This is a genomic window from Extibacter muris (assembly GCF_004345005.1).
Classification (GTDB): Bacteria; Bacillota; Clostridia; order Lachnospirales; family Lachnospiraceae; genus Extibacter; species Extibacter muris.
This window is the reverse complement of sequence record NZ_SMMX01000008.1, coordinates 115,343-173,013: the sequence shown is the minus strand read 5'-3', so window position 1 is coordinate 173,013 and position 57,671 is coordinate 115,343. Positions and strand designations below refer to the sequence as shown.

55 protein-coding genes and 7 pseudogenes (1 of these 62 cut by a window edge) are annotated in these 57,671 nt (G+C 47.8%); 5 read left to right on the top strand and 57 right to left on the bottom strand.

The genetic code is table 11. The annotated features are described in order from the left end of the window. From E1963_RS23100 to hcp, 22 genes and pseudogenes are all read right to left on the bottom strand, one after another. Positions 1-303: part of a DUF6908 domain-containing protein coding region (locus E1963_RS23100; RefSeq protein WP_414655371.1), annotated on the bottom strand (this coding region is incomplete at its 3' end). Its footprint begins 491 nt before the window's first position; the window shows 303 of its 794 annotated nt. Between the two features lie 1,460 nt (positions 304-1,763). Next, positions 1,764-2,117: a TnpV protein gene (locus tag E1963_RS11425; RefSeq protein ID WP_132278054.1), complete on the bottom strand. Its 354-nt coding sequence runs from the start codon at positions 2,115-2,117 to the stop codon at positions 1,764-1,766. Positions 2,118-2,985: 868 nt separating this feature from the next. Continuing rightward, complete coding sequence (locus tag E1963_RS11420) at positions 2,986-3,336, bottom strand: LPD28 domain-containing protein (protein WP_132278052.1); 351 nt, start codon at positions 3,334-3,336, stop codon at positions 2,986-2,988. A 47-nt stretch (positions 3,337-3,383) separates the two neighbouring features. Then, entirely contained in the window at positions 3,384-3,596 is a 213-nt protein-coding gene (locus E1963_RS11415; protein WP_132278050.1) for a hypothetical protein, read from the bottom strand. Between the two features lie 8 nt (positions 3,597-3,604). Next, positions 3,605-3,886 carry a hypothetical protein gene (locus E1963_RS11410; protein WP_132278048.1) on the bottom strand — a complete coding sequence of 94 codons (282 nt, stop codon included), beginning with the start codon at positions 3,884-3,886 and terminating at the stop codon, positions 3,605-3,607. Between the two features lie 2 nt (positions 3,887-3,888). Further along, a complete protein-coding gene (locus E1963_RS11405) occupies positions 3,889-4,497 on the bottom strand; it encodes a hypothetical protein (protein ID WP_132278046.1) in 609 nt (202 codons plus the stop codon). Between the two features lie 61 nt (positions 4,498-4,558). Next, on the bottom strand, positions 4,559-7,837 hold the full coding sequence (locus E1963_RS11400; RefSeq protein WP_132278044.1) for a VaFE repeat-containing surface-anchored protein: 3,279 nt from the start codon (positions 7,835-7,837) through the stop codon (positions 4,559-4,561). Positions 7,838-8,047: 210 nt separating this feature from the next. After that, the gene (locus E1963_RS11395) at positions 8,048-9,007 is read right to left on the bottom strand and encodes a ParB/RepB/Spo0J family partition protein (RefSeq protein ID WP_132278042.1); all 960 of its coding nucleotides are present in this window, start codon (positions 9,005-9,007) and stop codon (positions 8,048-8,050) included. Beyond that, on the bottom strand, positions 8,961-9,791 hold the full coding sequence (locus tag E1963_RS11390; protein WP_132278077.1) for a ParA family protein: 831 nt from the start codon (positions 9,789-9,791) through the stop codon (positions 8,961-8,963). The genes E1963_RS11395 and E1963_RS11390 overlap by 47 nt, the downstream gene beginning before the upstream one ends. A gap of 148 nt (positions 9,792-9,939) precedes the next feature. Further along, positions 9,940-11,958, bottom strand: a complete 2,019-nt coding sequence (locus E1963_RS11385) for a coiled-coil domain-containing protein (RefSeq protein ID WP_132278040.1) — start codon at positions 11,956-11,958, stop codon at positions 9,940-9,942. After that, entirely contained in the window at positions 11,945-12,424 is a 480-nt protein-coding gene (locus tag E1963_RS11380; protein WP_132278038.1) for a hypothetical protein, read from the bottom strand. The genes E1963_RS11385 and E1963_RS11380 overlap by 14 nt, the downstream gene beginning before the upstream one ends. Positions 12,425-12,434: 10 nt before the next feature. Then, positions 12,435-13,388, bottom strand: coding sequence for a hypothetical protein (locus E1963_RS11375; RefSeq protein WP_132278036.1), 954 nt, complete (start codon positions 13,386-13,388; stop codon positions 12,435-12,437). Beyond that, positions 13,385-13,603, bottom strand: coding sequence for a hypothetical protein (locus E1963_RS11370; protein WP_132278034.1), 219 nt, complete (start codon positions 13,601-13,603; stop codon positions 13,385-13,387). The genes E1963_RS11375 and E1963_RS11370 overlap by 4 nt, the downstream gene beginning before the upstream one ends. 255 nt (positions 13,604-13,858) lie before the next feature. Beyond that, a pseudogene (locus tag E1963_RS11365) lies at positions 13,859-14,128 on the bottom strand (DEAD/DEAH box helicase family protein); the annotation flags it as partial. 158 nt (positions 14,129-14,286) lie between these two features. After that, a complete protein-coding gene (locus tag E1963_RS11360) occupies positions 14,287-14,658 on the bottom strand; it encodes a transglycosylase domain-containing protein (RefSeq protein ID WP_243117694.1) in 372 nt (123 codons plus the stop codon). Positions 14,659-14,765: 107 nt separating this feature from the next. Further along, positions 14,766-15,353 (bottom strand): ABC transporter permease, encoded by a 588-nt coding sequence (locus E1963_RS22020; protein ID WP_330570806.1) that lies wholly within the window; start codon positions 15,351-15,353, stop codon positions 14,766-14,768. Further along, positions 15,350-16,489, bottom strand: coding sequence for an ABC transporter permease (locus E1963_RS22015; RefSeq protein WP_330570805.1), 1,140 nt, complete (start codon positions 16,487-16,489; stop codon positions 15,350-15,352). The genes E1963_RS22020 and E1963_RS22015 overlap by 4 nt, the downstream gene beginning before the upstream one ends. After that, positions 16,480-16,671, bottom strand: coding sequence for a hypothetical protein (locus E1963_RS22010; RefSeq protein ID WP_330570804.1), 192 nt, complete (start codon positions 16,669-16,671; stop codon positions 16,480-16,482). The genes E1963_RS22015 and E1963_RS22010 overlap by 10 nt, the downstream gene beginning before the upstream one ends. Beyond that, complete coding sequence (locus E1963_RS11350; protein WP_132278032.1) at positions 16,668-17,354, bottom strand: ABC transporter ATP-binding protein; 687 nt, start codon at positions 17,352-17,354, stop codon at positions 16,668-16,670. Before E1963_RS11350 ends, E1963_RS22010 begins: the two co-directional genes overlap by 4 nt. A 120-nt stretch (positions 17,355-17,474) precedes the next feature. Next, positions 17,475-18,359: a sensor histidine kinase gene (locus E1963_RS11345; protein WP_132278030.1), complete on the bottom strand. Its 885-nt coding sequence runs from the start codon at positions 18,357-18,359 to the stop codon at positions 17,475-17,477. 21 nt (positions 18,360-18,380) lie between these two features. Further along, positions 18,381-19,065: pseudogene (locus E1963_RS22715) on the bottom strand (response regulator transcription factor). 93 nt (positions 19,066-19,158) lie between these two features. Beyond that, positions 19,159-20,061, bottom strand: a pseudogene (gene hcp, locus E1963_RS11335) (hydroxylamine reductase); the annotation flags it as partial. A gap of 4 nt (positions 20,062-20,065) precedes the next feature. Here hcp and E1963_RS20155 point away from each other — a divergent pair. Beyond that, complete coding sequence (locus E1963_RS20155; RefSeq protein WP_243117693.1) at positions 20,066-20,392, top strand: Crp/Fnr family transcriptional regulator; 327 nt, start codon at positions 20,066-20,068, stop codon at positions 20,390-20,392. A 116-nt stretch (positions 20,393-20,508) separates the two neighbouring features. Here the strand turns inward: E1963_RS20155 and E1963_RS20670 are convergent, their stop codons facing one another. From E1963_RS20670 to E1963_RS11280, 13 genes are all read right to left on the bottom strand, one after another. After that, complete coding sequence (locus tag E1963_RS20670) at positions 20,509-21,285, bottom strand: ATP-binding protein (protein ID WP_243117697.1); 777 nt, start codon at positions 21,283-21,285, stop codon at positions 20,509-20,511. Next, positions 21,257-22,513: a sensor histidine kinase gene (locus E1963_RS20665; RefSeq protein WP_243117692.1), complete on the bottom strand. Its 1,257-nt coding sequence runs from the start codon at positions 22,511-22,513 to the stop codon at positions 21,257-21,259. The genes E1963_RS20670 and E1963_RS20665 overlap by 29 nt, the downstream gene beginning before the upstream one ends. Next, complete coding sequence (locus tag E1963_RS20660; RefSeq protein WP_243117691.1) at positions 22,510-23,802, bottom strand: PAS domain-containing protein; 1,293 nt, start codon at positions 23,800-23,802, stop codon at positions 22,510-22,512. The genes E1963_RS20665 and E1963_RS20660 overlap by 4 nt, the downstream gene beginning before the upstream one ends. A gap of 9 nt (positions 23,803-23,811) precedes the next feature. After that, the gene (locus E1963_RS20655; protein ID WP_243117690.1) at positions 23,812-24,300 is read right to left on the bottom strand and encodes a PAS domain-containing protein; all 489 of its coding nucleotides are present in this window, start codon (positions 24,298-24,300) and stop codon (positions 23,812-23,814) included. Positions 24,301-24,333: 33 nt separating this feature from the next. Further along, a complete protein-coding gene (locus E1963_RS11320) occupies positions 24,334-25,377 on the bottom strand; it encodes a galactose ABC transporter substrate-binding protein (RefSeq protein ID WP_132278028.1) in 1,044 nt (347 codons plus the stop codon). Positions 25,378-25,399: 22 nt separating this feature from the next. Beyond that, positions 25,400-26,374, bottom strand: coding sequence for a sugar ABC transporter substrate-binding protein (locus E1963_RS11315; protein WP_132278026.1), 975 nt, complete (start codon positions 26,372-26,374; stop codon positions 25,400-25,402). Then, the gene (locus tag E1963_RS11310) at positions 26,364-28,220 is read right to left on the bottom strand and encodes a cache domain-containing sensor histidine kinase (protein WP_132278024.1); all 1,857 of its coding nucleotides are present in this window, start codon (positions 28,218-28,220) and stop codon (positions 26,364-26,366) included. The genes E1963_RS11315 and E1963_RS11310 overlap by 11 nt, the downstream gene beginning before the upstream one ends. After that, positions 28,217-29,821 carry a response regulator gene (locus E1963_RS11305; RefSeq protein WP_132278022.1) on the bottom strand — a complete coding sequence of 535 codons (1,605 nt, stop codon included), beginning with the start codon at positions 29,819-29,821 and terminating at the stop codon, positions 28,217-28,219. Before E1963_RS11305 ends, E1963_RS11310 begins: the two co-directional genes overlap by 4 nt. A 141-nt stretch (positions 29,822-29,962) precedes the next feature. Beyond that, on the bottom strand, positions 29,963-31,618 hold the full coding sequence (locus E1963_RS11300) for a galactose/methyl galactoside ABC transporter permease MglC (RefSeq protein ID WP_132278020.1): 1,656 nt from the start codon (positions 31,616-31,618) through the stop codon (positions 29,963-29,965). A gap of 18 nt (positions 31,619-31,636) precedes the next feature. Beyond that, positions 31,637-33,145, bottom strand: coding sequence for a sugar ABC transporter ATP-binding protein (locus E1963_RS11295; protein WP_132278018.1), 1,509 nt, complete (start codon positions 33,143-33,145; stop codon positions 31,637-31,639). A 122-nt stretch (positions 33,146-33,267) separates the two neighbouring features. After that, on the bottom strand, positions 33,268-34,548 hold the full coding sequence (locus E1963_RS11290; RefSeq protein WP_132278016.1) for a substrate-binding domain-containing protein: 1,281 nt from the start codon (positions 34,546-34,548) through the stop codon (positions 33,268-33,270). Positions 34,549-34,724: 176 nt separating this feature from the next. Continuing rightward, complete coding sequence (locus tag E1963_RS11285; RefSeq protein ID WP_243117689.1) at positions 34,725-34,922, bottom strand: triose-phosphate isomerase; 198 nt, start codon at positions 34,920-34,922, stop codon at positions 34,725-34,727. Positions 34,923-35,061: 139 nt separating this feature from the next. Further along, entirely contained in the window at positions 35,062-35,325 is a 264-nt protein-coding gene (locus E1963_RS11280; protein WP_132278012.1) for a phosphoenolpyruvate hydrolase family protein, read from the bottom strand. Between E1963_RS11280 and E1963_RS23315 the strand changes: the two genes are divergently transcribed. Next, positions 35,297-35,770 carry a UTRA domain-containing protein gene (locus E1963_RS23315; RefSeq protein WP_315974339.1) on the top strand — a complete coding sequence of 158 codons (474 nt, stop codon included), beginning with the start codon at positions 35,297-35,299 and terminating at the stop codon, positions 35,768-35,770. The two genes, E1963_RS11280 and E1963_RS23315, sit on opposite strands and share 29 nt — an antisense overlap. Before the next feature lie 84 nt (positions 35,771-35,854). On the opposite strand, the gene E1963_RS11270 is transcribed toward E1963_RS23315, so the two are convergent. The 16 genes and pseudogenes from E1963_RS11270 to dsdA all read right to left on the bottom strand — a co-directional run bounded on the left by E1963_RS11270 (position 35,855) and on the right by dsdA (position 48,846). After that, a complete protein-coding gene (locus E1963_RS11270; RefSeq protein WP_132278008.1) occupies positions 35,855-36,358 on the bottom strand; it encodes a cysteine hydrolase family protein in 504 nt (167 codons plus the stop codon). A gap of 70 nt (positions 36,359-36,428) precedes the next feature. Further along, positions 36,429-37,352, bottom strand: a complete 924-nt coding sequence (locus tag E1963_RS11265; RefSeq protein ID WP_132278006.1) for a helix-turn-helix transcriptional regulator — start codon at positions 37,350-37,352, stop codon at positions 36,429-36,431. 113 nt (positions 37,353-37,465) lie between these two features. Further along, positions 37,466-37,645, bottom strand: coding sequence for a hypothetical protein (locus tag E1963_RS11260; RefSeq protein ID WP_066574389.1), 180 nt, complete (start codon positions 37,643-37,645; stop codon positions 37,466-37,468). 42 nt (positions 37,646-37,687) lie between these two features. After that, positions 37,688-39,508 (bottom strand): DUF6320 domain-containing protein, encoded by a 1,821-nt coding sequence (locus E1963_RS11255; protein ID WP_132278004.1) that lies wholly within the window; start codon positions 39,506-39,508, stop codon positions 37,688-37,690. Positions 39,509-39,512: 4 nt separating this feature from the next. Next, the gene (locus tag E1963_RS11250; protein WP_132278002.1) at positions 39,513-40,430 is read right to left on the bottom strand and encodes an alpha/beta hydrolase; all 918 of its coding nucleotides are present in this window, start codon (positions 40,428-40,430) and stop codon (positions 39,513-39,515) included. Positions 40,431-40,471: 41 nt separating this feature from the next. Next, complete coding sequence (gene ade / locus E1963_RS11245; RefSeq protein ID WP_132278000.1) at positions 40,472-42,169, bottom strand: adenine deaminase; 1,698 nt, start codon at positions 42,167-42,169, stop codon at positions 40,472-40,474. Between the two features lie 33 nt (positions 42,170-42,202). Further along, positions 42,203-42,955, bottom strand: a complete 753-nt coding sequence (locus E1963_RS11240; protein ID WP_132277998.1) for a DUF975 family protein — start codon at positions 42,953-42,955, stop codon at positions 42,203-42,205. Positions 42,956-43,108: 153 nt separating this feature from the next. Next, positions 43,109-43,267, bottom strand: coding sequence for a VOC family protein (locus E1963_RS19730; RefSeq protein ID WP_167482179.1), 159 nt, complete (start codon positions 43,265-43,267; stop codon positions 43,109-43,111). 3 nt (positions 43,268-43,270) lie between these two features. After that, the gene (locus E1963_RS11235; RefSeq protein WP_132277996.1) at positions 43,271-43,897 is read right to left on the bottom strand and encodes a flavodoxin family protein; all 627 of its coding nucleotides are present in this window, start codon (positions 43,895-43,897) and stop codon (positions 43,271-43,273) included. Positions 43,898-43,907: 10 nt separating this feature from the next. Beyond that, positions 43,908-44,309, bottom strand: a pseudogene (locus E1963_RS11230) ((2Fe-2S)-binding protein); the annotation flags it as partial. Beyond that, positions 44,264-44,965, bottom strand: coding sequence for a xanthine dehydrogenase subunit XdhB (xdhB, locus tag E1963_RS11225; protein ID WP_132277994.1), 702 nt, complete (start codon positions 44,963-44,965; stop codon positions 44,264-44,266). The pseudogene E1963_RS11230 and the gene xdhB, both read right to left, overlap by 46 nt. Further along, positions 44,958-45,191: pseudogene (locus E1963_RS22710) on the bottom strand (xanthine dehydrogenase molybdenum-binding subunit XdhA); the annotation flags it as partial. The gene xdhB and the pseudogene E1963_RS22710, both read right to left, overlap by 8 nt. Positions 45,192-45,193: 2 nt before the next feature. Then, a pseudogene (locus tag E1963_RS23510) lies at positions 45,194-45,894 on the bottom strand (ATP-binding cassette domain-containing protein); the annotation flags it as partial. Positions 45,895-45,897: 3 nt separating this feature from the next. Continuing rightward, positions 45,898-47,321 (bottom strand): annotated as a pseudogene (locus tag E1963_RS11210) (uracil-xanthine permease family protein). 48 nt (positions 47,322-47,369) lie between these two features. Beyond that, positions 47,370-47,495, bottom strand: a complete 126-nt coding sequence (locus E1963_RS21305) for a hypothetical protein (RefSeq protein WP_262200431.1) — start codon at positions 47,493-47,495, stop codon at positions 47,370-47,372. Positions 47,496-47,529: 34 nt separating this feature from the next. Then, positions 47,530-48,846 (bottom strand): D-serine ammonia-lyase, encoded by a 1,317-nt coding sequence (dsdA, locus tag E1963_RS11205; protein ID WP_279230716.1) that lies wholly within the window; start codon positions 48,844-48,846, stop codon positions 47,530-47,532. Positions 48,847-48,993: 147 nt separating this feature from the next. On the opposite strand from dsdA, the gene E1963_RS21300 reads away from it, so the two are divergent. Next, entirely contained in the window at positions 48,994-49,122 is a 129-nt protein-coding gene (locus E1963_RS21300; protein WP_262200429.1) for a hypothetical protein, read from the top strand. A 113-nt stretch (positions 49,123-49,235) separates the two neighbouring features. Continuing rightward, positions 49,236-49,904, top strand: a complete 669-nt coding sequence (locus E1963_RS11200; protein ID WP_243117688.1) for a Na+/H+ antiporter NhaC family protein — start codon at positions 49,236-49,238, stop codon at positions 49,902-49,904. Positions 49,905-50,009: 105 nt separating this feature from the next. On the opposite strand, the gene E1963_RS11195 is transcribed toward E1963_RS11200, so the two are convergent. The 6 genes from E1963_RS11195 to E1963_RS11170 form a co-directional block, all read right to left on the bottom strand. After that, positions 50,010-51,392: an NCS2 family permease gene (locus E1963_RS11195; protein ID WP_132277992.1), complete on the bottom strand. Its 1,383-nt coding sequence runs from the start codon at positions 51,390-51,392 to the stop codon at positions 50,010-50,012. 106 nt (positions 51,393-51,498) lie between these two features. Next, positions 51,499-53,118, bottom strand: coding sequence for a phosphoenolpyruvate--protein phosphotransferase (gene ptsP / locus E1963_RS11190; RefSeq protein WP_132277990.1), 1,620 nt, complete (start codon positions 53,116-53,118; stop codon positions 51,499-51,501). A 27-nt stretch (positions 53,119-53,145) separates the two neighbouring features. Then, entirely contained in the window at positions 53,146-53,403 is a 258-nt protein-coding gene (locus E1963_RS11185; protein ID WP_132277988.1) for an HPr family phosphocarrier protein, read from the bottom strand. A gap of 77 nt (positions 53,404-53,480) precedes the next feature. Further along, positions 53,481-55,409, bottom strand: coding sequence for a PTS fructose transporter subunit IIABC (locus E1963_RS11180; RefSeq protein WP_132277986.1), 1,929 nt, complete (start codon positions 55,407-55,409; stop codon positions 53,481-53,483). 14 nt (positions 55,410-55,423) lie between these two features. Further along, complete coding sequence (gene pfkB, locus E1963_RS11175) at positions 55,424-56,344, bottom strand: 1-phosphofructokinase (RefSeq protein ID WP_132277985.1); 921 nt, start codon at positions 56,342-56,344, stop codon at positions 55,424-55,426. Beyond that, positions 56,341-57,090 (bottom strand): DeoR/GlpR family DNA-binding transcription regulator, encoded by a 750-nt coding sequence (locus tag E1963_RS11170; protein ID WP_132277983.1) that lies wholly within the window; start codon positions 57,088-57,090, stop codon positions 56,341-56,343. Before E1963_RS11170 ends, pfkB begins: the two co-directional genes overlap by 4 nt. Positions 57,091-57,429: 339 nt before the next feature. On the opposite strand from E1963_RS11170, the gene E1963_RS19725 reads away from it, so the two are divergent. Beyond that, complete coding sequence (locus E1963_RS19725) at positions 57,430-57,576, top strand: hypothetical protein (RefSeq protein WP_167482178.1); 147 nt, start codon at positions 57,430-57,432, stop codon at positions 57,574-57,576. The last annotated feature ends 95 nt before the right edge of the window (positions 57,577-57,671 follow it).

Here is a 57,671-nt window from a genome sequence, read left to right as displayed (position 1 = left end):
GAAAGGTTTATATCCCTGCTCCCGAATCGTCGCAAGCCACTTTCCCGCAAATTCGTCCAGTTCCTCCTCTAATCTTTCATCAATACTTCCACCTTCCTGCATGACATCTTGGAAATATTTCTGATAAGCAGAATCATACGTCCTTGCGTGAAGTTCCTGCTTTTCATGGTCAACCATAAATTCCATATCCGGATCGGGCAGGGAATCTCCATTTTGTTCAAAGTAGTGAGACATCGACAGCCAATGTTCCCCCACCCACTCTACCGTAAGCGGCATGAAGTGTTCCCCTGCATGAAATTCCATGCTGTCCCTTTCCCCACGCAGCACTTCCGGTGCTAATTCCATAAGAGAGAGATAATTCCGATGGGCAATTCCGCCCTTTACTTCTATATCCTGCTCTACTTTCTGCTCCTCTTGAAGTTCTTCCACTTCCAGTATTTCCATTTTCTTCTTCAGATGGTCATTTGCCGGATTTTCCACTACTTTACGTTCAAACTCCTTACGTGGCATTTCTTCTGTAAAGAGTGGATACATCTGATTCCTCAACACAACCACATCATCAGAAAGGGTTACGATTTCATAAGCGTCCATACCGATATAGACAACCGTATCCACCCCAAAATCATAAATCTGATTCATAGATGGAAGATTTCCTACTTGTTCAACAGCCGATTCTACCAGCGCAGACGACAGTGCTTCTTCTTTTTCGGCTGGTATCGGTGTAAACAGACTGAATACTCCGTCGTGATAATCCCTCAGTTGTTGATATGCTTTCTGCATAGACGCATAGTGTCTGTCAAAATCAGCGGTATTTTCAAGTACCTCAGACATTCCGGTTAATAATTCTTCCACTCTCTCCGGATTATCCAGTTGTGGGCGGATTGCTTTGATTGCATCTGTAATATACATTCCACTTTCGTATGGACGTACTACATGCTCCGGCTGATTCGTATAAAAATGATAGATTCCATTCGCAACCACACCTTTTTCATATTCCGGTATATATGAAAGTTCTTTCTGCGTCATATAGCGGTCAGCAGCAATCAACTCATCTATTCGCTTTGCTACATTTTCCCATTTCACTAAGACCTGCTCTGCGTCCTCTCCAAAGCCACGATACAATTTCAATCCTTTTGAATCATGATTTTCCCCGATTCCTGTTCCTATTAAGACTGGACTATGACCACCTGTTCCATATTCATTCTTTAGAAATGTCACTTTCTCTTTTGTTGTATGCCCTTGCAGAAAGAATGAATAAATCCTAAATTTCCCCTCTGAAAACCCACTGCCATTTCGTAGTGTATAATCAATGATTTCCTGCGGAATAGAAAAAGCAGAGGACTTTTCCTCTGCTAAATCATCTAAAAATGCCAACTGTCCATTAACGGTAGGGAGAGGTTCTGCTTTATCCCTCAATTCTCCCATCAGACGCATTCCCTCAAAATACTCTGCAATTACACCCCAATCATAATAGCCTTGCGATGTTCGTGAAAGATAACTACCTTCCCATATATGCAGCACATTTTGATAGGTTTTATAGCCGACACGTCTTCCATCTTCCAGATAAATTTCTGTGTATTCCGGATTAAAAATGCTCTTGATATACTCCACTCGCCTGCCACTATCCTCAGCATTCTCAAAAAATCTCCGAATCTCCGATTTTTCTACTCTTAAGTGTGGTGTCGTAAGCAGAAGTTCTTTTATATCCTTATCGTTATGGAAAAATGGCAGGCTCTTATCTTCATGACTCCTATCATACCAGCCTAAACGTAAATCAGTTCCTTCATCACGATTTCCTCCGCTGACTGACGGATATTGTTCATCAGTCCCACCCACATCATCGGATCGCTCGCTTTCAGTTCCTCTGTCACGTTCTGTGCCGCTTTCATCTCTGTTGTAATCTGCTCCATCCGGCTCTGTGCTGTTTCTTGTATCTCCGTCAAATGCTGTTTCAGTTTCCCTTGTGTCATCAGGCTGATGAACAGTCCGTAATGGTTCTCTCTCAGATACATCCTGCGAAGGGAGCCATACTTCCCAATGTGTCCTTCCGGCTCGTCCGGTACGGTCAGCTTCGGAATCAAATAATCTCCTTGCTTGCTGTATGTCACTGCTTTCATGTTTAAAACCCCTTTCCGAAGTAATTTTCTCTGTTCTTTCATCTCCAGTATATAGTTCCTCCTGATGTCCGGCAAAGGTACGATTTTTCCGGTTCTGCTCCTGTTGTAATTTCCGCATGGTATCTGAGATTTCCGCCAATGCCATTTCTGATACATCACTGGTGGCTGTACCAAATAAATTGACCAGTTCCGGTGTATTAAAATCCCGGATATTACGAAAATCTTCTGTCTCCAGATAATCCTCTGTGTCTATGCCACACCGTACCATCAACATATAGGCAATACTGTTCGATAAAAGTGTCCTTACCTCTACTTCTACGTTATATTCGTCCAACTCTTCGATAAAACTACCTTGGCGGTATGCTAAAATGTCTTGCATATAATCAAGCAGATTATCCTCTGCCAGATGTTCTGCCGCACTTCGGATAATTTCTGACAATTCGGTTACATTTTCCGGTACTCCAAACGCATTAGACAATGTTTCCTTTACTGCCTCTTGATTTTCTTCCGTAACTTTCCACAGTGCTACCGGACGAATCAGACGTTTATATTTCCCTTCCTTTGTATCGGAAACATCAAAGTAATATTTCAACTTCATATTGTTTCCGCTTTTATCAAAGACTGCGATTGCACTGGAATTATGCTTCACCCACCGTCCAAACTTCAAGTTCCAATCTTCCATACTAAGGACTGCAAACGCCTCCGGTCTTTGCACATGAATCAATATCTGTTCATCAAAGGGAAGTCGAAAATTCCGGCAGGCAGAACGTAAGAACGCAAGCCAGTTTTCCGGCGTTGCGGTTACTTCCCGTATACTCTGTGCATATAAATCTGTAATTAAATCATATTTCTTTGCCACAACTTCGCCCTACCTCTCCTTCTCTTTTTCTCGTTTCGGTGGGTATTTCTCCAGAAACTCCTGAATCGTCCGACAGTCACCACCGCAATAATCCCAATCTTTCTCCGGTTCAATATCCAGATAACCGTTAGATGATAATTTTATCCGTTCACGAGTAAGAATACTCCCAAAATGATTGACTAGAATCCCCTTTGCTATCTGCACCGGATCACCCCAACCTTCATCATCATGGCGTACCTCATAAAGATATAAACCTTTGGGGACTGTATTTCGGTCAAGCCTCATATCATGAAAGAGTGCCGGCTTTCCTAACACCCTAATTTCTGTATAAGTTTCTTCCATTGCATTGTATTGTGCCATCTATACCCTGCCTCCTTTTCTGCTCTACAAGCTAAATCTCTCTATCTTCATTCATTCTCTCCTCCCGCTAAAAAGGTAAGGACTTTATTTGCTTTCACTGCTTTCTGAATTTCGTTGATCATGCCAATCTCTGCTACGCTAATTCCCGGAAGAGATAAAATATCATCCATTGTCATTGCAAGGACAGCCTTTTCCGTTTCAAATCCAGCCTCTATCAATTTTGACAGACATTTGATTGTCTTGTTATTTATCTGAGCCATCACTGTTCCTACCTTTCCCGTTCTTGACTGTTTCTCTGCTTTCCCTGATTCACCTTTTCCTGCCACTGTTGATAAAACTCTACTTTATCCATTGTTCTCTGACATAAATCTTTGATTGCCGACAGTTGATCGTTCAGATAATGTCCCCAATAGTAATTGTCTTTTCCACTACACTCCCATGTTACAAATCGGTCTGGATTTTTTATATTGACACCTAACACATACTCCACCTCTCCTACGGGAATCGCTTGTATGATTTTATATCCCTGATTCATTCTCTCCTCACTCATATTTACCGCACCTCCCTGTTTGTCTGTTTTGTAACCTCTGTTTCTTTTTGCCGGATATTTTCCAACCGTTCCTTTGCCCACTGTGGCAGGCACGCCGGTTTCACTTCGCCTTGAATATCATAGCGTTCCCACCTGCCATGTTCCCCGGAATACAAGTTGATATGGTAACAGGCATTTCCACGGGGAGACGCTTTCGCACCGTTCCCGCCTGTCACATAGATGAGTTGATGTTCACAAGAACGATACTCTGGTTTTAATACACCGGGCTTAACTGCGACCACTTTCCCCACCAGACTTTTCCCATAATCATTTGAGAAACACATTTCTGCTGTGATTTTCTCTCTCAGTATGGTAACAGATTCCCGTTCTGCCACAACCTCCCGGCACTGCTCATGGATGCGGTCAGCAAATACTTCCATCAATTCCACATAATCGTCACCAATCAGACATTCCTCGTATGAACCAAAAACCTCATTGACTGTGTAGTAAGCACAAAAATAAGGCATATCCAACTGCTCATTGACACCGAACACAATCTCTTTTCTTCCCACGGAGATTTCCTTCGTTATCTCATACTCTCCCGCCATACGCTTTTCCTGTTCGTCATTCACAATTCTCAACTCCTTCCTACTATGTAAACAGGGCGGATCGCTCCGCCCCTGATACATAATCTTATTTATTTTTCTTTTTCCTCTTTTTAAGTGCCAGAATGAAAAAGGCTGCAATTCCAACTGTCGATACCGCCAACAAACCAATCCATGCCTCTACATGGCTGTCATCCCCTGTTTTTGGCGTTGTTTTATCTGGTGTTTCCGGCTTTGGGCTTTCTTTTTCTACTACTTTAACGGTCTGTCCTTCGTCCTTTATATCTTCATGGTTTGTCACTTCGATTTCCGTATCTTCCCTCACGATATAAAGTTTCTCAAATACTACAAGTTCACGGTTCGCAAGTCCTGTACCATTAAAAATAAAAGAAACATCTACTTTTCCTGCTGACTTTTCTGCTTTGAATACCGTCTCGGCTGTAACTGGTTTATCCTGAATAAGCAACTGTTCTCCTGTTGTCTTATCCATCAATACCCCCGACACTTTATACTCCTGCCCCACTTCCAGATTCTCATATTCTACGGTATCTATCAGTGTAATCTCTTCGGATTCTACGATTTCTTTATCTCCATCTGCACCATCTTTCGCTGTTGTATGAATCAATGGGAAATAAATACTCTGGTCTTTATCCTCAATATCCGTATGCGATGCTACTTCCTTGTCTTTATATGTCACAGACTCAAAAGCAACAATCGTTTTTCCTTTCAATGCACTTCCGTCAAAAACAAAAGTGAGTTCTACACTACCCTCTGACTTCTCCGGTGTAAATACTGTTTCTGCGGTCACTTTTTCCTCATTTACAAGTAATTCTTTTCCGGTTTCTTTATCCATCAGCACACCGGATACTTTATATTCCTTGCCCGGAATCAGATTTTTGTATTCTACAGTATCTACAATCGTCACTTCTTCATCAGCTCTGGATACATGGCTGTTTGTCTCCGTATCTGTTGCTGTTGTCCCAATCTCAGGGAAATATACCGTCTGCCCTTCATCGGAAATATCTGCATGGACTGCAATCTCTGTTTCCTCAAACAATAATGATTCAAACACGACCAGCGTTTTCCCTTTCACATCTGTTCCGTCAAAGACAAACGTGACCTCTGTGGTTCCTTCCGATTCCTCCGGTGTAAATACTGCCTTCGAAGTTACTTTCTTTCCTTCGATTTCCAACGGTTCTCCGGTTTCTTTGTCCATCAGAGTTCCAACCACTGTATACTCCTGCCCTGGCACAAGATTTTTATAGCTTACCGTGTCAATCAGCGTCACTTCGGAATCTGCATTTGCAATAGGCTCTTCCGTGTCTGCGTCTTTTGCGGTTGTTCCGATTTCCGGAAAATAAATGGTCTGATCCTCATCTTCGATATCCGCATGGACTGCCAGTTTCAAATCTTCATGGTATAACTCCTCAAAGACAACCACTGTTTTTCCAGTTAAAGAAACACCATCAAACGTAAATGTTACCTCTACGGTTCCGCTGCTCTTTTTTGCTTTGAATGTCTCCTCTGCGGTGACTGGTTTTCCATCAATCAGTATCGGCTCTCCAGTTTCTTTATCCATGAGTGTTCCAACGACTTTATACTCCTGTCCCTTTTTCAAACCTTCATATTCGACAGTATCCACAATCGTTACTTTCTCATCTGGTTTTGAAAGATGAGAACCCGTCTCTTTATCTAATGCAGTGGTTCCGATTTCAATTTTATCATTGGTAAGCGTTCCCAACTGTACAGTGACAGAATCTTTATAGATTGTCACCTCAAACTTCAAAAGATTCATGCTCTCATTTGCCTCACACCTCTGCTCTTCAATTACATAGGTATCATATAGCAATGCACCCTTACGATCATCCACCTGTGATGTTCCAAACCAAATACCGTCCGCAGAAGATTTTCCCTGATTGGTATTTTGAGAATGCTTTACCCACTCTGAAGAGGTACTTGCATATCCGTTCTTATCCGTAACAATCGTATGGCTCTCTCCGGTTGTTTTTGAAGTAATGGAAAAAGGAACATTTGCAAGACGGTTTAATTCTCCGTCTGCCACTTTCACAAACTCCAAGTCTCCACGGAAAATCTGTTCCGGAACACCCGCTGCGTTATAACAGAAAACCGTTTCTTCCGTTCCTTCTCTTGTGATTTTCTGCACAAATACTTCCTTATTTGCAAAGTATCCTTCCGGTGCTTTTATTTCTTGAATCGTAACGGTTCCTAAAGGCAGACAAGGTGTTGTACCGTCCAACTGGTAATAAAATTCATCACCGGAAACAAGATATTCTTTTGTGAATTTCACTTTTCCGCCCTTATCTGTCTTAAATACCCACGTTTTAACTGGCTGTTTTCCACTTTCCTCTGGATTGCTGTCCATCTGTTCTGTAAAGAACTTAAGTGTAAATTCTGCATGTTCCAAAGACGCAGCTCCCTGTGCCTTTGCCTCTCCTGTCTCAGCGTCTATTTTCTGCAATACAATATCCATCGGTTGATTCTGTGGAACTTCCTGCACTTTTACAGTAGCGGTCACTTCCGATTCCACCGCCACATCATAAGACTTTGTATCAATGGCATATCCGGCACTCGCTTCGATCTCACGGATGGTATAACTACCTGTTTCCAAATCTCCGGACTTTGCATATCCTTCGGCATTTGTTGTAAGGACTGCCACCTGTGAATCTCCCTGATAAATGCCATACTTCGCACCTTTCAGGCTGTAATTTCCGTTTCCATCAGAAATCTGTCCGTTTGCGGTGCTTTTATATAATTCAATCCACCCATACGGTTTCTCATACCAACTTCCTGCAATGGTCTGGTGATTATCTGCCGGAAGAATAAATGCCCGGAATCTTTTTGGAGGATTTGGCAGGGAGTTGATTACATCAACCACTTCTTTTGCCTTTGCAATAAAATTTGCTGGAGCGCCATAAAATGCACCGCCTCCCTCATTGTAATTATCATAAATATAGGCTAATACCAGATGTCCAACCACATAAGCATTGGTATCCGACCAACCATGAAAGCACTGATCTCTTGTAATCGTCTCATAGCCATATCCACCATTGAGATAATACAAAGCCTTTCGAATCGGGGAATCATTTGGCAGCAAATTGTAACTATACGTTCCGGCTTCCGGTGTTTTCTTCAACGGTTCCAGACAATATGCTGTGTTCGTACCGTCAAAAGTCATTCTCGTTGTAAAATAATCTCCATAGGGAATTGTTTCTCCGGAATTAAAATTAAGCGTTCCATCTGCCGCAAATACAGTAGTTGCCGACGTACCAAATGCAGTCAGCACGGTTATAAGACTGAGCATAAATGCCAATACCCTTCTGCTTTTCTTTTTCAATCTCTGAATCATAGATTTCATTCCTTTCATAAAAAAATCCCTGCGTTGTGCAGGGTGTATAATAAGTTTCAATTTATGGGAAAGTGGCTAGCCACGCTCCCCTCTTTGTGTTTTCGGCTGGTAAACTGCTGGTAATCTTGAGGGGGTAGGGTGTGGGAAGGGGGAGAGAAAAGAAAAAAGACTTTCCACGAAAGGGCATACTTTCCCCTACGGTGGCAAGCCTTATCTTTCCCGACTACGTTCCCGCTTTCGGTACATTTCCAACGCCTTGATAATCGTATCTTCCACTTGTTTTACAGACGTCCCCGGTGGAAAAAATTTGCTGATACGCTCTTTCGGCATACGGAATTGCTCTTTTTGATTTCCCTTTTCCTCTGAAAGTATGGAAAATATCACATCTTCATTCAATCTCCCCTGCTCTGAAAACTGCCGCATTTTAATTGCTTGTGCATGGCTCGGTGTGCAATCCTCCGATTCAATGGTTTCATACAATGCGGTCTGTTCCTCTTTCGGCAAATAAGACAACTCTACTGCCGGACGCATGGCAATCTGTAACATACCTTTTTCTTTCAGAACAGAATTATCCACTAATTCAAGTAATTCCGGTATAAGATTGGTTAAACGGATATATCTACGTACTTGGTCTTTACTTTCTCCTACCTGTTCTCCTAATATCTCTGCTGATTCTCTTCCTTTTAACTTCCACGCCACTGGCTCGGAAGTTAAATCAGTACGCTTTCCCTGCCTTTTCATTGCGTCAAGTTTCATTTTATAGGCAAAGGCTTTCTCTGATGGTAAGATAGTTTCCCGTTGCAGATTGGAGTCAACCATAAGAATGGTAGCCTCTTCGTCCGATAATTCACGGACAATACACGGTATGTCTTTCTTTTCCGCTATTTCACTTGCATATTTTCTTCGGTGTCCGGCTACCATTTCATAACCGCCCTCTGGCTTTGTTCTTACAAGTGCTGGTGAAAGCACGCCATACTGTCTTACACTTTCCACCAGATTTTGCATTTCCTCGTCCATTCTGACCTTGAACGGGTGGTCTGGAAAATCACTGATTTCTTCAATCCCAATCTCCATCACCATTTCACGCTTTACCTCGTCTCGTTCTTCCTGTGTACTGAATAAATCATCTGCTGAGGGAAGATTTAGATTGATTCCTCTGCCTTTCGCCATCTTTCACCACCTCCTTCGTAAAGGCTTGATATGCCCTTGCAACTGTACCGTCTTTGTCGTAACTGTAAATACTCTTTCCTGCGGCACTTGTCTCTGCGGCTTTAATTGCAACCGGAATCACTGTCTGATACACTTTAATGAATTTCCCATAGTTCTGCTTCAGACTACTTTCTGTGGCTCTTGCTAGATTAGTACGCATATCTGCCAGTGTAAGCAATACACCGTCCACTCTCAATGAAGGATTGATTTGACGCTGCACCTTCTTAATGGTCTGGATTAACTGTGTCATACCTTTTAAGGGCAGGTAATGAGCCTGAACAGGTACAATCACGCTGTCAGCCGCCGCTAATGCGTTAATCGTCAGCATTCCCAAACTCGGCATACAATCAATGAGAATATAGTCATACTGCTTTTTCAATGGCTCCAGACAGGTTTTCATTGTTGTTTCCCGGCTCATGGCATTTACAAGCAACATTTCCATACCAGATAACTCAATATTTGCCGGAATCAGGTCAACACCTTCCTCGTGGTGCAAAATCCCCTCTCCCGTCTCCATTGGTCTGTCACGGATAATATTTTCCATGTGCGTTGTGAGTGTGACGGGAAGATTGTCTTGTTCTACCCACCCTAAAGATGTTGTCAAATCACCTTGTGGATCAGCGTCTACCAGAAGTACCCTGTTTCCCTCATTTGCCAGTCCCACACCGAGATTGACTGTTGTGGTTGTCTTTCCCGTGCCGCCCTTTTGGTTAGCAATGGCAATCACTTTGCATTTTGATGACATACTCTGTGAGTGCATTACGGATTCCTCCTTTCCTGAAAAATTTAATAGCCACTCCTTTGTGGGGAATGGCTATGTACGGAAATTTAGGCATAAAAAACCGATTGATTCTCGTAATGAAAACCAATCGGGGTATGTAATTCTTTTGTAACTATGCGTCCAATTTTTGAAATGCTTTATTTTTAACTTCGATTAAATTATATGTTCCTTCTTTTAATTTATCAATGGCTTTTTTCGTATCGCTATCTTTCACAGTGATGCCTATTATTGTTTGACAATTATTTCCTAACGATAAGATACTTTCAAAAAATTTTTCCATATCCTTTGGCACAATGCTATGTTGTACGGGTTCATCAAAAATTAAGACTGTTGGATGGTTACCTCCTTTTACCATAGACACCTGCATCAAGGCTATCGTATAAGCCCAAATACCTCTAATATTATCACTCGCAGAAGAATCAAATTTCATATCAAATTTTTCAATAACTGGTAAATAACTTTCCTCAGATATATTTATTTCTTGCATATCTATAACGCTCTTATATCCATAGGTCATCAAATTTATCACAAATTTATCACGCAATAATTTCAATTTTTCAAAATCTTTAGCAGAAAATTTACTACTAGGAATTTCCTTCTTTTCCTTTAAGTATCCCTTCCAATCATCTGATAATTCTTCGAATCTCTCCTTTTTATTTTCAATAAAGTTTTTCAAATCTTCCAATTGATCAATTCTCGTTTGTAATTCAATTTTCTTATATACTAAAGATTCCGATAAACTATCATCCACAGCGTATAAATCACTACGTAATGTTTTCGCTAATCTTCTTAAAGTAAATATTTTTCCTTGAAGATTTTGGATTTTCTGATCCATATCATCTCTACTATGCTTATGGCTTTCTTTTGCGTAATTCAACATTACCTTTTGTGCTTCTAAATGACGAATATTTTCATCTATACTCATGATTTCCACGCCTTCTAGTGAAGGCAAAAGAGAATCATTAATCGGTTGATGACACACCGGACATATATCTTTGGAAGTTAAGCAATTTAATTGTGAACCTAAATCTCTCAATCTTGCAGCATCTTTATTATTCCTTAAATCATTTTCAATAATTTCGAGATTGTTGTCTAATACTTGAATTGCTGCTTTCTCTTGCAGTATATGCTCTCTAAACCATCTTGTAGTATCTTCATACTCCTCTATGGTTTTCTCAGTAGAATTTAATTCCTCCTGCAATTCTTCAAAATTATCAACTACTTTTGGCTTAATATTATCAATTTCTTTATATTCCTTTCTCAGCCCGTTTATATATTCATCAATATTCTGCTTATTTTTTAATATGTGAATTCCAGTTAAGTCTATTTTAGTTAAAACGCTTGGCTTTAATGGTACTCCAAGAATTTCACACGTCTCCCTTCCTACAGCATTAAAAATTTCTTTAACCAATAGTTCCCATTCACTTCTTATCCTAATTTCTTTTGTTTTTAAAGAATCTTTCTTCTTTTCATTACTTAATGTATCTAATTTCATAACAAACTCAAGTACACGCTTTTTCGAATCCTTTATTCCTAAAATTGGCATTCCTGAAAAAATATCTGCCCAACCATGCTTTTGTTCTATAAACATACATGAAAAAAGTAACTGCAAATATAACTTTCTCTGGTTTCCATCTGTTGCCGGAACTATTGGAAGCTCTAAATGTAAGAATTTTTCTAAAAATCTATGAAATCCTTGTGTATAGACTGCTGAATTGGGCATATGAACGTATGTGTCCTCCACAAGAGTAGCATCTCTTATATTATCTAATTCAGAATAATAAACAGTAATCAATTTTGTATCTCTATTATCCATTTTGGCTACTCGATATAAAGTAACCACTTCGCTTCCATTAGATATTTGTAAATAAATTTTCGCTTCTAATACATACAGCTTTTTATCGCCACTTTCAATAAAAGTTTTGTAAACAGATGTTAAAACCTTTTCTCCTTTTCCACCTATAATTTCTTCAAATCCTAAACAGTAATATACTGCCTCAAGAATCGAACTTTTTCCGCAGGTATTATCTCCGCTTGCTAAGAAATTTAGACCATCATTAAATTTTTCATCAACACCATACAAGCCTTCCTCAGTTTGTATCTCTACTCTTAATCTATCAACTCTCAGCATTCTTGTACCTCCACAAAGACATCAATTGCTCAATCTTATCATTTGTTAATTTAAGACCTAATTCTTTCAAAAATATTTTTTCCTCTTGCAAAATATCTTCTTTATCAATTTTTTTTACCAATTCTTTTCCCGTATCAGTCAATTTAAAAGTACCATTTTTTAATTGACTAACTAGTTTATCAGCTATTGCATATTTTATAGCTCTATTTACTGCCGGATCAAATCTTACAAGCATAAATGACATTTTTTCATTAACATATTCTTCTAACGCCTGCATACATTCTTTAGTATTCAAAGCATTAGAAATAATATGTAATTTAACCAAAGAACATCCTGCTCTTCCACTACAAGTTTTTGCAATAATTAAACAAATCTGTGCAATCTTATAACTAATTCTGTAATTGTAAGGAACCGCATCTGGCTTAGAATCAAAAATTATCTCATTAGTCAATAAATAATTATCCATAATAGTATCCCTACTTCCTAAACTGCATTGAACAATCTGCCAACCACATACTAATAATATCTGTTTTAAGTTCAAAAATAGAGGCAACTGTAAAATACTGACATGTTTCTCTCAACTGTTTCTCAAAATCTTCTAAAATCTCATTAAAGATCTTAATATTTAAACTCTTATCTGTGTTCATGCACGTTTTTAGAGAAACTTGCTTTTTATATGCTTGCTCTAATCCATAGACATCTTCATATATTTCCGCATATGATACTCGTAGCATTCGCAATATTTCCATGCCTTTTATATATGCCTCTATATAAGTAGCTATTACCTGCTTAAATCCTTCATCCTCTTCATCTATATCATTCATCACCGCTTTAACTTTTCTTTTTATATTATTAGTCTTTTCAGAATCACATTTTTCCCAATCAACAGCTTTAACTTCTCTAACAGCCAAGTTTAACTTAGCATCTGTCAATGAATTCCTTATGCTTCTTGTTATTTCAAATCTAAAATCCTCTGCTTGTTTTATTACTATGATAAAGTCATCCGCTATATAGTCATATTGTGATGGATTATCTTTTTTACATTTTAAAACTTCTTGTCTTTTTGTTTCAGCATGCTGAAGAATTCTCGAATCCTTATAAAACGGTATAACAAAATGCCACTCATGTATGAGTGGAACACCCAATTGATTCAAACGCTTTTTATACTTATCCTTGAGCAGTTTCCCTATATCTGCTGTCATTTTATCTCTTTGATGATTATATATTTCATCATCAGAATACTCTCTCTCTGGATAATAGCATTGATTTACTATACCAGTTCGAGTAAACCCTTCAATACCCGCATCACCACCTTGCGTTGCTGGTATTTCCGTATAATGTTGTTCCTGATATTTAATTCTATAACATGATTGGCATAAATCTTCCCATGTATCACCATCTAATTTTCCTTCATAAAAATCTAAAATCATCCCGTTCCACCGCCCAATAGCTTAATTGATATTGACCTCTCACAAATAGGTTTCAAAGAAATCAGCTTCACATCAACAATACGTTCCATTTCTGTTGTGAAGAATTTTATCTTTACCATCTGAATGTCTTCAAATATCTTAAGCAATATAATTTTTTGATCAACGTAATAATACACGCTATTGAGCCTGAATTTGGAAATATCAATTTTCTCCATACAATCTCCTCCATCCAAAGCTCAAATTATAGCTGTTTGGGATATTATACCATATTTTTATTCCTTATAAATAATATATTCTATAATTATCGTGAGCTTAATTTTTCATTACGAATTTTTCCTACAAAAAGTCACAAATTCCATTTGTCCACCTAATATCATCTAGTCCGTATCCTACCATTTCATCCGCAAAATCCGTACCAAACAGCACGAAAAAGCACGAAATATCACGCTTTTTCACTCCCAGACAGACTAGCTGACGAAATACTCCACCGCATTATTCGGGAAGAATTCCTTGAACTCTCCGTAAAGCTGTGCCGCCAATGTCTTATTATGTGCAATAATCAATGTCGGCTTGTTCAATTCCTGTATGACATTGGCCATCGTAAAGGTCTTACCGGAGCCGGTGACGCCGAGAAGCGTCTGACACTGATTTCCTTCCTTAAATCCTGCTGCCAGTTCGGCTATAGCCTGGGGCTGATCGCCGGTCGGCTTGTATTCAGATACCAATTCAAAATGATCCACGAAAGCTCCTCCTTTATGAATGCATTTGTAATTACATGTATTATTCCTGCAACTAGATAAGATTATATCAGATGGCATGAAAAAAGTACAGAGCAAACTCGAATGTTTGTTCTGTACTTTTTTTATAATATGCCTGGCAGCTTAGCCGTCGCTATTTTCTATTTTCTATTCTCTCTGCCTCTTCCTGAGTGATTATCTTCTGGCACACCATACTTTCCAGCACCTGGACCGTACGCCGCCTGGCCGCCTCCTTGTCCGTATCCGGAGAGCAGAGAGATGGTGCATTTGGAACTCCTGCCAGCAGCTGCAAATACTTCTGCGGCCTTCCGTTCCATCTTTTTATCCTCTGTAAACAGCAGGTTCTTGACAAGCTGCTGGGTGATGGTGCTTTCGCCTTCCACGAATGCTCCCGCCTTTATATCTGTCCATGCGGCACGGGCGACCGCAAGAGGGTCGATTCCGCAGTGGTCCTTGAGCCTGTGGTCCTCTGCACATATGGCGGCCTTTATATAAAACCGCGGCAGTTCCATACATGCAGTATAGCCTTCTGCACTACGGGCGTCCCTGACCCTTTCATCAAGCGTTTCTCTGCTTTTTCTTCATGTCCATCCATCCCTTTCCGGCTGTCTGTACAAATTCAGATCATATCATCCCGAAGTGCATCAATAATGTTCTCTTTCTTTATCTTGCTGACAACGTACAGCATTGTAATGAATATGACCAGGAACACGCCCAATATGCTGACTCCGATGCTGGACCACGGAAATACATACCTGACCTGCCCGCCGCCGGCGTCTATCCCTACATAGATAAGCCATGACAGAATCCCGGCAGCAGGAAGACCGATCAGCATGGTCCGATATCCATAGAGCGCACACTCGAAGCGTATCATCTTATTGAAATCCCGCTCGGCCATGCCCACGGAACGCAGCATGGCAAGCTCCCGTCTACGCAGCTTGATGTTGGTAGAGATAGTGTTGAATACATTCGCGACTGCAATCAGCGTCATCATAATGACAAAGATAGCAGTAAACAGATTGACGATAAACAAAATATTCCGGCTCTCCTCAAGCAACTGATGGACATTATATAAAGTATACCCGGAGGTGACGCATGTCCCGTCGATTATCGTCTTCATCTGCTCCACAGACTTCCCCGGATTATCTGACCAGAATGTCAGGCCCAGCTTCTCAGGGGCGCCCAGCATATCAAACTGGGACTTCATGCTGTAAGGGACGACCGCCCTGAAAGTGTATCCCTTCGCTTCAGACGGCTCCACCGGCGGAGGATCCAGCGGATACGTATCTGCAAATGTCGCGTGGATCGTCTTAGACTGTCCGCCGGATGGCCGAGGCTATCAATGAATTCTTTGTAGATGCCATCTTCAATGAACTGGACATCCATCTTAAGATCTGCTGTCTCACCTGTCCCATCCATGCCGGCAGTCTCCTGGCAGCTGTCCCAGAATTCCCTGGTAAGGCTGCTTTTGTCCACCTCGCAGGAATAAGTAGCGAGCGCCTGATAGTTGCTTTTGGTGATTCCATCCGCTCTCTCCAGATCGTCATAGAGCCGGAGCACGTCATTTTCTTTCATATCCTTTGTATAGAATAAAATATCACCGTCGATTTCCACAGACGACCGTTCTCCCATCTGGCCCAGATAGGTCCGGAAAGCACCTGCAGACACGAACAGCACGACGCTTAACGTAAGTGACAGGACGATGCTTCTGTAACGCCGCTTATTTCTCTTAAAGTTCTTTATCTTCAAAATAGTAGCCAGGCTGATAACTGCTGCAGCTACAAGGGCTGGAACCGATACCTTCAACGTCAGCTGTACGTTGTCATACAGAATGTTTGTGAAGTTCTTAGATACCAGCGAAAGAACAAGCCAGATGCTTGGAATGCCAATGAGCATGCCAAGCGGAATACCGACAGCACCGATGCAGAGCCCCTCAAACAGGACAGAATTACGCAGCTGCTTTTCCGTGGCTCCTGCGGACATAAGAATACCGAACTGGTGCGTCCGTTCGTTTAACGATATATGGAACGAATTATAGATCAGGAACACGGAACCGAGCATCACGAGTGCTACCAGTATGCCCCCGGCCGCATAGAGCAGCGCATTAAACAGCTTATCATCCGAAAAACCCATGAAACGCAGTACATCATCGTTCAGGAAATAATCATGTCCTTCTGCAACCTCTTCTGCATATGCATGGACCTCTGCCGGGTTCTTCAGCGTGACAAAGGTACTGAAGCCGTGCGACGAAGCTGCTGCATCTGCCTTTGTTATCAGCGTATAGCCGGGAGCTGCAATCTCTTCAAAAGCGGGCCTCTGGCAGATGCCTGTAATCAGAGACACGGGCAGTGTGTCAAAGGTTTTGCTATTGCCCCGTTAATGACATAGTTCTGCAGCGATACGGCAAATGTGGCAACCGCCGTAATCATAGCCGCGGACAGCGCTACCCCGATGATTGTGACGAAGGTCCGTGTGCGGCCTTTCTTCAGCCCCTGGTACGCAACTTTATGAAAGATGTTCATCATCTCGACACCTGCCTCTCGTCCCGCACTATTCTCCCATCTGCGATGGCGATGATGCGGTCCGCCTGCAAGGCGATGTTCTCGTCATGGGTGACGAGAATCAAAGTCTGCCCATACTTCTGGTTGCTTTCTTTCAGCAGACGGATGATTTCCTGTCCGTTACGGCTGTCCAAGCTTCCTGTCGGTTCATCGGCCAGGCAGACCTGGGGCGCGTTCATCAGGGCACGGCCGATGGCGACGCGCTGCTGCTGGCCGCCGGAAAGCTGGTTGGGCAGATGGGCTTTCCTTCCTTGCAGGCCGAGCAGTTCCAGCAGATCGTCCAGCCGTTCCCTGTTCACTTTCCGCTTATCCATCAGAATCGGCAGCGTAATATTCTCCACCACGTTCAACGTAGGGATGAGATTGTGGAACTGATAGATGAGACCGACCTGCCGCCTGCGGAAAACAGCCAGATTCTCATTGCTCTGTGCATATACATCCTGCCCGTTCAGATACACCTTTCCTCCCGTCGGCACATCCACGCCGGCAATGGCATGAAGCAGTGTGGACTTGCCAGAACCTGAGGAACCGATGATTGCGGTAAACTCCCCTTTTCCTATAGTAAGCGATACATGGTCCAATGCAGTGACCTGGCTATCACCTTTGCCGTATACCTTGCACAGATCTGCAACTTTTAAAAACTCCATTATGTGAGCCTCCTTCTATAAATCTGTCCAATCCCCGCCTGTGGATCCGGCCGGTCCTGAACTTACTCATATAATAGAACAGTACCCTTACATCTTCGTGACTTTTTGGTGACTGATTCGTCACTTAGGGAATCGGATCGTAAATAAGGCCACGCCCTGGGGATGGCTTCTTGCGGTTACCGTCCCACCCTGACGGGTGATAATCGTCTTGCACAGGGCCAGCCCGATTCCATATCCTGACGCATCAGAATTCTTTCCGCGGTAAAACCTGTCAAAGAGATGGGGCAAGTCTTCTTTCTCAATGCCCTTGCCACTGTCACGGAGAGTAATCTCCATATAGAGAGGGGTATCGGAACAGCCGATCTCTATCCTGCCGTTATCGCCCGCACCTTCAATACAGTTTTTCAGAATGTTCTGCACAGCTTCCGAAAGCCACCCCGAATCGCCTGACACCACCGTTCCTGCCGGCACGTCCGTCCGCACCTGTATATCGTGCAGTTCCATTGATATCAGGAACGGGCGCAGCGAAGCATCTATGAGGCTTTCCACGTCAACCGGCCCAATCCGGAACACTACGATGCCTGCGTCCAGACGGGACAGCTTGAGCAGGGAAGCGATGAGCCATTCCATCTGGATAAACAGTTCCTCCGTCTCCCGGAGCAGCGCTTTCCGTTCCTGTTCTACCGGGTTATTCTTCAGCAGAGACAGGATGAGATTTGCGGAAGTAAGCGGCGTACGGAGCTGGTGCGCGATATCGGCAAGAGATTCCGCCAGGTGGCTCTTCTCTTTTTTCAGGGCCTCGTTCTGTTCCCTGATACGCAGCGTCATTTTGGTGATTTCACTTTGCAGGATGGAAAGCTCGCCTTCTTCTGATTCACTGATATACAGATAATCTGCATTATGGAGCACGAGGTCGATCTGGTCGGAAATCTGTGCGATGCTTTTGTATCGGGCCCTTGTAAATGTAAAAAATACGGCACCAAAGGCGGCGGAAACAAGGGCCATGATTCCGGCCGTCGGATCTCTCTATTGCGAAACATAGCTGCCTCCCAGCCTGTAGCCTATGCCCCAGACAGTCAGGATAATATGCGGATCTGCAGGGTTGTCCTCAATCTTTTCCCGCAGCCGCTTGATATAGACGGTCAGTGTATTATTATTGACAAATTCGCCTGCAACATCCCATAATTCATCCAACAGTCTGTCCCTCGTGACAATACTCTCAGGATTGTTGATAAAGACAAGGAGCAGGCGGTATTCCAAAGCGGACAGGAAAACCTCTTTGCCGTCTTTTTATACGATTCCGCCCGCCGTATCTACAGAAAGCCCGCATATTTCAAACGCAGACGGGGCCGCCCTGATTTGCGCAGGGCAGCTTCTATCCGGGCAACCAGTTCACGCGGCCTGAAAGGCTTGGTGATGTAATCGTCCGCGCCCATGTTAAGTCCGGTCACAACACTCGCCTCATCGCCGGACGCCGTCAGAAAGATGTCCGGTATATCTTGCGCCTGCCTGATTTCGGTGCAGACCGCAAAGCCATTGCCGTCAGGCAGGGATATGTCCACCAGGGCCAGATCGAATCTGCCCTCCGCAATCATACCGGCGCTTCTCTCTGTGTAGAGGCATGGCTGACCAGGAAGCCTTCTGAGCGCAGCAGCCGGGCAAGATTTTTCACGATTTCTCTATCGTCCTCGACAAAAAATATCTTTTTCATATATTATTATCTCCTTTGAAACGTTAAACACTATTATATCCCAACAGTATCGATAAGACAATGTTATCCGCTTCCAGAAGCAGAAGGTAATATCTAGCCGAGTATCTTTTTCAGATCCAGCTCCGGCGTGCTTATCGGAGAGATATTGTAGTTGTCCACGAGATGACCTAACACGTTGTCGGAAAGGAAGGCAGGCAAGGTCGGTCCCAGGTAGATATTCTTAATCCCAAGATGCAGCAGCGTAAGAAGGATGCATACTGCTTTCTGCTCATACCACGATAGTACCATGGACAGCGGCAGTTCGTTAATTCCACAACCGAACGCGTCTGCCAGAGCAGCCGCCACTTTTATGGCACCGTAGGCGTCATTGCACTGGCCCATATCCATTATCCTTGGGAGGCCTCCTATAGTTCCCAGATCCAAATCATTAAAACGGTATTTTCCACAGGCCAGGGTAAGGATTATGGAGTCCTCAGGAGTCTGCTTCACAAATTCCGTATAGTAGTTCCTGCCCGTGCGTGCGCCATCGTATCCCCCGACCAGGAAGAAATGACTGATTGCGCCACTCTTCACCGCATCGACCACTTTGTCTGCCATTCCTAATACCTCGCCATGTCCAAAGCCCGTCATCAGTTCAGTCCCTCCGTTGATTCCTGTCATCTCGACATCCGCGGCATACCCGCCGAGCGCCAGCGCCTTTTCTATCACCGGAGTAAAATCTTTATCTTCCCCTATGTGCACCATCTCAGGATATGACACGACCTCTGTCGTAAAGACGCGGTCTGCATAGCTTTCTTTTACAGGCATGAGGCAGTTCGTCGTAAAAAGGACAGCTCCCGGTATGTGGTCGAATTCCTTCTGCTGGTTCTGCCATGCGGTGCCAAAATTGCCCTTTAGCTGCGGATACTTCTTTAGTTCGGGATAAGCGTGGGCCGGGAGCATCTCGCCGTGCGTGTAGACATGTATCCCTTTATCCACTGTCTGCTCGAGCAGAAGGATATTGACGGTCTGTACTACAGCCTGCACCTTCCACACGAGGCTCATACAGAACCTGCTGGCAGCTATCTCTGCGAAAAATGTAGCGCTCACGAAAAAGATGGAACACCTGACGAGACGCACGATACGGGAACGGCTGCTCTCCTATCTGTCTACGGAATCGCTGAAATACGACTGCTCCACCTTCGAGATTCCTTTCAACCGACAGCAGCTGGCGGATTATCTGTCCGTAGACCGGAGCGCCCTGTCCAACGAGATAGGCAAACTGCAGTCGGAAGGTATCATCGTATGTAAGAAGAATAATTTCACGATGAACAAAATGAACGTATAAGCAGATTAAAAGGAACTGCCATCAGCGACTCTGCCGCAAAGTTATGAGGACAAGGATTAGCCGGAGCCTCGGACGCACCGAAGCATCCTCCAGCCGGCTTCGCCCCGGCGTCCACTTCACTTAACCCCCACTGCTTCTTTTAGCGTCCTCCTCAGCACATCCACATCCACCGGTTTTGCCACATGGGCATTCATACCGGCATCTGCGGCCGCTTTTACATCCTCTGCAAACGCATTGGCAGTCATAGCAATTATCGGGATTCCGGCTGCATCTTCACGTTCCATGCGACGGATGGCACGTGTAGCCTCATAACCATTCATCTCAGGCATCTGTATGTCCATGAGGATTGCATCGTATGTATCCGGTCCGGCGTCCCGGAATGCCCGAACCACCTGCCGCCCGTCCTCTTTGACGACTGTTTCCGCACCGTACATCGCCAGCAGCTCACACAGTATCTCTGCATTGATCTCATTGTCTTCCGCGACGAGAAAATGCATCCCTACAAATATGCGGGCATCTGCTTCACCTGCTTCGGACACCTTTCTGTCTGCTCCTACAGCATCGGAATCCATATCAGCATGCTGGAATTCCAGTTCCACCTGGAAACGGCTCCCTTTGCCCGGTGGGCTGTCCACACAGATCTCTCCCCCCATGAGGTCCACGAGTCCTTTCGTGATGCTCAGTCCCAGCCCTGTTCCCTCGATGCGCTCCGTGCCGTCGCTCCGGGCGAACGGGTCGAATATGTGCATGAGAAATTCCTCGGACATCCCGACTCCTGTATCGCTCACGGTAAACCTGTAACGCAGCGCGTCCGGACACATCACGGGCGGAACCTCTTCTACAAGAAACTCCACGCTTCCGCCCTTACGCGTATATTTTACCGCATTGCTCAGTATGTTGATGAGAATCTGGTTGATACGCAGAGCGTCGCCGCAAAAATAGCTGTTCCGTACGTTCCCGGCCTCTATCTAGAACCGGAGGCCGGCTTCCCTTGCCTGGGGGGGCGATGATGGCCGAAAGCCTCTCCAGCATCTCCGGAAGAAATATCGCCATACTGTTCATGGTAATCTGCGCACTTTCAATCTTGCTCATATCCAGAATATCATTTATCAGGCTCAAAAGATGTCCGGAGGATATGGAAATCTTATCAAGACAGTCTGCCACGCGGCTCTGTTCTCCGAGATGGGCTTTTGCCAGCATCGTCATCCCCATGATGGCGTTCATCGGCGTCCGTATGTCATGGCTCATAGCAGACAGGAAGTCGCTCTTAGCCCGGTTCGCCTCTTCGGCAAGTACGAGGGCGTTCTCCAGCGCCTTCTTATTCCTCCTCTCAGCAGCCAGCATATCTGTCACATCTGCCCGCACGAGGCAGATTGTACTGTGGTTGATATCCCCCCACATGACATTGATCTGCTTATACCGCTCTTCGCCTTCCCGTACGTATGGAAATAAAAAGTCGTATCCATTCTGTTCTTCCTCCAGCTTTCTCTTCATCGTTTCCGTCCGAAAGCTGTGATATATTCCCCCCCTGTTCTCTTCCGTTCCATAATCCTTTACAAAATTGCGGATCCCTGCATCGTAATCTTCGATAAAGTAAGGCTGCAGATTATTAAGTACCGTATCTCTCGTGTACATCGTAAAGCTTCCGGAACTGATATCGATAAATCCGGCAAGCTCAAACGTATACGCGATGACACGCAGCAGCGCCTGCTGTTCCCGGACCGGCTCAATAATATCTGTCCTGGAAAGGGATACCCTGCCAATCCGCAGATCGGCGGCAGACACGGTCAGGTTCTTCGTGCGGATATCACCCTTCTTTTCAATCACAGAATAGGCAATTGTATAAGATTGCCTGCTTTCAAGCCTTCTCCGTATATTTGCAGCATCCAGATTCTTTCGGAACCGTTCCCGGTCTTTCGGAACCACCCTCGTGTCAAGCATCTCATCCACCCATTCAGAATGGCATCCTTTTTCCGGAGGCATGCCGCTTCCATTTTCACCATATGACAGAATGGAATAAGTATCCTCGTCCAGATCTATATCTGCGATAAAGTCATAACCGGAAGACGAAAGCTGGTACATGATACGGTCCGCAACCGTCTGGCGGGTACTGTCCGTCACTGCGAGTACGCCTCCAGCGAAGGCTTGTTCAGATACCTTTCATAAAACTGCCGCCGTTCCTTCTCATCTACGATGAACCCGCCGATTCCGGTGAAGAACTCATCCCTCACGGTACCAAACGTATCGAGCAGGCCTGAGCCTGTATAATCGCTGATTTCCAGAATTCTGTTCTGCGTCACATTGCAGTGGCCGAGTACGAGCGTATCCGCTCCGTGCGTATGATAATGCTGCATGAGCATATCCTGATACTGCCGGCGCAGCTTCTCCTGTTCCTCACGTTCTTTCGTCATGTCCTGGTACATGGCATAGACACGCCTTTCTCCCCCTTCATTCTCTATGAGGGACAGATTGTTCTTCACCCAGACATAGCCGTCGCTTCCTTTCTTCAGACGATATATGATCTTCCAGCTGCGGGCTTCGCTGGCAATATATTCATTCATCTGTTCCGTCACATGTTCCCTGTCGTCAGGATGGACCCCTGCCATGGCGTCCTCCTTATACAGCCGCCACGCCTCATCCGGCGTCATCTCAGTAATCGCCGCAAAGCCGTCGGATAAGAATTCCGGCGTCATACTGCCGTCTTTCTCATAGTGGACAACGGCAACGCCTCCGGGAAGATTGCTGAGGATCGTCTGGAAATATTGTTCCAGCCGTTCTTTCTCTTTCCGGGTCGTAACCTCCTGCGTGATATCACTGATAAATTTGACATATGCCGGTATCCCGTTCCAGACCGTCTCCCGGAAACGTGTGCTGTAGTAACGCCCGGTACCCGGAACCGCCATCTCATGTTCCCCACCGTCCGGTTCATGGCATCCAAGCGTACAGAACCCGCTCACCTCATCCCTGTGGTGAAGCGCTTTGTAACATTTCTCACCAAGGCAGTCCCTGCCGCCGGCGAAGAGATCTTTCGATTCATTGACATAGAGCAGCTCGTAATTCTCTTTTGCGATGACATAGATGCCGTCTGCCGTCTCATTGACCATTTCCTGAAATATACGGGTCTCTGCGGACATACCCGTAAATACGGCGTAAAACCGTATAACATCTGCCTGCGGACCCATCCGCCTGCCATTGAGATGAACCCATATGAGATTCCCGTTCTTATGCCGCGTTCGATAGGACACATCAAGGACTTCGCCGCTTAACAGGGCCTCTGCGGCAGCTTTCATCACCCGCTCCCTGTCCTGCTCGTATATGATGTTCAGTGCATTCCCACGGATAATCTCTTCGTACTCCTTTCGGGTATGGCCCGACAGTTCCGTCACGCCATCGGAATAGAAGGTTGGCACAAACCGGTTCTACACTACCTGGTAGCTGGCGATGCCGCCCGGAATCGAATGGATGATATGCCTCATCTCCAGCTGCGCTTCCTTGATCTCTGAGATATTGTGGAATACACAGTGGAGCAGAGGATATCCATCTTCCTCTCCCATCCATTTGACCTGTGCCCTGCCCCATACGATGTGCCCGTCCTTGTGCAGCTTGCGGAATTCAATGCTGGCAATCCCGCGTGAGCCTATGACCTCCCGTGCCTTTGACACTACCATCTCCGTGTCTTCCCGATAGGTCATCTCGGCGGCGTCACCTTTGACGAGCTCTTTGTATTCCTCCACTGAATAGCCAGACAATGCCGGCACCCCATCAGAGAAATACACCGTTTCAAATCTGTCCGAAACTTTATAGATTGCCACACCGCCGGGAATTGCGTTAATGATGTCCTGCATCTTTTCATTGGACGCCTTCAGCTCTTCTTCTGGCTGCCTGAAACGCTCTTCCTCTTTCTGCATCTGTTCCGCCCTCCTCTAACTTTCCGCACTATTTTAACGAGTATTATTCTCAAGATACTCTTCCACGTTATCTATCGTCACTTTAAAATATGGCAGGTAGCAATATCTTTCATTCGTAAGTCCAATCTCTTCCGGCTCTCCTCCGGTTACAAGCGCCTCCGCCAGCTCTGCCATGGCTTTTGCCTGTCCTTCCTTATCATTATACACCGTCCCGGACAGGCGCCTGCTGGCAACTGCTTCTAATCCCACATCCGTCCCGTCGATTCCGAAGAACACCGGCAGGTTCGTCTCCGTATAGTTCAGCTTCTTATAGGCATCAAGCGCTCCAAGCGCCATGTCGTCATTATTGGCCAGGACAAGTTCAATATCATTCCGATACTGGCTGATCATCTGCTCCATACGGTTCTGCGCCTGTGCCCGGTTCCAGTTGGCAATCTGGTAGCCCTTTTTCTCAAGAACAATGCCATTCTCTCTCAGGCTTTCGACCGCTGTCTCCGTCCTTATGATTGCATCCTGGTGGCCTGGTTCTCCTTCCAGCACCACATATTGGATCTTACCGTCCTTATTGCGGTCGATCCGGCTGTCTGCCTTTATCAGATCGGCAGCCAGCTCGCCCTGCATCTGGCCGGACTGTCTTGCATATGCGCCAACATAGTAGAGCTTGTCCCACTGCATCATATCCTCCGCGACCGGTTCCCTGTTAAAGAATATGATGGGCACGTCATATTCCCTTGCTAGATCGATAATTTCTGAAGGGTCTGCCCTGTCTACCAGATTGACGCACAGAACATTGCAGCCCGCATCGATCAGTTCCTTTACCTGGTCATTCTGGGTTTTCTGTAAGCCGCCCGCGTCCTGGATTATCACCGAAGTCTCGAGGCCGTCCCGCTCGCACTTTTTAAGCTGCTCTTTAAAATCAGTGAGCAGCTCGCACAAAAATGTATCGCTCTGATCATAGTATGTGACTCCGACCTGCACCTTCTCCGCCGTATCCCGCTCCGCCCTGCCGCATGCACACAGCAGCCGGATACTCATGCACAATACAATCCCTGCCGCCAACATTCTTTTCATCTTCATTCATATACCTCTGGTTTTCTTCCTACTGGCTCATGGTAAAGAGAATTTCCTGATTTTCTTTTGAGAACAGTGTGTCGCTACGGATGACCGTATACGAGACCGTGATATCCCGGGATCTTCGGAGACGATTTCCAAGGCTTTCTGCAATCACCGTCAGACTCTGGTACCCTACGTTAAATTCATCCGGCACCACGAGACATTCCACGTATCCTGCATCCAGATAATAAGCAGCTTCTGTAGAATTCCCGATACCATACACAATCGCCCCATGCAGATTATTGGCCGCAGAGCATTCCCCGGCTGTTGTCAGGCTGTTATCATCAAGTGCCACTACAAGATTCGCCTCAGGCTGGTCCTCCAGCAAAACTTCACCGTCTTCCTCAAATGTACGTGCAGCCGTCCACCGGATCTTCGCACCTGTATCTTTGATTCCATCCATGAATCCCTGCTTCCGATTTGCCGAAGCCTCCGAGTCCCCTGACTCCGTTAGAATCCCAATCGTCTTTCCATCTAAGTTCCCATTATAATCTTTGAGCAGTTCCTCTGCCAGCGCTGTACCCATGGCATAATGATCCGGTTCCGTAGTCGGGAGCACAGAGGCGTCCCTTTCCTCAGATGCCGCGTATCCTGCCTGCATGACAGGAACCCTGTTCCTGACCCTTTTTAACATCTCTTGCGTGTCCTGCCCCGGAACGGGCTGGACGATAACTGCGTCGGCCCCGTTCTCGATCTCGCTGTCTATGAGGCCTTTCTGCTCTTCCACCGTCAGCATCGTTTCTGTGTTGACGACCAGCAGTTCAACCTTTTGGTCTGCCGCTGCCATTTTCAGGCCATAGATAAAGGCCGCCCATTGATTGTCACCTGAATTCTGGACGATGACAGAGACCTTATCCATATCTCGCTCTGATTTTTCCGATAGCAGAAAGATTGCCATTGCTAGAACAATCGCCCCCAGAACTGCTTCTATCAGAATAAACACTTTTTTGTCATTCTTCATCGCCATTCTCCCCGTCATTCATTTCTTCCATGCTGAAGATATGACCCTGTTCCAGAACTTTTCTATTATCCTCTGTATACGGAACTGCCGGAAGGCGAATGGATACTGTGGTGCCCTCATCGGGTTCGCTTTCGATGGCAAGGCCATACTCTTTTCCAAAGAGGATCTGGATACGGTTGTTGACATTCACAAGGCCGACTCCGGAACCATGTTTGTGAACCCGCTCACTGTCTGTCAGGACCAGCTCCGCTTCCTCACTGGTCATCCCCATTCCATTGTCTGTCACAGCAAGAATCAGATCGCCGCCCGCCAGCCTGCCGGTCACCGTGATTTCCCCGCAGTCATCCATGCCGCTGACCCCATAGTTGATTGCATTTTCGAGTATCGGCTGCAAGATCAGCTTGACCGTACAATATCCATAGATGGCCGGATCCACATGAAATGATATGGAAAATGTATTCTTGTAACGGATCTTCTGTATGTTCATATAGCTCTGCGCATGCTGCAGCTCATCCTTCACGGTGATTACCGTACTACCCTTGGAGAGGCTGATGCGGAAGAGCTTCGCCAGCTGTGAAAGCATGAATACCGCCTCATTGTTCCGCTCCCCTTCCACCATCCAGACAATCGACTCTAATGTATTATACAGAAAGTGAGGATTGATCTGGCTCTGCAGCGCGTCAAGCTCGCTCTTCCTCCGCTCATTCTGTTCCAGGACAATCTTCTTCATAAGCGTGTCGATCTGCTCATACGAACGCTGTATCGAATGGCCGAGGTGCCGGATTTCAAGCGACCCGCCTATGTAGATTTCCGGTGTTTCCCCTGCTTCATATCCTTTGACCGAATCATCCAGTTTTAAAATAGGGCTGGATATCCTGACAGAAACGACACGGTTGATCACCACCAGCATCATGGCCATCAGGAGCACGAGGATGGCGATAAAATACCGGATACTGATTGTTCCGTGTGTAAACGTGGCATTCGGGATTACGCCCACCAGCTTCCATCCGGTATAGCTGATCGTATTGACCACGACCTTGCGGGACTCCCCTTCAAAGCGCTCATCATAGACGCCGTCCTTGTAGCCCGCGGCTGCCTTGCTGTTTTCATTGTATATCCCGTCGCTGATCTGTATCTGCCGCGGATGGTAGATGATCTGCCCGCTGCTGTCGCACAGATAGTAATATTGTTCTGTATTCAACGTATTGATCTGTTTCATCATACGTGAAATGCTGGAATAATCCATATCTACAAGCAGAACGCCCAGCTGAGAGACTCCATTGCCTGTCAGCTCCACGACACGGCTTAATGATATGACCCAATAATAACGGAAAGTACCGTCATCAAACAGATTCTGGATATGAGGGGTGGAAAAATGTACATTCTCCATCTCATCCATCGCCTGCTTATACCAGTCCTGCCTTGTCACGTCGGGATCTTCCTTCTGTGCCGCGACCGGTTCCGCCATCCGCAGGCTCCCATGGTTATTATAGACTGCAATGCTCCTTAAGTTGTCCCTGTTTGCCTCGTAGAGAAGGTTCATCTTGGTCTGGATATCCTGGTCCTGGCTCGCAAAATCATTTTCTTTTATGACATTATAATAGGCAGCATCTGATATCTGCCTCATGCTGACAAGATAATCCTCCAGATTTTCCCCGGTCTGTTCCATCAGCTTCTGTGTACTTTGCACCGTCTCCTGCCTGGATAAGTTGGAGAATCTGATGTACATGACGATTCCAAGAACCATCATCAGAGAGAGGGAAATCAGGGAAAATGCAATCATGATAGTAGACTGAATCTCTCTCGGCTTTACTTTATTCAAACGCCTGAAATATTTATCTTTCACTTCTTCGTATGCTCCACTCTGTATTTGGACGGGGATACGCCAAACTGTCTTTTAAATACATAACTAAAATAATTCGGATCCGTATAGCCCACATTCTTAGCGATAATGTAATTCTTTTCATCTGTCTCTATCAGCTGTCGGGATGCCTGTTCCATACGATATTCTGTCAGATAACCGATGAACGAATTCCCTGTCTCCTTTTTGAAAATGGTGGAAAAGTAAGAATTTGATACACCCAGGATCTTACAGATGCTGTCCAGCGAAAGCTCTTCATCCGCATAGTTGCTATGGACATGCTCCTTTGCCTTGCTTACGAATGACTGCGTGGAACTGCTCCGGGCACTGATCAGCCTGTCCCTGAAAGAAAGGCTGATCTTAGTGAGCCATGTCCCCATCACATCCGGTTCCAGATCAAGGAGACGGCTGTACAGCTTCCTCATATCGCCAAGGCAGTCTTCCACGTCAAGATTATTATTCGTTGCAAATTTGTATAATCCGCTGACCAGCTCCATAATCGCAATATGGTACTGCTGAAGGGATTTCGCGGAGACGGATAGATGTTCCAGATACGCGGCCGCGGCTGCAGTTATCTCCTGCGCCGGGCTGAGCCTGATTGCCTTAAACAGGTTCGAAAGCTTCCCAGCGTTCATCGGTCCAGATCTGCCGATCTCCCGTGGAGCAACCTCCTTTATATTAATAGCCTTGGGAGCCCCATATATCACCCGGTACGAGACGGCCTCTCTTGCACTGTCATAAGACAGCGGCAGATCCAGGATATCCTCGCAGACCCGTCCGATTCCTACCGTGACGACCGCTCCGATGATACGCTCGGCATACCGGCAGAACCTGTCGCATTCATCCGTCAGCTCTGAGGCCTCTTTTTCGTCTTTCAGCTGTACGATCAGGACCGTATTCCCGAGATAAGAGATGCATTTTGCCTGCCACTTCTTCCTCAGGTACTCCTCCGCCTGCTTCTGGACAGCGGTGGATAACAGCAGGGGGTTCATATGCTCCGGCACGTGGCTCGGCGAGGTATAGATTACAAGACAGCCAAAGAACGGCCCGGAAAAAGCAATCTGGTAATCCGAGAGATATTTCGGAAGCTCTGCTTCTGTGATTCTCCCCTCGATGAGCGTGGAATAGAAGTTCGCCTGTAGAAGGGGCAGGGACTCCAGATAATATTTCTGCAGCGTCTCCACGTTCCGTTTTTCACTGATCTCCTGATTCAGCTTCGTCTTCATCTGTATGAATACATTGGTCAGCTCGACAGAATTCACCGGTTTGAGCACATATTCCTCGACCTCCAGATGCACCGCCTCTTTCGCATATTCAAATTCGTCAAAGCCCGTAAAGAGCAGGATCTTAGTCGCGGGCCACTCTGCCTTGATGTGTTTGCACAGCTCCAGGCCATCCATATAGGGCATCTTGATATCCGTCATAACGACATCCGGCTGGAATTCCTCCACCATCTCAAGAGCCTTCACCCCATTATTGGCATATCCGATTACGGAAAAGCCGAGCCATTCCCAATTTATCTTCTTTATGATTACCTGGATGACTTCTTCCTCGTCATCCACCAAAAGCACCGTATATGTGTTCATCTTTTTCTCCGTATGCGTGTATGTGTGACTCCATTCATTATACCAAACAGACATATAACTGTAAATAGCGGCGGACTCTTAACCCCGGGCTATGCGAAAAGAGCCAGAACGATGTCTGGCTCTTGCGGAAACGTTATCCGATTATTTTTTCTGGACATATTTGAGACAGTCAAGTGTTACTGCCACCAGAATGATGATACCGGAAAATACAAACTGAAGGTTCGTATCAATTCCAAGGATTGTCAGAGAATAGGTAAGGGCGGTGAATATGCATACGCCGACTACCACGCCTGATATCTTGCCGATACCGCCGGTAAAGGATACGCCGCCCACAACGCAGGCCGCGATGGCATCCATCTCCCAGCCCTGTCCATAGGCTGCGGAACCGGAACCGACCATTCTTGCACATTCCAGCCAAGATCCGAATCCATAGAGGATTCCTGCCAGTACAAAGGCACCTACCGTTACAGCAAATACCGATATGCCTGATACTGCCGCCGCCTCCGGATTCCCGCCGACTGCATACAGGTTCTTGCCAAACGTCGTTTTATTCCAGATGAACCATATGATCGCGATGGCTGCCACTGCCCATAATATGATCGTCGGGAAACTGTTCACCTTCGGTATGATCATATTCGGAATCGTCGGTTCAATCGCACCGAACGATACTCCCTTCGTTGCGTATGTAACAAGTCCGAAGATTACAAGCATGTTTGCCATCGTCGAGATAAAAGGATGCATCTTGAATTTGGCAGTAAAAAAGCCTGCAATTGTCGTGAAGAACGTACACAACACGATACACACTACGAGCGCTAAGATGACTCTCACGCCAAGAGGCATCTCTGTAAAGTCAAATATATGGCCGAACACGGCACCCGTGTTGATTCCCTGATGCATAATTATCGTAGCGGTCGTCATACCCATGCCGACCATACGTCCGATAGACAGGTCCGTACCTGTAAGGAGTATCAGCCCTGCAACACCCAGCGCAAGGAACATCCTCGGCGAAGCCTGCTGCAGTATATTTAATACGTTATTATATGTAAGCAGCGGTGAATGTTTGATAATCGGTGTTATGATACACAACATGATAAATATCAATATAATGGCAATATACAGTCCGTTCTGCAGTAAAAATGACCTGCGGTTGAATGTATACTTGTAATTTTCCCATTTCTGCGCCCTCGTCTCCATAAATGTGAACTTCGACATACGGAGAAGGTCGATCAGATGATATTCATATGCATAAGCTGCATGTCTTCTGTCCTTTACCTCCTGAAGCCCTTTCTGCATCTGTATCTTGGCATCGAACAGGAGGTTCTTGTACACGTACTTCTCATCTTTTATCTCCTGATGATCGGAAAGTTTTGACAGATTCTGCTGGTGCTCTTTTTCCAGTTCCGCAATTTTCTGCCGGTATCTTTCCTTTACAAGCTCTTTTTCCTGCTCGCAGCTTTCCTTGACCGGCTGATAATACTCTTTGTCAAAATGTGCCTTAAGGTAACCTTCTGCATCTGCAATCAGCTTGGCTATCTCATCTTTGTTTCTTACTTCTACCTCTTTTGCTTTTTCCAGTTCGGTCCGAAGCTTTGCAATCCGGTCTTCCTTCTCACCTTTTGTTAAGGTACGGTCTCTCTTCAGCCCATCAATACTGTTTTGAAGAGAGATAACCTTATCTGTACCTTCCACTCTGAGGCCGTCGATCTGTGCCTGTATCTTACCGACATAATCCTCGATCGGCTGACGCAGCTGTAATTCCTGTTCAGCCGTAAGAACTTTACTATTTCCTTTAGCCATATCCATCCATCTCCCTCGTTATAGGTATTTTGCACTGAGTCTCAAAAGCTCTTCCTGGTCTGTGTCTTTTGTATTGACAATTCCGGAGAGGCGTCCGTTCGACATCACGCCAATGCGGTTCGTGATTCCCAGAATCTCCGGCATTTCAGACGATACGACGATGACCGTCTTTCCCTCTTTGGCCATCTTAATTATCAGCTCATAGATTTCATATTTTGCGCCGACATCGATTCCCCGGGTAGGTTCATCCATCATGAATACCTGTGGACTGCGCTCCAGCCATTTCCCAAAAATGACTTTCTGCTGATTGCCGCCGGAAAGGCTTGAAATCATATCGCTTGGCCCCATACATTTCGTATGCATCGTTTTAATCTCATCGGAAGTTGCCTTGATCATCTTTGTGTCGGAAAGCGCCAGCCCGGACTTATACTGGTCCAGATTTGCAATCGTCGTATTGAATGTCAGATCGGCCTTGATGAAAAGCCCGTTCGCTTTCCGTTCCTCCGTAATCATGGCTAACCCATGATCCATGGCTTCCCGGGCGCTGTTAAAGTTCATCATGCGGTTCCTGAGATAGACACGTCCAGCCGCCCTCGTGCGTACACCAAAGATCGTCTCCAGAAGTTCCGTACGGCCTGCTCCGACGAGCCCGTACAGTCCAAATATCTCTCCTTCTCTTACATCAAACGAGATGTCAGTCAAATGAGGCTCAAACTTCGTAGATAAATGCTGAATAGATAAGATCGGCTCCTTTGGCGTATTGTCGACCGGAGGGAACCTGTTTTCCAGAGAACGTCCGACCATCGCTGCGATCAGCTCATTCATATCTGTATCTTTGGCACTCTTTGTCATGACCAGATCTCCATCCCGAAGCACGGATACGTCATCACAGATTCTGAAGATCTCATCCATCTTATGAGAGATGTAGATCAGGGCAATCCCCTGTTCTTTTAACATCTTCATCATCTCGAAGAGCTTTTCGACTTCCTGTACGGTCAGGGATGACGTCGGCTCATCAAGGACTATGACCTTTGAATTATAAGAGATCGCCTTGGCAATCTCACACATCTGCCTCTGTGACACAGACATATTGCGCATCGGCTGACTGAGGTTGACTGTCATGCCTAGTTTCCGAAAGAGGTCTGACGCCTCCTTTTTCATTCTTCCCTCATCTATTACACCAGCCGAATTGACTGGATATCTCCCAAGAAACAAATTATCAACTACATTCCTTTCCAGACACTGGTTCAATTCCTGATGAACCATCGCGATGCCGTTTTCAAGAGCATCTTTTGGTCCGGAAAAGCTTACTTCCTTTCCACAAAGGAAGATATCTCCCTCGTCTTTCTGATAAGTGCCAAAAAGACATTTCATCATCGTTGACTTACCGGCGCCGTTTTCACCCATAAGTCCCATGACGCTTCCCCGCCTCACATCTAAGCTGATATGATCCAGGACTCTGTTGCGGCCAAAGGACTTGCTCATACCGCGTATCGATAAGACTATGTCATCTTTCTTATCTGCCATCATTTTACTCCTGTCCTGTATACGTATATTGATAGTATCGTGTTGCCCTGCAGTTTCAAGATAAACTTTCGGGGAGAATTCCTTCTCCCCAATCGTCTGTTTTTTTAATTAACTGTCTGTTTCTACTGAAGTAATGATGTGTAGGAAGCAGCATTGTCTGTCTTAACCATGTTGATTGCGAATGCATCATACTGGTTCGGGTTTCCAAGACGGTTTGTAATGTTGGACTCTGTCTGTCCGTCACCGCCGATGTACTCGACGTCTAGGTTCATAAGCTTGTCATATCCCTGCAGAAGCGGCTGATATGTAGAGCTCAAGAAGTTATCAGATGCATTGTAGATGTTAAGCCATACTTTCTTTGTAGCGCTCTTGCTCTCGTCCAGCTGATTTGCTACAGGCTCATAGAGCTTGGTAGAGTCTGTGAAGTCCTGATAGTTGTCAGCTGTAACTGCAACATTAAGTGCATAGTAGGAACGTTCTTCTTCATTATATGTATATACATCATCAGTCAGGACGTTGCCCGCGTCATCGGCTGTTCCGATACCTGTGTCGATGTCTACGCCGTCAAGAGCGTTGCGAAGGACACGAAGGGTCAGATATGCCTGTACGTCTGCATGCTGGCTGATCGTTCCGCCGTAGCCTTCTGCGATTGCCGCTACTGCATCACTGTTAGCATCATAGCCGAATGTCGGAACCTTGTTATCCTTGGACCAAGCGTTGAACATGGACATGCCCATACCGTCATTGTTAGAAGCGACGATATCTATTGCATCGCCGAAAGAAGAGCTCCATGTGCCAATTGCGTTTCCTGCTGTCGCTGCATCCCATGTAGCACCTGCGGAATTCTTCATCTCCTGGGAAGCATACTCTCTTACTTTGTATGACTTTCCTCCAATTTCAAGCGTTCCGTCCTGTACGATAGCGGAAGAGCCATCTGCATTTGTGCCGACCGGCTCGCTGTTGATTTCTCCGTCTTTCTCAACACCTGTTCCAAGTGCTTTACGGACACCTCTGGTACGTGCGATGGAGTCATTATGTCCGATATCGCCGATAGCCAGGACATAGCCAATCGTTCCGTCACCGTTACGGTCAATCTTATCGATGTTCTTCTCGATGTAGTCTTTTATCATCGTGCCCTGAAGTTCAGCACCCTGGTTCGCATCAAATCCAACATAATAGGTATCTTTGTTGAAATTCAAAGCCGTCATATCCAGCTCTCCTGTAGAACTGTTGGATGGCTGGCGGTTAAACCATACGAGCGGTTTATCTTTATTTGCCACCTCTCCGCCTGAACTCTCTTTTGATGATGAATCTTTCTTGTCAGATCCTCCCGATCCACCACATGCTGTCAGTGAAACTGCAAGCAGTGCTGCCATTGCCACCATAGCTGCTTTTCTTTTCATAATACAATTCTCCTTTCTTCCCGCACTTTTAACAGTGCTCTTTGTTGATATTTACAGCTTATCCTATATGGCTTTAGGAGAACATAGAATATTTTTCCATCATCATTGAAATTTTTTCGATTCTTTTAGCTATATCTTACAATCATGGCTTTCAGCTGCCTAAGCCGCCGGGCATGTCAGTCTGCCCTGTCGACGGCGTGGATTATGGCCGCCAGCTTTTGTGCGTACAGGCTTGCCGTTCCGACTGCCACCCCGTCCACATGTGGCAGTGCCGCATACGCGGCCGCATTCTCCGGACGGACGCTGCCGGCATATACTGTCCTTATTCCGGCGGCCCTCCCTGTCCCAAGTGCCCACACCGGTTCATAGAGCACGACCATGTCACAGGGCCTGACCTTTTGTTTGCCATTTCATCCGTGTCGTTCACGGCATCCGGTCCGTATAGGCCGTGAAGCAGTACTTTTGCACACTCGGCCGACTGCGTGATACTCTTGTTCATCTACCAGTTGCCTATCACAATCTTTCTGTCCATCGTATCTCCCTTCCATATGAACCGTTCTGCACCTTTCCTGAGCAGAAAAGGCAGCGGATGGGCTGTCTGGCCCCTTCCTCTGCTACCGTGTGCATGACTGTCCTCTCAACCGGAATCCGTTCTGCCGCCGAGCCGCTGAACACTCCGTGGACAGCCGCCCTGTCAAGACAGATATCCATATCTTCTGCCGTTGTAAAAGGGCCGCCATGAAACAGGATAAACGGGCGCAGATCAGAATATATCACCCAGACATCTGCTCTTGTAAAGGACCTGCCGGAGGCAGAGCGTATAATGGACCGGCTGAGGATTACGGAAAATGATGAGCTGTACTATTTCAAAAGAATCCGGTATACCAACGATACTCCTATCGCGGTGGACAGAACTTATGTGCCTACCGCCTCTCTCTCAGAAGAGGAGCGGGCCAAATTTGCGGAAAACCAGGCTGCCCATGTATATTCCATCGATGCGCGGAACACTGAACCGTGTGAGCGAGACATTCTCGGCTGTAACTCTTGCAAAGGAAGATGCCTCCTGCCTGGACGTAGCTGCCGGAACACCTGCTCTGCGCATAGACCGCACCAGCTTTGCAAAAATTCCATACTGGAATACAACGTAAGGCTCAGGCTGACTTACCGCTGTGACTATTCTATAGCTTATAAGGGAATCGAACCGAGAGAATTATCTATCTGACAATGATAAGGAGATGGGGACAGGTTAAAACGAGTTGGGGACGGAGGTCTTTTAAAAAACCTCCGTCCCCAACTCGAACTTAACTTATGCATTGACAGAACTCAAAAGGGTATCCAAGCTAATTATTCTGCAGCCTTTGCTTTCATAATAATGCAGCATTCCGTCAATCTTCCTTTTATCATAACTTGTAATGCAATCCGCTAGAACAGTAACACCATAATTTGCTTTACGTAAGTTGAAGCAGGTCGATTTGACACATGCGGCGGCATCTGCACCTGCTATGTAGAAATCGCGTATTTCATTGTTATTGATAAAGTCTGCGAACGCTTCACTGCTTAATGCATTTCCTTTGTATTTCGTGAAAACATTTTCTGACATCATGTTCAGATCTGATGCTAATTCAGCTCCACGTGTACCGGGTTTAAAAGTCCTCGTACCAGCTGATAAGTTTTCATGTCTTATGTACACAACATGGATGCCATTTTTAGCTGCCCAGTCTATAGAACTGTTTATATTGTCTATTATTTCCTTGTAATTCTTTGTTATGTCATTTTGAATGTCAATGATTACTAATGCTTTTTTCTTCATAGGGTCTCCTCCTGATAGATTGATTTGTATACCCCTATTATACCTGACCATTAACGACAGCAGTATGTCACTAATCTCTGTAAAGATTCTGAATCTGAAATGTTTTTTCTATGAGCATATCGATAATCTCCTGTGGTTCCAGCACCTTGACCGAATCACCAAACCCCAGGAGCATGGAGAGCCACATCCGGTCATGTTCTATTCCGTGCGTCACCATTACGAAATCGCCGTTCTCACGTTCTTCAATGATTTTTCCTTTCATGTATTCCATGATGGGAACCCGTGCCTGCGCTTTACACAATATTTTCATAGGGATATGCCTGCGGGTATCAAAGCTCCATTGCTTTTCCAGCAGTTCCGGGACATTTCCGTGTTCGTTGTTTATCGATCTGCCGGTAACAGTCAAGTCTGTCAGGCGGTTGAGCTTGAAAAAGCGGTAATCGTTCTTACAGGTGCAATATGCCAGCAGATACCAGGCGTACCACCGGTAATTTAACGCCAGCGGCTCAACCGTCCTATGGCTTTTCTGTCCTGCGCTGTCCGTATAATCGAACTCGACTATGCTTTTATTATGGATTGCCTCTTCGATCTCACGCACAAATCCGGGTATAGTCCTACCCTCCCTGACAACGCCGAAGTCAATGAATACACGTTGTCCCTCATCATTGAAATGCCCTGTGGTCAACAGCTTTTCCAGCGTTGTATTAATTTTGCTGTTGTCATAAGCCGAACACATGCCTTTGAGTGCGGTGATGATAAAAAGATAATCTTCCATCGTGGTAATCTGCTTATTCAACTTGAAGGTATCAAGTATTTCATATCCTCCTGACGCCCCTGTCGATGATGATATAGGAATGCCGGCGATGGAGAGAGCGTCTATATCGCGCACAATCGTCCGGACCGACACCTCAAACCGCTCGGAGAGCTCTTTTGCCGTAACGACATTGCGGTTCAGCAGATACATTGTAATTCCGATAAGACGGTCAATTTTCAAGAATGGTCACCTCGCTCGATATTTCTTATAGTAAATTATATAGTTTCACTTGAGTAATGGGGACGGGGTTTTTTAAAAAAACCTCCGTCCCCATTTCATTTTAGCCTGTCCCTTTAGAAGTTTGCTATATTTTCCACGTAGTTCCGCATCTCTTCCCGGCTTTTGACTTGTCTGGCGCCTTCTACGATCTCATCCTGCTTTGCTTTCGGCATAGATGCAAATTCATTCAGGATATCAGAATGCTGCGCAAGCTCCATCGTAAAACCGATTGGAAGTTCGCTGTTATCTATCATCGTGACATCACCTCATGTTTAGTATGCCAGTCGGGGCAGTCTCTATACATGAAATTTTTTCTGCATTTCTTCTTTAAATTCACGCCCCTTGAATATGACGAGCGCCAGCAGGAACAGGGAGCTTAACCCGGCGCAGAGCACTGCCGGTGCCGTTACGGTTATCACTTTCGTTAGCAGCAGTATGAATGGCACGAGTATGCTGTATGCAGACGCCATCACATAATATATCATATATTCCCTTGCGGTGTGGGACTGAAGTCTGGATATGATGAGCATGGACAGTTCTATAATCACACACACGGAAGGCAGTACAAAGTTCACCGACCACTTATGCCAGCCGGTAAATGCATCCCAGACGATACATCCGATGCTGACCACAAGCAGCTGCCACATGGCGTTCTTCAGCAGATTATGCCTCTTGAAGAATCCGATTGCCAATGCCAGCCACATGCTGAACGCGCCCGCGGCGACAAATGCTGCCCAGTAACGTTCCGGAGATATGATGGCATTTAGCATAATCCCGATTACGATGGCCGCGATACAGCAGAAAGAAAAATAATTAAAAAATTTCTTTCCTTCATAATTCAGCTGTACCTCTTCCGGACATGCCGGTTCCTCCACCTTAGTATGCACCCCGATTTCAGACAGGATACGGAAGAAATTCCTCTGTATGTTTGAACTGTCATAGCGGGATGTAAAGCCGAATGTCAGCGTATCGTTAAACGAGCAGACGCACAATTCCACTTTTGGGGTGCTCGTATATACGCCGAACCTCTCTATATACGGCACATATTCCTCAGGCATCTTTACCGCGCTCATATTGGAAAACACGGCGGTAACTTCCTTTTCCGCCAGCTTTGCACCGGCCCGGATGCAGCGGTTCTTGATCTCAAGCGGCGCCCACCTCAGCACTTTATGCTTTTCAAAAGCGATAAGTTCATTCATATGACCGGCGATATGTTCTTTCGTCAGATAATCGCTGAAATATACTTTTACCTCTTCCAGTATCTCGTCCAGGCTGTCTTTCCCCTCGCCGAACCGATGGCCCGGCTCTATCCACCCGAAAAAGTTCAGCATGGATTCCGACGGGAAGAACTTGCGCAGGTTTACGGGAACCATGAGCACGACCGGCCTCTTCTCCTGTACTTTCGTCATCTCCTCATGGATAGCGCACATGAGCGCGGCAGTCATAAGCACTGTCATCGAGACGCCCTTTTCACGTGATACGGCAAGGAGCTCTTTTACCGAGACAGTCCCTTCCGTCACTTGAAGTTCCCCGTATTCTTTCTTCATCATCTTAATCTGATACGCTCGGATCTTCTTCTTTTTCTTCCGTTTGACATCCGGGGAATAATACTTGGAAAAGCTGTCGTTCTCCTGGTCTTGCACGGTCGGTCCGTCACCGGCAAGCTCCACCTCCGCAAGGCCTTCTTCTCTATGCGACAGGCAGAGGTAGTTCTTCACAAGTTCCTTCAGGAATTCCGTTGCTCCTGTTCCGTCCGTCAGTGCATGGAACACCTCGAAATTAATACGCTTTTCAAAATATGTCACCTCAAAAAGAAGCGCCTTTTTATCACGTACGTAGAGACAGCTGCACGGCTCTTTATATTCTTCCCGGACCACAGGCCTTAGCTCGCTCTTTTCCAGATAATGCCAGAACAGGCCTTTCCTCATGACAGACAGAAAGACCGGATACTTCTTTATCGTCCGGTTCAATGCTTCCTGCAGAATATCTCCGTCAATATACTCTTTTAATACACAGTAGAACCGGAATACCCGCGTGTCTTTTGCATTGCTTGTGGCTGAAAACAGCTTCGCAGCATTGTCCAGATTCCTCCAATAAGCTCTCTTCTGCTGGAACACCTCTCTAGTCCTCCCTCAAAAAATTATTAATCAGTTCAAAACTTTCCTGTACATGGTAATATTTGATTCCCAACGCAAAATAACCATGCAGGGCATCCTTTATCCTGTGTATTTCAACCTCATTGCCCGCCTTTCTCAGTCGGTGTCCATATTCCTCCCCCTCGTCCCGGAGCGGGTCATATTCTGCTGTCAGCACGAGCGTCTTCGGCTGGTTGCTGTAATCCGACTCCATCAGAGGCGCAAGATATTTATTCTGCTTGTCTTCCTCGCACGACGCATATAAGTCTATATAGTCCCGCATCTTCCCCGCCGTCAGAAGATAGTCTGTCCCGTTTTCCCTGACAGATTCAAACGGCGAGCTATTACTGTAATCCCAGTTGACCGCGGGATATATGAGTATCTGCTTTTTCGGGAGAAACACCCCTTTGTCCCTGGCCATGAGCGACACGGCAGCCGCCAGGTTTCCTCCTGCACTGTCCCCGATAATCGTAATCTGTTCCTGGTCCACATTCAGGATAAAACGCTTCGTAAATATGGCCTCCGCCACCGCATAGCAGTCATTCAGCCCGGTCGGGAACTTGTGTTCCGGTGCCAATCGGTAATCCACCGACACGACGATATGATTCGTGTCGGCCGCCATCCGCGCACAGATACGCTCATAGTTGTCGATGCCCTCGGTCACCCATCCGCCGCCGTGAAAGAACAGAAGCACCGGAAGACCGTCCACCACCTTCTCCTTGGGCAGATAGATCCTAACCGGAATCTCGTGCTCCCCATTAAATATCTTATAGTCGATCGTCTTGTGGAATATCCGCATCGGGTCAATGGCCTTCAAATTAGCCAGACTTCTCGACGCCTCCACTTCGATGCCGCCAAAAGACAGCGCCTTTAAGACCCTTCTCATCGATTTGTTAATTGTCATACAATTTCCTCATTATTCAAAGGGGTCAGACCCCTTTGAATTCATTCACACAATTTGAACTCTTTCACATTGAAAAGTCCTCTCGGCGTAATGCGAAGTTCGGGGATTACGGGGAGGGCCATGAACGATAATGTGATGAACGGGTCCATGGTCTCCGGCACTCCCATCTCGTGTGCCTTTCTTATCATTTTCTTTAATATCTTGTCTACGTTATCATAACCTGCATCGCTCATGAGTCCCATGATGGGCAGAGCAAGCGTCTCGTACACCCTCCCCTTTTCTACGACAGTGTATCCGCCCTGGGTGCGTATCAGTTCCTTCACCGCCAGCTCCATATCTGTATCGTTATCTCCGATTACGATGATGTTGTGGGAATCGTGTGACACGCTGGACGCCACCGCGCCGCCGCTCAAGCCGAAGCCTGCCACAACGCCTACGCCCGTCTTGCCGGTTCCCTTATGCCGTTCTACAACTGCAATTTTATTATATTCTCTGTCTGCTGTAAACTCCTTTTTGCCGGGGATGTCACATACGACATCTTTCGTGACTATCTGCCCTTCCTGCATCTGGATCACATGGAAGGGGCCATCCGGTTTCAACAGCTTTAAGCTGTCTCTTGAAAACGTATCCAGATGCACCGTATGTTTCAGTTCTTCCGGGCACTGCAAGACACCCTGATCCACACCGGCATCTACTTTGATTCCCCTGTGGTATACGTCCAGGATATTCATTTCCTCCAGATTGTCGAACACGATCATATCCGCCTGATACCCCGGCGCAAGAGCGCCGAGATGATGAAGCCCGTAGCATCCCGCCGCATTGACCGTAGCCATCTGAATGGCGCTGATGGCAGGAATTCCAAGGGATATAGCCTTCTTGACATTATAGTTGATATGTCCGTCTCTCTGTATATCTTCAATATGTTTGTCATCGGTACAGAAGCAGAATCCTTCCGTGCCGGTGCCGTGCTCTGCCATCCCTTTTACGATGGCTTCCAGATTCTTGGCGGCGCTGCCTTCCCGGATGAGTATCGTCATTCCGCAGCGGCGTTCCTTCATGGCATACTCATAATCGATGCACTCGTGATCCGTACCTATCCCCGCCATCGCATAAGCCTGTATTTCGTCATCCCCGAGTCCGGGAGCATGGCCGTCAAGCGTTCTGCCTTCAAACAGCGCAAGCTTCTCATGCATTCCGGCATCCCCGTCGACGACGGACACGTAATCCATCACCTCGCCCAGTCCAAGCACCCTCGGGTGCCCAAGATACGGCCTCATCTTTTCTACCGTAAAATCACATCCATTGTCGTCCACAGAAGTTGAAGGCACACAGGACGGCATCATGACATATACATTCGCCGGCACCTTCTCCGTCTGCCCAAGGATATAGTCGATACCGGCGGCCCCGGCTACATTGGCCGATTCGTGGGGATCCACGATAAATGTCGTCGTCCCGCACTTCGCCGCCTGTCCTATGAGCTCTGCAGGCGTCACAAGCGTGGATTCCAGATGGAGATGGCTGTCGACAAAACCAGGGCAGAGATATCTTCCGTCAAGATTCTCTTCCACCAGGCCTTCATAAGTCCCGATACCTGCAATCCTGCCGTCCGTAACCGCTACATCAGCCTTAAGGATCTCACCTGTAAATACATTTACAACATTTGCATTCTTCAGAACAAGCTCTGCCTGTTCCCGGTGCCTGGCCACCTCGGCGCACCGCCGGTAATCTTTCAGTTCCATAACGCTGCCCCCTTCGTATATGTTCTTATTATGCTACCTGATATAGCCTTCTGCATATGCCTTTGCGCGGTTGAATGAATACATCTCTGCAAATGACGCCTCTACATACGGCATGACATAAAATATGTTTACGATTCCGCAGGTGATTCCGCCCAACAGATACCAGCCGATAAAAGAAACGTCCATGATAAACGTCTCCAGCTTCTGCCCTGTCATCATGCGTTTGCTGATTGCAAATGCTTCCTTATAGCTCATGCCCGGATTCTCGGAAAGGATATAAGGAACCATACGGTATTCGTAAGACTTAATAATTCCAGGCACGATCAGCAGCAAGGCCCACAGGAATATAAACAGATCTCTCAAGAACATTGTGAGCACGATATTACCGTAATGTCCGGATCTGAATCCATCCAGTACCGCTCCTACGCCGACACGTTCTGTCTGGTTACGGACAAAGAATCTCTTGCCGCCGACTTCCAGCACATTACCCACAAATATCATAAGCAGCGTGCCAAACAGGGCCAGCATGATTGCCACAGCCCCCAGAATCGCTCCGAACGCAGGCCATCCGGCAGAGAACGAGTCCGTATACGCCGCACCGTTCCACAAGTCCGAACTGTCGCTGTAGTATGTCCTCTGGCGCAAGGACGCCGCGCTCCGGCTCGCACCTCCCGAACTGAACACCATTGATATGACAGACATGATGAATGCCACCCCGACGCACGGCCAGTAATTATATTGAAATGCCTGCTTCCCCCGCATTTTAAGTTCCACTCTGTTCCACATATTATAGTTTCCTCCTCGTTTATCTATGTTTGCTTTTTATAATATTGAATCCATTATACCCCAGTCTCAGGGTGAAATCTATAAAAGAGCAGAAACTTTACAAAGTTTCTGCTCTCCTTCAACTGTATATATGGATCCAAAAGCATATCAGAATCACTGTTTCACCGTACTTAGGCAGAACGGATGTCCTTCGGGGTCGAACATGACTGTGGAAGTCTGTATCTTCTCCCATCCAAGGAGTTCTACATAAAAGTCAGCTAATGCATCCGCATTTTTACAGTCAAAAGCAAATCCTGCTATGTCCTTAATCATGTTTCAGTCCTCCTGAATAAAATTAGTCGCAATCTTTGGCTCGTATACCGGTGGCTTCACTCCCGCTTTCCTGCCCGCGTCGATGCACCGCAGCAGCCAGGCCATATTCTCTCCAAGCGTGCGCATCGTCTGCAGCCCTTCTTCATCTTTCCTCACATCTTCTGGCGTAAGCCCATGTACCTGGTTCCAGTACTGTGACGGCACGACCGGCATGTTACTGATGGTAAAATACTTGTTCAGCCGGTCAAAGGCTGCGGAAGCCCCTCCCCTTCTGCACGACACCACGGCCGCTCCCGGCTTGCCGGCCATCGCGCCTTTGTTCGAGTAGAACAGCCGGTCCAGAAATGCGGTCAGCTGTCCGCTCGGGCCCGCATAGTAGACTGGGGAGCCCACCACGAGCGCATCCGTCCCGCCGGGCATCGCCCCTACTTCGTTCACCTGGTCGTCCCAGACACATCTGCCCGTGTCCGCACACGTTCCGCAGGCGATGCATCCAGGGATGGCCTTCTTCCCGAGGTACCATATCTCTGTCTCGATATCATGTTTCTGAAGCGTCCCTGCCACTTCCGTGAGGGCAGTATACGTACAGCCATGTTCATTCGGGCTTCCGTTGATCAATAGAACTTTCATACTGGATTCACCTCGTATATTCCCTGCCTGACTCCAGTATCTCGACAGCGCTCATAATGAATCCCGGCGTGCAGAAGCCGCACTGGACGGCAGCTTCGTCGATAAATGCCTGCTGGATATCAGACAGCTCTCCGCCCGGTCCCATGAGCCCCTCCAGCGTGCGGATATCCCTTCCGTCCGCCCACACCGCGAGATAGATGCAGGAATTATAACACTCGCCGTCTATAATTACATTACAGGCGCCGCATTCGCCGACCTCGCAGCCTTTTTTTACGCTCGTCAGATGATAGTCGTTCCTCAACATATCCGTAAGAGACGCGCGAACGTCTACCATGGTCTCCACTGTTTTCCCATTGATCGTACACGTCACGAGTTTGTACTGCTTACCCGGAACGCCTTGCTTGCCCTCCAGCTGTCTCTCGGGTGGATATCCTTCAGCACTTCCTCCGCAAACCGGCGGTATGTCTCATCGGCCGCCTTCTTCCCCCTTGCCGCACGCTCTGCAGCCGGACAGCGGAGCGGAACCGGACCGGCCACGCCGTAGGCTATCCTCACATCTTCCAGATATTCCTTATCGTCTGAAAGCTTTACGTTCACGGAACAGCCGAGCGTCGCGATGTCCATGGCATTTCTCATGGCGTATTTGATATAGTGTCCTGCATACCCTTCGTAAGAGGCTTTTGGTATCAATACCGCCGTCTCAATCTCCCCAAGTCTCAGATCAACGCATCCGGCCTTGAGGTAGAATTCATGGATTGGAACGGTTCGCACACCGTCCGGGCCGGCCAGCTCTACAAGAGCGTCATATGCAAATAGCGTGGACGCGGAGTCGGCCGAGGTGACTCCGTTGCACGTATTTCCTCCGATGGTTCCGATGTTGCGTATCTGGGGGCCACCGACTTTGTCTACCGCTTCGCCGAGCACACGCATATGTCTCTGTACGAGCGGGTGTTTCGTGACATGGGAAAAGCTCGTGATGGAACCGATCCTCAGCGTTCCGTCCTCTTCCAGCAATCGTATTGCATGCGATACACTTTCCGCCTCATACAGTGCTTTTATATCATACATCGAGCAGCCCTCCCTTCTTAAATTCTTCAAACAGGGTATGCGGGTTCAGGGGAACCTGGCCGATGCCGATACCGGTAGCCTGAAGCACCGCGTTGCGTATGGCAGGAGCCACCGAACAGACCGGCGGCTCGCCGAGCGCCTTGGTGCCAAATGCACTCGTAAGTTCATAATTCTCCACGAACTGTCCTTCCAGATGAGGGTGGTCCATAGCCGTAGACAGTTTATAAGTTTCGTGGATCTGGCCCGCGCGCCCCGGGCCAGCCATCTGAGCTCAGTCCGAAGCAGGCTCTGCCTCTTCCTCTCGGCCGCGCTCTCCATGTCCTGGCGCTGCATCTTCAGATTCACGTAATCGGAATAGCTGCCGGGATAATGATAGAGCGATGCCCTCTCAATCTCCACGATCCTGGTTGCGACCCTGTCCAGAAAGTAACGGTCATGGGTCACCATCACGATAGCCCCCCGGAACTTTACAAGATATTGTTCCAGCCACTCTGCCATAGCACCGTCGAGATGATTGGTCGGTTCATCGAGCACAAGTATGTCAACAGGTGCGAGAAGCGCGCCAGCCAGCGCCGTCCGCTTCTTCTGGCCTCCGGACAGCGTGTCAGCTTTCGTGTCATAATAAGGAAGGCCAAGGCGGTTGATCATCGCCTTGGCTTCACTTTACATCGTCCATTCATTGCCCTTGTCCACATTGTCCTTCAGAACCGCTTCTAAAATAGTTGCAGCTTCACATTATTACCCGCGCTTATGATGCCACTGTCCGCCTTCTCTATGCCTGCCACTACTTTGAGCAGGGTGCTCTTGCCGGTTCCATTGATGCCGACAATGCCTATCTTATCATTGTCATTGATACTGAAATCCACACCGTCCAGCAGAATCTTATCTGCATAGGACTTTGTGATGCCTTCCATTGTCAGTAAGTTCATCTTTTATACCTCATTTTCCTCTGCAAACGGGTCTTTCCCTTCCGGAATTGTCATATTCAGCACCATGGCTACCAAAGCCGCGGGGACGATGCCGGAACCTCCGAAGACATAGCCGACCCACTCAGGGAGCTGGTTGAGCACGTCTGCCGTGGAGCCGAGCCCATAGCCAAAGCCAAGTGCCACCGCCACGATCGTGACAACCCTGTTATCGACGCCTCTCTTCGTCACAAGCTGGATGCCGCTGACTACGATAGATGAGAACATCGTGACCGCAGCACCGCCAAGCACGGACTGAGGCATCATCTCGAACAGAGCCGCAATCTTGGGAAAGAATCCGCAGAGCACGAGAATGCCCGCACCCATAGACAGCGCGAACAGATTGACGATCTTCGTCATTCCCACAAGCCCGACATTCTGGCTGAAGGAAGTATTCGGCAGCACTCCGAAGAATGACGCCAGAGAAGATCCAAGCCCATCGCATATGACTCCGCCCGACAGCTCCTTATCCGTAGCTTCTCTGCCGAGCCCTCCTTCCGTAATGCCGGAGATATCGCCTATCGTCTCGACTGCCGTGACAACGAACATGATCAGCATCGGGACAACCGCCTTGGCGTCAAAGACGAACTTGACCGGCATGATCTTAGGCAGCGAGAACCAGTCCGCGCCGGCTACCTTCCCCCAGTCTAGCACCCAGGAGCAGGTGGCGGTGACCGCCTTCTGCGTCCCGGCGTCCACATACTCGTATGTAGTCGGAAGGAACAGTGCCAGCACTGCACATACGATATATCCGATGATAATGCCGAACAGGATGGATGCTGCGCTGCTGATTCCTTTTGTAAAATGTTTCAGCAGGATGATGCTTATCAGCACGACGGCACCTACGAGCAGATTCACCGGAGATCCGAAGTCGCCGTTCGTATTGCCGCCGAAGGAATTGATCCCGACAGATATGAGGGAAAGCCCGATAGCCATCACTACCGTGCCGGTCACGACCGGCGGGAAGAACCGCCTGAGCGGCTTCAGGAAGAAACCGAGCACCCCCTCGAACAATCCTCCGATCAGGCTTGCCCCGAGTATGGCGCCGTAGGCGATCACGCCGCCGCCCATGGACACGCAGATTCCTTTACTCACACCGATGAATCCGGAGCTTGTCCCCATGATAATCGGCAGCCTCGCGCCGACAGGCCCTATGGTGAAGAGCTGGACAAGCGACACCACCCCTGCAATGAGCATAGCGCTCTGCAGTACGTCTCTCAACACTCCGTATCTCCAAGTCCGCACATCCCTCCGATAATCAGCAGCGGCGGCAGATTCCCCACAAACATGGCGAGCACATGCTGCAGACCGAGTACAGCTGCCTGGCCGAACGGAATCCTCCCTTCCAGCTCGTAAGGGCTTGCATATGTCTTTACTTTCTCATTTCCCATTCTCTCTTCCTCCTGTGTATCTCATACTTCAAAAGAGTACCATCGGTGTCATGCCTTGTCAATGGCCTGGGATTCCATCCATGCCTCTATCGCCCCGCCGCAGGCGATGAGTTCCTTCTGGCTTCCGATATATTCACAGAATACCCTTAACGCTGCGGTTCTGTATATGTTCATATAGTGTATCCATAGCTACCTTTTATACTCAATCTCAATCCAGACAGGTCTTCTTGTATTCCTCCCGGACGTCTTCCGGCACGAGCCTGCCCCCTGTGGCCCATGCGATATGTACCGCGTCTTTCATCTTATCTTCCAGCCCATGTTCCCGGATATAGGCGCGTGTCTCCTCATACTTAAGCAGTCTCGCGGGTCCATCAAACGCCGCACATGCGCTCGGCTCCAGGAAGATGTCCTCCGTCTCAAGAAGATTACGCATGTACTCGTACAGCCACTTGTCTTTCAATGTAAATTCCCCGCTTAGGAGCGGTTCCATCACCTTGCCCACAAAACCTGACGGACGCCCTACGGCCAGCCCGTCTGCATGAGTCAGGCCGGTCAGTCCGACATCCTGTACAGAGATGTCGTTGTGCAGCCCTGTAGCCATGCCGAGCAGCATGCACGGGGCCTGTACCGGCTCTACGAAGAAGCAGTGTACATTGTCCCCCCACAGTTCCTTGAGCCCGAACGTAACCCCGCCCGGAGCTCCGCCGACACCGCACGGGATGTAGACGAACAGAGGATGGGCTTCATCTACCTTGACGTCCAGCTCTTCAAGCTGGCTTCTGAGTCGCTTTGCAGCCACCGCGTAGCCCATAAACAGATTCTTTGAATTCTCGTCATCGATAAAGTAGCTCTTCGGATCGGCGTCTGACTCCCTCCTGCCGTTCTTTACCGCCTCGCTGTAATCGGATGCATATTCGACTACTTTGACCCCATGGCTTCTGAGCATGTCCTTCTTCCACTGCCTCGCATCCGCGGACATGTGGACGATGACTTCATATCCGACGGCCGCGCTGGCGATGCCGATGCTTAGGCCCAGGTTTCCTGTGGAACCGACCTGTATCGTATACTGTCTGAAGAATTTCCTGCACGCTTCAGACGCAAGGACGGAGTAGTCATCCCCTATCGTTATCAGACCTGCTTCCAGCGCCAGATCCTCCGTGTGCTTCAGCACTTCATAGATGCCGCCTCTCGCCTTTACGGAACCGGCAATCGCGAGATGGCTGTCCTGCTTTACCATCAGGCGTCCCCGGATGCCGCTTCCATAAGCCTTGTCCAGATACGCCTGCATCTTCGGCACCGGAGTCAGCGAGGACTCGATGAGCCCGCCCCGGTCAGCGGTCTCTGGAAAGCATTTCACGATGAACGGGGCGAAACGGGCAAGTCTGTCCTCCGCGTCTTCGATATCTTCCATCGTCACTTCCAGGCTTACCTCCCCATAGGGCCTGAGACCGGGATTGACCCATGCAGCCTCTTCTGCTGCCGCAATCTTTTTTACAACAGGAATCTCCATAAACTTCTTATCCATAAGGCACATCCTCCTCCACTTATTTTATACATTTTAACACAACTGCATAATTATTACTATCATGACAGATACGTATTATAACTGTTTGACAACTTGGGCTTTCAGTATTATAATACACAAAAATCAGAAACCGAAGATGAGGAAGTTATGCTGCCAAACAGTCTTCAGCGAATCCGGGACGGTGCAAGCCGGACAGACGCCAGTGACAGCAAGTGGGCCTCAGAGGGCAAGGTGAACGTATTTCAAGTAGCCGAGACGCAGAGGCCTGCGTTATAGGGCCGGGGATGTTGTCATGCATCCTGCTGAGAGGGTATGTCCATACCAAACAAGGTGGTACCGCAGGAGTTCAGCCTGTCCTTGAAAACAATTGTTTTCAAGGACTTTTTTTATTGCATGCGCAGCTGCGTTTCCTGAAGGCAATTACAGTGGGGCTGATCCTTGGAACGATAATCGGGCTGGCTTTCCGTCTTCTCACCCCGGACAGCATCCTTTCTGTCAAAGACGGTGCTCCCGCCGGATTCCTCACGGATGGCATCAATGGTATGATTGCCACCATAACCCTCGTAATATCCGTGTACGGCATCATGGGCGTACTTACGGCGGCCGGGGCGCTGGAAAAGATTACAGACATGATTCTTGGAAGCAGGCTCGGCAGAAGCGCCTGCGGCGCTGAGCTTGCCATGATGCTCGGCATCTCGGTCACCACGATGTTCTTCGGCGGCGTGACGAGCGCCTCCATGGCGACCTTCGGAAAGATCCAGAATGAGATTGGGAAACGTGTCGGCCTGCATCCGTACCGCCGTGCCAACCTCTTGGACGGTTTCGCCAATTCTATCGTCCTTGCCGTCCCTTTCCTGAGCGTCTTCGTATTCATCGGCTCCTCCCTCACGGCAGGATATGAATACGCCGAAGCATTGTCTGTCACCCAGGTGGGCGGCTTCATGTTCTACTGCTTCTCCCTGTTCATCGTATTGCTCTTCTCCGTGATTACCGGATGGGGGCGGACGTATGAAGGAGACGGCGGGCGTCCCGTGAAAAGGGCTGAGGGCAGGGCGTAGTTTTCTGCATAGGGCATATGTTCCGAAGGAACTTCCTATAGAATAGAAAAGAGCCGGAATCGGTCTTATCGGACTGATTCCGGCTCTTCCTGCATGCAAAGCCCATTACAGGAATATGTATTTTAGAATGAACAATATGGCCAATATGTACATGAGCAGACTGATCTTCTTTTCCTTCGCCTTTCCTGTGAGCAGATTCAGCGCTACAAAAGAGATGACTCCCATGGAGATACCTTCGGATATGCTGTAGAAGAACGGCATCGCCAATATACAGATATAACATGGAATCGACTCTGCATAATCTTCAAAGTCGATATTTACTACGTTCGTCAGCATATAGAAGCCTACGACTACAAGAGCCGGAGCAGTGGCAAATGAAGGGATAGCCAGGAAGATTGGTGACAGGAACAGAGCAAGCCCGAATAGGATTGCCGTGGTTACCGCCGTAAGTCCTGTCCTTCCTCCCTCTGATACGCCGGAAGCACTCTCCACATATGTAGTAGTTGTCGTCGTTCCCAGTACCGCACCTGCTGTAGTCGCGATGGCATCTGCCAGAAGCGCGCCCTTGATGTGGGGAAGTTTACCTTCTTCATTGAGCATGTTTGCTTTGGAGGATACGCCAATCAAGGTACCAATCGTATCAAACATGTCCACAAACAGGAATGCAAATATGACTACAATAAAGTTTGCGGAAAAGATTCCCGAAAAATCCAGCTTCATAAATACCGGTGCCAGGCTTGGTATGGACAGGCCTCCGCTGAAATCCGGGAGCAGCCCGTAAAATCCAAGTTCCGGGTTCGGTACATAGAGGCCGGCAAACTGGCAGATAATGCCGAGCACCCAAGTGATAAGGATACCCCACAGAATATTGCCCTTGATGTTCTTGATGACAAGTATGCCGGTGATGATGATGCCGATGACCGCCAGAAGTACGGTGATACCCACATCACTAAAGGATGCCTCCACTCCTTTGGCCGCATTGTATCCGTCTAACGTGAACAGCTGGAGCAGCGTAGAGCCTCCCGTGACTACATTGGCATTCTGTAGGCCGATAAAGGCGATGAAGAGGCCGATACCAACGCTCACTGCTGCCTTCAGGTTCTTCGGAATCGCGTTGAAGATAGCTTCACGCACATTCGTAAGGGAAAGGATGATAAAGATGATACCTTCCACGAACACTGCGGTAAGCGCTACCTCCCACTTATAGCCCATTCCCAGTACGACCGTGTACGCAAAATATGCGTTCAGCCCCATGCCTGGTGCAAGCGCAAACGGATAGTTGGCGCAGATTGCCATAAGCAGCGTTCCAACGAGAGCGGCAAGGGCGGTTGCAGTAAAGATTGCTCCGGAATCCATGCCGGTTGCGGACAGGATGCTCGGATTGACAGCCAGAATATACGCCATCGTCATGAATGTCGTGATGCCGGCCAGAATCTCTGTCTTCACATCTGTACCGTTATCACTGAGTTTGAATAGCTTTTCTAACATTTAATTCCCTCCTTTGTAGAATTTGTTCTCTCTTTCCTACGTAAATAGTATAACATATTTCAGTGTAACAAAACAGACCCGTAATGTAAACGGGTCTGCTAAAATTTTATGACTCCCGGATTCTTTTTCTGAGCGGAAGCACCATGCCGGGGGATACCGACAGTTCATCAATTCCCATGGACAGGAAGGTACCGGTCAGCGACAGGTCTGCCGCCAGCTCTCCGCATATGCCGATCCATATGCCCTCTGCGTGCGCGCTCTTTGCCGCCATCTGAATCATGGCGAGTACAGCCGGATGATGGGCGTCATAGAAGTCATCCAGCTTCTCATTCTGCCTGTCGATCGCCAGCGTATACTGGGTCAGGTCGTTCGTTCCGACGCTGAAGAAATCGACCTCTTTTGCCAGTTCACGGCTGACCATGACAGCGGCCGGCGTCTCGATCATGATTCCTATCTCCACGTCTTCCCGGAAGCTGATGCCTCCCGCCCGGAGTTCCGCTTTCACTTCTTCGATGATTTCTTTGATCTTCCTTACCTCGGCCACCGAGATGATCATCGGAAACATGATGGCTATCTGACCGAAGGCAGAAGCCCGGTACAACGCCCTGAGCTGCGTCTTGAAGATGTCGGTCTGTGTGAGGCAGATGCGTATGGCACGGTATCCGAGCGCGGGATTCTCCTCCTTGCCAAGACCGAAATACTCTGCCTGCTTGTCTGCGCCGATATCAAGCGTCCGGATGATCACTTTCCTTCCCGCCATATTCTCTGCTACCGTCTTATATACTCCAAACTGCTGTTCCTCCGTCGGGTACGTGCTGCTCTCCAGATAGAGGAACTCGCTTCGGAACAGTCCGATACCGCCTGCGTCATTCTTAAGTACAGCCCCGACGTCGGCCATATTGCCTATATTGGCATATACGTTTATCTTCTGCCCTCCCGCAGTGATATTATCTTTCCCTTTCAGCTGCTGCAGAAGTTCTTTCTGTGCCATATCTTCCTGCTGCTTCTTCTTCATCCGTTCCATCGTCGGCGCATCGGGCTCGATGTATATCCTGCCTTCAAAGCCGTCTACAGCCGCAATCTTGCCGTCATACTCCTGCCGGAGGCCTTCCCCCGCACCGATGACTGCCGGAATATTCATCGTCCTTGCGAGAATCGCCGTATGGGAATTGGACGATCCATACATCGTCACAAACGACAGCACCTTATCCTTGTCCAGCTGTACCGTCTCGCTTGGGACGAGATCGTCTGCAGCGATGATGACCGGCCCGTCAATCGCCATCGGGCTTCCATCGCTCTCACACAGTACACGGAGAAGCCGTTCGGACACGTCTTTGACGTCAGCAGCGCGTCCCTGCATATACGCGTCATCCATGGCCTGGAACATAGCCGCGAAATTGTCGGCCGTAGTACCGATGGCGTATTCGGCGTTCACTTCCTGGGTCGTAATTATATTGACGACGGACTCTACATAATCCAGGTCCTCAAGCATCATCTGATGTATCTCGAAGATCATGGCGTTCGCCTCGCCCACATCTTCCATCGCCTTGTCATGCAGTTCCTGAAGCTCCAAGGAGGCTCTGGCCCTGGCCTCCTCGAACCGTTTCACTTCCTGGTCCGTATCCTCCACATGGCATCTCTTGATTGTAATCTCATCTCTTTTATAAAATGCAATCTTACCGATTGCGATACCGCCGTATACACTTTTACCTTCTAACGTAATCATCTCGAACCATTCCCTTTTTTGCAGTGATTATAAGTTTTCTTTCATAAATGTTTCCAGCTCGCTGACGGCCTTCTCTTCGTCATCACCTTCAGCCGTCATGAATACTTCCTCGCCGCACTTGGCACCAAGCCCCATCACGCCGAAGATCCTCTTGGCATCCGCGCTCTTCTCCCCTTTTCCAATCTTTATCTCAGACTGGAATCCATTGGCCTTCTTGACAAGCAGCCCTGCCGGCCTTGCGTGGATTCCTTCTTTATCTGTGAGTACATATCTGAATTCTTTCATAATCTTCTCTCCTTCTCTTCATTAATATGATACGGGCAGGTTCCATAGAGATAACGGACCCTTGCCGCCTGCTGCCGCTACCGTTTATCTTCCGGAAGCGGCCGTTTCAAAAGTACGATTCCGGCCATGGACACTACTGCGCCTGCTGCCATTGCCAGGAAGAACATCGGTGCATTTTCGATAATCCCGATGACAAAGATGCCGCCATGAGGTGCCCTGGACCCACAGCCGAAGGCCATCGATAGCGCTCCTGCCACCGCGGAGCCAAGCACGCACGGAGGAATGATACGAAGCGGGTCCGCTGCCGCGAACGGTATCGCGCCTTCCGTAATAAAAGACAGCCCCATGATATAGTTCGTTATGGTCGTCTGCTTCTCGCTCTTCGTGAACCGGTTCCTGAAAAATGTCGTCGCAAGCGCGATTGCCAGCGGAGGCGTCATCCCGCCTATCATAACTGCCGCCATGATATCAATCTGGCCGCTCGCGATTGCCGCGGTACCAAACACATAGGCCGCCTTGTTGAACGGTCCCCCGAAATCGATGGACATCATGCCGCCAAGCACTGCTCCGAGCAGTATCTTACTGGATTCTCCCATACCTGCCAGCATGTCATTCAGCCACGTATTGAACGCTCCTATCGGCGGATTCACGATAAAGATCATGATGATGCCCATGAACAGGATACCTAGGAAGGGAAACAGCAGTACCGGTTTCGTACCTTCCAGAGATTTCGGAAGCCTGCCAAGCAGCTTCTTGATGAGCACCATGAGATATCCGGCCACGAAACCGGCGATGAGCGCTCCGAAGAAACCTGACGAAATCCATTCCTCTTCCGGCAGCATGACGGAAGTTCCTGCCTTGGCCAGAAGGCCGCCCACGATACCCGGCATGAGCGCCGGCCTGTCACCGATGGCCATGGCAATATATCCTGCGAGTATCGGGAACATCATGCCGAATGCCGTATTGCCGACCGTATTGAAGAACAGCGCCAGCGGGCTTCCCTTACCAAAGTCCGCCCCTCCGGCGTTGGCTCCGTCCACGAGGAAGGATAAGGCAATCAGGATACCGCCGCCGATGACAAACGGAAGCATGTGGGACACGCCGTTCATCAGGCTCTTATATATCTTGCGCCCGAGGCTCTCCCCGTCATCGGACATGCTCTCTTCCTCGCCGCCTCTGCTGTGGTAGACAGGAACATTGCCGCTGACCGCTTCAGTAATCAGCTGTTCCGCTTTGCTGATGCCATTTGCCACCTTAGTCATAAGGACCGGCTTACCGTCAAACCGTGCCATCTTGACATCCTTGTCCGCGGCGATGATGATGCAGTCGCATGCGGCTATCTCGTCAGCCGTCAGAACATTCTTATCTCCGCCTGATCCGTTCGTCTCTACCTTGATCGTATATCCCATCTCTGCCGCTTTGTTCTCCAGGCTCTCCGCTGCCATATACGTATGGGCGATTCCGGTCGGGCACGCGGTGACTGCCAGTATGCGGAAGCCCTCCTCGGCCGGCTTATCTTCCTTATCCGCTTCTTCCTCTTCCGGGAATTTGGCACGCTCTGCCTTGTCTATCACTTCCAGGAACTCATCTGCCGATCCTGCCTTCCTAAGATGCTCCCGGAAGCTGTCATCCATCAGAAGCATGGACAGCCTGCTCAATACCTCCAGATGTACATTGTCTTCGGTATCCGGTGCCGCAATCAAGAAGATGAGGTGTACCGGTTCTGCGTCCAGCGAATCATAATCCACGCCGTCTCTTACCACCATGGCAGCAAGCCCCGGGGCCTTGACCGCATTCGTCTTGGCATGTGGTATGGCGATTCCTTCCCCGATACCTGTCGTACCTTCTTCTTCCCTTTTATAGACAGCTGCCCTGTACGCATCTAAGTCGGCGATATTGCCTCCTGCCGCCATGAGTTCCACCATCCGGCCGATAGTCTCTTCCTTCGTGTTCACGGCCCCATCCAGTTCAATGCTTGCCTTTTTGAGCAAGTCTACGATTTTCATGATATACATTCCTCCTATAATCCATACTCTGACGGTTCTTCCCCGAGCAGCTCCACTATCTCTTCTTTGCCTGCCAGCCAGCTCGTGAAGGCCGTGGCGCTTCCCGCCGCAATGCCAAGCTTAAAGGCTTTTTCATAGATTCCCGTGTTCAGCCATCCGGTGAGAAACCCTGCTACCATGGAATCTCCGGCACCTACGGAATTTTTGACCTCGCCCTTGGGCGGCTGGCTCCTGCATATCGTCTTATCCTCTGTCACGAGGATGGCTCCGTCTCCCGCCATAGAAACGAGCACATTCCGGGCTCCTTTTTCCTGAAGCATACCGGCATGCCGTATCATCTCTTCCTCTGTTTCCAGCACTGTGCCAAACATCTCGCCCAGTTCATGGTTATTCGGCTTTATTAGAAATGGATGATACTTCAGCACGTTCAGCAAAAGCTCCTTCGTCGCGTCTACCGCGATGTGTATCCCACGTCCATCGAGCCTCGCCATAATCTTCTCATAGATATCCGGCGGCATCGTATCGGGAATGCTTCCTGCCAATACAAGAAAGTCGTCTGCTTCCAACCTGTCCAGCCGCCCATACAGCTCTTGTAGCGCCTCTTCCGTAATGGAAGGGCCCTGTCCGTTAATCTCTGTTTCCTGTCCGTCATTGATCTTGACGTTGATTCTCGTGAACCCCTGCCCAAGCCTGATAAAATCTGTATCGCATCCGCAGTCGTTCAGCATCTGTTCCAGCGCATCCCCGGTAAAGCCGGCTACGAATCCAAGCGCCCTGCTCTTGCGCCCAAGATTCGAGAGCATGACAGAGACATTGTTGCCTTTGCCGCCCGGATAGATATGCTCGCCTGCCGTCCGGCTGATCTCACCCGGGGTAAGCTTCTCCGTCTGGATTACATAATCCAGCGACGGGTTGAAAGTTACCGTATAAATCATCCTTCTACCTCCACTACATTCCTGCATGACCTGTATGAATCGTCATTCAGCCTTGTCGTCACCACCGTACAGCCGTCGAATTCTGCAAATGTTACGGACGAGACCTGATTGATTTTGCTTGAATCTGACAGTATATAACTTTTCCGGCACTGCGATACTGCTTTTTCCTTCACAAGCGCCTCTGTAATATCCGGTGTCGTGAAGCCTTTGTCCCTGCTCACGCCGTTCGTCCCAAAAAACCCCTTCGTGAAGTTGTATTTCTTCAGGCTCTCTATAGCTTCCGCCCCGACTATCGCTTCCGTCGTCTCTTTCAGCTCTCCCCCGAGGAGATAGACCCTGCATCCTTTTTTCAGCAGCTTCTGCGCATGCCCTATGGCATTGGTCACAAATACAGCATCCGGCTCTGCAATATGGTCAATCAGCAGATCCACGCTGCTCCCCGCGTCCATATAGACAAAGTCATCTTTTTCCATGAGCGAGGCGGCATGCCTGGCAATCGCCACCTTTTCCTCTATATTCAGGTCTCTTCTTACAGACAGCGACGCGTCCTTCGTCATCGGCTCCAGATTCACTGCCGTCGCCCCGCCGTGCACCTTGATAAGGCTGCCTTTCCGGTGCAGCGCGGTCAGGTCTCTCCTTATGGTCGATTCCGATGTGTCAAGCTGCTCTGTCAGTTCCTGGACCGTAACCGTCTTTTTGTCATTTACAAGCCTAAGAATCTCGTTGTAACGTTCCTCTGCCAGCATATTAGTACCTCCAGTCTTTAAGATAGTCATTATCTTTCATATTCTTCCATTTTCGTTCATTTCTGTTATTATGATATAATCATTTTCAGTCAATGTCAATTAAAATCAGCCAATAATAACTACCAAAAAGAACCTTCTTTTATTATGCACATCTGACAAAGAGATTATCAGAATAGTTTTTCTTTTTAAAATGTTCTATACTGTTATTCAATGGCATTACTATATGGCTCAGATTTGGAGAGTAGTTGATAATATCACCTCTGTATCAGCCAGCATGCCACCGCCATCAGCTTTGACACGATTACCCTTGTCCTGAACAAAAAAAATCCCGCCATCAACGTGGCGGGGGCTATCTTCTGCATCAATATGCTCGTCATCCTGTTCGGAATCTTCCAGTACGGCATATGGGCCGTCATTATCGGAGCGGCGTTCTCGGGGGTTCAGGCACTTACGCTGAATCTGCTGCAAAAAATGGGAGTTTCGTAAACCAGACGCCGCTGGGGACGTATGGGGCAGATGCTCCGATGCGTCCCCTTCGGCTATCTACTTTACTGGCACGGGCGGGGGGGGGCTGTGTGTCG

Coding starts and splice junctions, on each gene's coding strand:
- E1963_RS22010 (WP_330570804.1), bottom strand. CDS start 16,671: ATGATGAACATCTTTCATAAAGTTGCGTACCAGGGGCTGAAGAAAGGC.
- ade (WP_132278000.1), bottom strand. CDS start 42,169: ATGGAACTGAAAGATTACCGGCGGTGCGCCGAGGTGGCCAGGCACCGG.
- E1963_RS11375 (WP_132278036.1), bottom strand. CDS start 13,388: ATGATTTTAGATTTTTATGAAGGAAAATTAGATGGTGATACATGGGAA.
- E1963_RS22020 (WP_330570806.1), bottom strand. CDS start 15,353: ATGAAGTCCCAGTTTGATATGCTGGGCGCCCCTGAGAAGCTGGGCCTG.
- E1963_RS11250 (WP_132278002.1), bottom strand. CDS start 40,430: ATGACAATTAACAAATCGATGAGAAGGGTCTTAAAGGCGCTGTCTTTT.
- E1963_RS11170 (WP_132277983.1), bottom strand. CDS start 57,090: ATGCTGGCAGAGGAACGTTACAACGAGATTCTTAGGCTTGTAAATGAC.
- E1963_RS11290 (WP_132278016.1), bottom strand. CDS start 34,548: ATGAAAAGAAAAGCAGCTATGGTGGCAATGGCAGCACTGCTTGCAGTT.
- E1963_RS11315 (WP_132278026.1), bottom strand. CDS start 26,374: ATGAAGAATGACAAAAAAGTGTTTATTCTGATAGAAGCAGTTCTGGGG.
- E1963_RS11180 (WP_132277986.1), bottom strand. CDS start 55,409: ATGAAAATCGTAGACTTGCTCAAAAAGGCAAGCATTGAACTGGATGGG.
- E1963_RS11385 (WP_132278040.1), bottom strand. CDS start 11,958: ATGCTGAGAGTTGATAGATTAAGAGTAGAGATACAAACTGAGGAAGGC.
- E1963_RS11395 (WP_132278042.1), bottom strand. CDS start 9,007: ATGGCGAAAGGCAGAGGAATCAATCTAAATCTTCCCTCAGCAGATGAT.
- E1963_RS11415 (WP_132278050.1), bottom strand. CDS start 3,596: ATGGCTCAGATAAATAACAAGACAATCAAATGTCTGTCAAAATTGATA.
- E1963_RS11185 (WP_132277988.1), bottom strand. CDS start 53,403: ATGAAAGAATTCAGATATGTACTCACAGATAAAGAAGGAATCCACGCA.
- E1963_RS11380 (WP_132278038.1), bottom strand. CDS start 12,424: ATGGATAATTATTTATTGACTAATGAGATAATTTTTGATTCTAAGCCA.
- E1963_RS11270 (WP_132278008.1), bottom strand. CDS start 36,358: ATGAAGAAAAAAGCATTAGTAATCATTGACATTCAAAATGACATAACA.
- E1963_RS21305 (WP_262200431.1), bottom strand. CDS start 47,495: ATGAACATATACAGAACCGCAGCGTTAAGGGTATTCTGTGAATATATC.
- E1963_RS11425 (WP_132278054.1), bottom strand. CDS start 2,117: ATGAAAGCAGTGACATACAGCAAGCAAGGAGATTATTTGATTCCGAAG.
- E1963_RS11305 (WP_132278022.1), bottom strand. CDS start 29,821: ATGAACACATATACGGTGCTTTTGGTGGATGACGAGGAAGAAGTCATC.
- E1963_RS11320 (WP_132278028.1), bottom strand. CDS start 25,377: ATGAAGATGAAAAGAATGTTGGCGGCAGGGATTGTATTGTGCATGAGT.
- E1963_RS11345 (WP_132278030.1), bottom strand. CDS start 18,359: ATGGCCCTTGTTTCCGCCGCCTTTGGTGCCGTATTTTTTACATTTACA.
- E1963_RS11420 (WP_132278052.1), bottom strand. CDS start 3,336: ATGGCACAATACAATGCAATGGAAGAAACTTATACAGAAATTAGGGTG.
- E1963_RS11410 (WP_132278048.1), bottom strand. CDS start 3,886: ATGAGTGAGGAGAGAATGAATCAGGGATATAAAATCATACAAGCGATT.
- E1963_RS11350 (WP_132278032.1), bottom strand. CDS start 17,354: ATGGAGTTTTTAAAAGTTGCAGATCTGTGCAAGGTATACGGCAAAGGT.
- E1963_RS11195 (WP_132277992.1), bottom strand. CDS start 51,392: ATGTTAGAAAAGCTATTCAAACTCAGTGATAACGGTACAGATGTGAAG.
- ptsP (WP_132277990.1), bottom strand. CDS start 53,118: ATGATTACGTTAGAAGGTAAAAGTGTATACGGCGGTATCGCAATCGGT.
- E1963_RS11295 (WP_132278018.1), bottom strand. CDS start 33,145: ATGGCAGATAAGAAAGATGACATAGTCTTATCGATACGCGGTATGAGC.
- E1963_RS19730 (WP_167482179.1), bottom strand. CDS start 43,267: ATGATTAAGGACATAGCAGGATTTGCTTTTGACTGTAAAAATGCGGAT.
- xdhB (WP_132277994.1), bottom strand. CDS start 44,965: ATGTATGATATAAAAGCACTGTATGAGGCGGAAAGTGTATCGCATGCA.
- E1963_RS11390 (WP_132278077.1), bottom strand. CDS start 9,791: ATGTCATCAAAATGCAAAGTGATTGCCATTGCTAACCAAAAGGGCGGC.
- dsdA (WP_279230716.1), bottom strand. CDS start 48,846: ATGGATAAGAAGTTTATGGAGATTCCTGTTGTAAAAAAGATTGCGGCA.
- E1963_RS11240 (WP_132277998.1), bottom strand. CDS start 42,955: ATGTGGAACAGAGTGGAACTTAAAATGCGGGGGAAGCAGGCATTTCAA.
- E1963_RS11235 (WP_132277996.1), bottom strand. CDS start 43,897: ATGAAAGTTCTATTGATCAACGGAAGCCCGAATGAACATGGCTGTACG.
- E1963_RS20655 (WP_243117690.1), bottom strand. CDS start 24,300: ATGCAGAAAGAGGAAGAGCGTTTCAGGCAGCCAGAAGAAGAGCTGAAG.
- E1963_RS11400 (WP_132278044.1), bottom strand. CDS start 7,837: ATGATTCAGAGATTGAAAAAGAAAAGCAGAAGGGTATTGGCATTTATG.
- E1963_RS11300 (WP_132278020.1), bottom strand. CDS start 31,618: ATGGCTAAAGGAAATAGTAAAGTTCTTACGGCTGAACAGGAATTACAG.
- E1963_RS21300 (WP_262200429.1), top strand. CDS start 48,994: ATGCTGCCAAACAGTCTTCAGCGAATCCGGGACGGTGCAAGCCGGACA.
- E1963_RS11370 (WP_132278034.1), bottom strand. CDS start 13,603: ATGGAGAAAATTGATATTTCCAAATTCAGGCTCAATAGCGTGTATTAT.
- pfkB (WP_132277985.1), bottom strand. CDS start 56,344: ATGATTTATACGGTAACTTTCAACCCGTCGCTGGATTATGTAATCCAG.
- E1963_RS11360 (WP_243117694.1), bottom strand. CDS start 14,658: ATGGAACTGCCGCGGTTTTATATAAAGGCCGCCATATGTGCAGAGGAC.
- E1963_RS11260 (WP_066574389.1), bottom strand. CDS start 37,645: ATGATAGATAACAGCGAACTTCCAATCGGTTTTACGATGGAGCTTGCG.